This is a genomic window from Streptomyces sp. NPDC022910, from assembly GCF_055561075.1.
In genome coordinates, this window is record NZ_JBVHHL010000045.1 from 1 (window position 1) to 55,836 (window position 55,836).

The window sequence follows — 55,836 nt, forward strand, 5'->3', positions numbered from 1 at the left end:
CAGCGCATGGTCCACCGCTTGCGGCCCTTCCCGGTCGGGTCCAGGCTCATCAGCGCCATGTAGATGCACTTGAGGGCGGCGGCCTCATTCGGGAAGTGTCCGCGAGCGCGGACGGCCTTGCGGATGCGGGCGTTGACACTCTCGATCGCGTTCGTGCTGCAGATGACCTTGCGTATCTCGACGTCGAAGGAGAGGAAGGGCACGAACTCGGCCCAGGCGTCCGACCACAGCTTCACGATCGCCGGGTACTTGGCGCCCCAGGACTCCTGGAACTCCAAGAACCGCTCCGTGGCCGCATCCTCGCTGGGTGCGGTGTAGACGGGCTTGAGGGCCTTGGCGACCTTGTCCCAGTCCTGACGGGCGGCGTAACGGAACGAATTCCGCAGCAGGTGAACCACGCACGTTTGGACAATCGTGCGAGGCCAGACGGTCTCCACGGCCTCGGGAAGGCCCTTGAGGCCGTCGCATACCAGCATCAGCACGTCGTCCAGGCCGCGGTTCTTCAGCTCGGTGAACACGTGCAGCCAGTACTTCGCGCCCTCGCCGCCGTCGCCGGCCCAGATGCCGAGGATGTCGCGGGTGCCGTCCACTGTCACGGCCATCACCACGTAGATGGGACGGTTCGCGACCTGCCCGTCCCTGATCTTGACGTTGATAGCGTCCACGAACAGGACCGGGTAACCACCCGCCCCGGCCCGGGAACTGCGGAACCAGCAAGGCAAGCCCGTAGTGGCCCAGCATGTCCCCGGCCTGCCAGCCCAGCAGATCCTCCGCGGGCCAGCGCCCACTGCCACACCCGCCCGTCGTGATCACTGGCCCACACCGCCATGGGGAGCAGGTCCCGCAAGGCCGCTGGGCATCCGACCACCGGCACGGCGGACCCGGGCCCGCCGCCACCGGAACACGACTGCTGGTCGTCCATGGGGTGAACCATGCGAAGCCCTCACCGGCGTCGAAGGAGGGACACAGCCTCCATGGGCATCCAGCCGCTTCGCCTCACGCCCGGCAGCCGTCCGTCATCAGCGATCACACTCCGCGACCAACAAATTATGCTATATCGTCTCCTTTTCGCCCGCCTGTCCTGCGCCTGTATGGGCCCTGTGCGGCGCCGTGCAGCTCTGTGCCGGCCGTGAAGGGTGAGTGCCGCGCGGGTCGCGGTGGGCTTGTCACGGGCGGCGGCGCAGACGTGGGCGGCGCACGGCCTTGGTGGGGCGTTGTACGGGCGGGGGTACGGCAAGGCGGCGAGCGCCTCGCCGTACCCCCGCAGGCGCTGCCGGCGCCTGCTGCGCTCGCCTGCCGGTGGCTGGCGGACCGCGCCCGCCGCGGCCTCTCCTCATGGGGCGGTGTCCTGGCCGCCCGCGACGTCACGGCGCAGCGCTTCACCGTCCGGGGTTCCCCGGAGGGCGGTTCGAGATCCTGTCCCAGGACCAGTGGGCAGCCCGCGCCTCGCGTGCCGCCGGCGCGAGCGTTTCGGGCAACGCCTGGTGCGTCCACCGCACTGGCCACGATTCACGGCCGTGGAACGCCGCTGATTACGGGCACGGAGAACGGGCACGGAGGACGGGCACGGAGGACGGGAACCCTGGGACGGGCCCGGCCCGGCCCGTCTGTGAAGGCTTCGATGAGGACCGCCGGCCGGGAGGCGATGCCGTTTCGGCCCGGCTCGGTCTCAGAGGCTGCCGTGCGAGGGTTCCCAGACCGAGCAGTCGTGGGCGAACAGCACGCGCCGTGGGTCGAAGTCGGCGAGCCGGTCCAGCCAGTGCCGGTAGGGCGGAAGAGGCTGTTGCGCTCCCTCGTGTGCGGCGTGGCGGGCCAGGTGGTCCGATGCGAACTGGGAGGCGAAGTCGTGTGCCTGGCCGGCCAGGACCACGGTGCCGTCGTCCTTTCGCAGGACCAGGGACTGATGCCCCTGGGTGTGCCCGGGTGTGGGAATGACCCAGACGCCTGGCCAGAACTCGCTCTCCCCGGCGAGTTCCTCGTAGGTTGCGCCGGGGAAGTCGACAAGGTCATCGAAGGTGTGGTTGCCCCGGCGGGCGGTGGCCAGTTCCACGTCCTGGACCAGGATGGGCTTGCCGCCCAGCAGAGGATTCCCGCCGCAGTGGTCGAAGTGCAGGTGGCAGTTGACGAGGAGGCAGATGTCGCCGAGGGCTACTCCCGCGTCGGAGAGGGCTTCCTGCAGCGCACGGCGTCGGGGCCGGTAGTGGGCTTCGGTCTCCGGGTCCGCGGTGCCGATGCCGGTGTCGAAGAGGATCAGACCCTGGTCGTGTCGCACCAGGTAGGCCAGTACGGGTTCCACCCGCGGCTGGGGGCCGCCGGTCTCCGAAGCGGGCCGGATGACGTACCCGAGGTCGAGGCGACGCACCGCGATGTCCTTCCCCATGCCCTGATCCTGGCACACCGTGGCGCGCTCCAGCCGGTCTGCCGGCAGCGAAGTGGGTGTCCGGCCTGCTGCAGAGCTTCGCTTCGGCCGGCCCGCACGGGCCGTGACGCCTCACGGCCCGTGGCGGACCGTCACCGATGACGGCCCGTGCCCGGCGACGGCCCGTGCCCGGCTGCCGACGCGGTCAGCGACCGGGCTCCTGCCCGGTCGAACAGACAGCAGGGACCAGCGGAGTCTGCTGTTCCTCCCGGGTGATGTCCGCCCCTCGACAGGAGCGTCAGGGTGCCGACGCGACATGCTGCCCGGACCGTACCGGGGCGCGGGGCGTACGGGGGTGCGGGGTGTAGGGGGGTGCGGGTGTACGGGGGTGCGGGGTTTGGGGTGCGGGGTGTAGGGGGGTGCGGGGTGTAGGGGGTGCGGGGTGTAGGGGGGTGTGGGGTGTAGGGGGGGTGTGGGGTGTAGGGGGGTGCGGGGTGGCGCCGGTGACGGGCTGCCGGCCGTGCGGGCCGGTGCGCGTCGCGGTGACGGGGTGCACCGGATCCCGCTCGGCCAGGCGGCGCGAGCCGCCGGCGCGGATCACTGGTGGTGGGCGGTGCTGTCCGTTCGAGCCGGTCAGGCGGCGGGGCCGGGCGCCGGCGTGTGCGCCCGGCCGCTGCACGAGGCCCGCTTCAGCTCTGCGGCTGGGTGATGTTGACCATCCAGGGGATGCCGAAGCGGTCCGTGCACATGCCGAACACATCGCCCCACATCTGCTTCTCCAGCGGGACGGACACCGAGCCGCCGGTCGACAGCTTCTCCCAGCAGCCGCGCAGCTCGGCCTCGTCGTCGCCGCTCAGGCTCACCGAGAAGGTGTTTCCCGGGTGGTGCTCGCTCGAGGGGGTGTCGGCGCCCATCAGGGTGAAACCGCCGGGGGTCTCGAGCATGCCGTGCATGATCTTGTCGGTCATGGGCGTGTCCTTCTGACCGGACTCGCCGTAGGTGTTGAGCGCCAGGGTGCCGCCGAAGACCTCCTTGTAGAACTCCAACGCCTGCCGGGCGTCACCGGCGAACATGAGGTACGGGTTGAGACGCGAGGCCATGATTCCTCCCGGAGAGGGACAAGCGGTCAGTTGCGCGCACCGTAGCGCGGGGCACTGACATCGATGCTGATACTCAGGTTCCGGTGGCCGTGCGGACGGCTCAGGTCACGATCACGACGTCCCCGCGAGGGGCCACGGTGACGGGGCGCTGTGCCTGTGGACAGGAGCCGGGCTCCAGGTCGTGACCGGGGGCACCGGCTACCGAGCGCTGCTGTCAGCTCTTGACGATTCCTCGACCAGGGGCCTCGTCCCGGTGAGCATGCTGTCCGAAAATAGCGGTTTGGACGGCATTGTCACCCGCACTTGGTTCGGTCATGCTGGTCCGGCGTCCACCGCGCAGAACTCTCTGCGCGCGACAGGGGAGGGCCACGTGAAGAAGATGATCGCGCTCGCGGCGGCGGCCACCGCCCTGGCCGGGCTGTTCCTCGCCCCAGCACCCTCGGCGTCCGCACTGGCCACGTCGTGCTACGGCAGCGCCAAGGCCATCAACGGCACCGACGACAACGGCCACTGGCCGCCCTCCAGCGCCACGTACACCACGTCCAACTGCAACGACATCAACGTCAAGGTGACCCGGACGATCGACGTGCAGACCTGCTTCGATCCCACGAGCGGCGACTACTACTGCAACGGCTGGCGCACCGTCTACGCCAACACCTGGGGACTGGCCGCCTCCGACGTCAGGGACGGTACCCGGTTCTGGCTGCTGTTCACCAGCACCGACGTCCACGGACTCGCCGCCTACTAAACCCGCCGATGTGACCTGCGAGGTTTCTGAACGGCCCGGCTTGAATGACGAGTCGGGGCTGCTGGGCGCCCAACTGCGGGCGCCGCAACGCAAGAAGGGCCCGGTCCCTCCGGGGGAACCGGAGGGACCGGGCTGATCGTGCACGCAGGGGGCACGTTGCCGTGCTGGGATCAGGGACGGTGCGGCGGCGGACCGGCCCTGCGCCGGATCGCAACCGGATTGCTTGCCTGCCGTGCCTGTGCAGCACGGGTGGAGGAGGCAGAGGCGGCCATCGCCCCGGTCGGTTTGCGTTCCCCGGCCGGCATGCCCGCCTGGTGCAGCATGCGGGGGTACGGCGTCGGCCGTGCCGCCGGCGTCGGCGCCGGACTCACGCCGCCCGCGCCCGCCCGCGCCGGCGGGTCCGCCGTGCGCGCATGCGCCGGCAACGACGTCTGCTGGTGGGGCGGCGAGGAGGCGGGCGCGTGACCTCAGGCCGGGCCGAGCGGTGCCGCCTCGCCCCGGCCGTCCTCCGGCTGTGCATCCGCCGGGCGGAGCGTTTCCTCGGCCGTCTTGCGCTGCGGCGGCTTCCCTCCGGCCACCAGCCCGGCGGCACGAGCCAGTTCGGCCCTCAGCTGGTCGAACGCCGACGACCCTGACAGCTCCCGGAACCTGCGACTCCTGCTCATGCCACCTCAACGCGCCACCGCACCGGCCTGTCACCGCGATACCGCCGAATGGGGCACGCCGCCATGGACGGTCACGGCCCCGGTCCCGGCAGGGGCCGTCGGGCCGGTCTGTTTGGTCTTCCTCTGGGGCCGCAAGCGCCTCGTGTGAGGGCCACGCGTGGTTCTCCGGGCCGCTCGCCTCGGCCCCCTTGCCGTGTGCGTACGCGGCATCCTGCGAACCCGGGGGCGGATCGCGGGCGTCCCCGCGAAGCGTCCTGCGCGCACGGTGGGCCGCAGCCTGCACGACGCCCCGGGCAGCTGCCTGGGGCGTCGTGCGGGCTGAGGGTGCTCCCGTGCGACCAGTTGCTGCACGCGGCGGTGCCGGCCGCACTGACAGAGCCCGGGGGCACCGGGGATGAGCACGGGGGCGAGGACGTCGGCCGCGTGCAGGGGCGGGCCGGCTTGCAGGCACAGGGCGCCTGCCGCGCAGTCAACGGGGGCAGGTCTGCCGTGCGGCGTCTCTTGGCCCGGGAGGTGTGTCCGGCCGGGGCGCGGGGGCGCGGCGTGCCCGGGTCTGCCCCGGCGCTGCTGTTCAGCGGCGGCCGTCGGACCGCTTGCGGTGCAGGGTGAACTGCTCGAAGACGGAGAGCTCGCCGTGCGGCTTGTTGACGTTGTAGTAGGTCACGTGCATCCGCGTGGTGTCGCCGGGGAAGCGGCCGGGATCGACGGTGAAGGCGGCGAAGCCGTAGGGGTGGTCGACATCCCGGCTGCCCATCCAGATCGCCTCCTCCTTGGCGTAGACGGAGGTGTGTCCGCCGCCGGGGTTGGCGGTGACGGCGGTGATGACCTTGGCGGTGCCGTCCTTGAAGAACGACTGGTTGGTCGTGCCCGACACACCGCCGCCGCCGAGCACCATGTGCACGGTGCCCATCGAGGTGTCGATGTCGTCGGTCGCCGGGGAGATGGGGCTCGGGGTGAGGGTCTCGCTGCCGGAGACGACGCCGCGCACGGCGAGCGACCGCTCGTAGTTGTGCTCGTGGCCGCACACCACCAGATCGACGCCGTAGCGGTCGAAGAGCGGCCCGTAGTGCCGGCGCAGCCCGAGGTCCGCGCCGCTGGCGTCAGCGGAGCTGATCATGACCTGGTGCATCGCGACGACCACCCAGTCGATCTCCTTCGAAGCGCGGGCGGCTCGCAACTCCTTTTCCAGGAAGGAAAGTTGGCGTCCGCCCGAGTAGCCGTTGACGTAGTAGTCGCTGGCGTCCTGCAGACAGTAGTCGTCGTTCTGCAGCACGATCACCCGGACGGAGCCGGCGGTGAACGCGTACCACAGGCCGGCCAGTTCGGCGTCGGTCTCGGTGGAGGGCAGGGTGAAGTACGTCTGGTAGGCGGCCATGCCGATCGGGCCGTTACCGGACTCGATCTCGTGGTTGCCGGCCGCGGGCATCCAGGGCCGAAAACGCGCCGAACGGGAGTTGTTCGCGAAGAAGTTGCCCCACGTGCGCACCCGGTCGACATCCCGGTTGGCGTAGCACAGGTCGCCGTTGAGCAGGTGGAACAGCGGCGCGACCTGCTCGATGCCGGCCACGATGTCCTTGCTGGCGGGTGTGGAGTTGTTGTCGGTCACCACCGTGCCATCAGCCGCCCACGACACCTGCGGGGCCGCCTGGTCGCCGAAGCTGGTGAAGGTCAGCGGCGCCCGGCCGCGCGGGGCGGTGCGGAAGCTGCCGCTGTCCGGCGTGGTCCCGTCGTGCGCGGCGAGGTAGATGTAGTCGGTGTCCGGGGCCAGCCGCGACAGCGGCGCGTGATGAACGTGGACGGTGCGCCCGGATTTGCCGTCGGCGTAGGTGCGGGTCTGCGCCTGGACGCTGTTGCCCAGGCCGTGCTCCAGCGTCCCGTACCGCACGCGCGGGTGCTTCACCTCCCCGTCGGTGATCCAGGAGACCACGATCTGGGTGGAGGGGTCCGCACCGAAGGTCAGGTGCAGGCCCTGCACGGGCGGTGCCCCGGTTCTGCCGGGGCTGATCCGGATCGCGGGCGCCGACGGCGGCGTCTGGGCGGCCGCCGGGCCCGCGCCGAGGAGCTGGGTCGCGGCCGCCCCGGCCCCGGCTGTACCGAGAAGCCCCATCGCGTGGCGGCGGGTCAGCCCGCCTTCGTTGTGCGCCGCATCCGTCCCTGAAGCCATGACGGCTCCTTCCCGTGTCTGAGTGGATGAGCGGACTCTCGGATGCCGCCGCGTCGAGGGGGTGAATGAGACATGGCGCTCACGGGAGCGGATGGCGTCCCGGCCGCAGATGCCTTCCCAAAACTCTGTCTTGGTGACTCCTCCACCCCGTGAACGGGGTGGCTTCTCGCTATGCCGGTTGGGCTTCGCGACGGGCCGGCCCGGCCCGTAGAACGTTGAGGGCGCCCACTGTGCCGGCGTGCGCGTGGTGACCGCACTGTCGGCAGGGGAACTTCTCCTGTGTGGGCCGGTTCTCCTTGGCGGTGTGCCTGCATTCAGGGCACCGCCGGGACCTTGACCGCCTGGAGGGGCGCCGAGCCGTATTCCGAAGCGACGCTGCGGCGCTCCGCGCCGCAGGACTCAGGATCGCAATCCCTCCCCGCCTGAAGGCGGGGATCCCCTCCGAAGAAGAGGGATGGAACACGGTCGAAAGAACGGACAAAGCGTGGACAAAGGCGGGACCCGGGGGCCTTGACGGGCGGTCAGGTGCTTCGCCGGGCGGGCCGGCCGTCCTCGCCGTCGGGCTGATCGCCACGCGGAACTGGCGGCAGCCGAAGGCGCGGAGCTCGCCAGGAGCAGGCCCCGGCTCCGGCCGCAGTGAGATCATGTGAGTATTTGAGGCAAATGAGAGACTAATGAGCTTTCAGTTATGAAGGGCGTCTTTTTCTGTTTTCGGTGCTCGGGTGATGCAGGATCAGAACCGTTCCGGCCCACCCGGCCGGAGGGTTGACCTGACGGGGCGTCACGCTCCCTTGCACGGAAAGGACATCTGGGATGACTGACAGGTTCAAGCGGGCCGCGGCCCTGGGCGCGGCGACGGTCGCGGTGACCACAGGGGTGCTGCTCGGCGCGGTGGGCAGCGCCTCCGCCGCCCCGGCCCATCACGGCCCGGATCGTGATCATTCCCGGCATTGCTCGCATGACCGGGGCTACTTCACCCGGGTATGGATCCCGGGTGGCTGGGAGCGCCATCGCTGGCACCCCGGCCACAGCGAGCGCGTCTGGCACCCCGGCCACCAGGGCTGCCGCCGCTAGGCCCTGCCCTGTGTGCAGCTCGCGCAAGGGGGGGCTGCTCGGGCGTCATGACGCTGTCGGCCACTGCAGGAGCGATCGGGGACGCGGTGATCTGACGAAGAGCGAGGGGGAGTTGAGCGAGTCCCAAACCCAGGTCCGGGGCTCGCTCGTGTCTTGTGCGGCGGCCGGAATCGGGATCGGCTGCGCCGGCTGAATCGACGAGTGTGTCCTGGGCCCGGGCGATGATGACGGTGCGGGCCGGTGCAGCCGGCACCACGTGCCCGTGGCCGGGGTGCTGACACCCCCTTGTGCAGGCCGCTGCCCCGCCCTGTTGACGCAGGGCGGGTTGAGGGACGGGGCGGCGTGAGCGGCTCGGCGGCTTCGAGGATCCGGCCCGGCGCCGATGCCTGATGGCGCGTCGGGGTGCGACGCCGCGCCGGGCCGCAGCGCGCCTTGGAAGGTGGGGCGGGGCGCGCCTTGGAAGGTGGGGCGGGGCGCGCCTTGGAAGGTGGGGCGGGGCGCGCCTTGGAAGGTGGGGCGGGGCGCGCCTTGGAAGGTGGGGCGGGCAAGGTCATCGTGTTCTGCGCCCGGGCCGGGGCCCGGCCTCGCCTCGTAGGCTCGCATGCTTTGCTCACCGCACGCTGCCGGGTAGGAGCGGCCCTCCACTGCCCGTCGGCGAACCCCCAACGGCAGGAGAAACACGGTTCAGCGGACGGTCCCGGCAGGCGCCGGGGCGGCCTATGCCCTGTCGTTCTTGCCGGCCGACACGCAGGCCGGTTGCGGGCGCGGGGCAGGAGCGGCCGGGGGGGCCTGGAGCGCGGGCGGTGTACCGAAGGCCCTTTTCTGTGAGGGTCAGTAGTCCGGAGGCCAAGCCCCACCCTGTTGGCCTGTAAATCGAAGGCGGATCGGGGTTCTCGACCTTGGACGCGATCTATTTACGAATCAGGCGGCCAGGTCTTCTTCGGCCCAGACGACTTTGCCACCGGATACCGAGCGGGAGCCCCATCTGCGGGACAGCTGGGCGAGCAGGAAAAGGCCGCGGCCGTTCTCGTCCGTGGTGCGTGCGCGACGCGGACGCGGGGAGCCGGCGTCGGTGTCGAACACTTCGCAGGTCAGCACCTGGTGCTGGATCAGACGCAGACCGATCGGGCCGGTGCTGTGGCGGACGGCGTTGGTGACCAGTTCACTGACGATCAGCTTCGTGGCGTCCTGGAGACCTTCCTGGCCCCATTCGGCCAGCTGACGGGCTGCCAGGTTCCGGGCGCGGCGGACAGCACTCTGGTCACACGGCAGCGTCCAGGAGGCGACCTGGGCCGGGCTGAGCGAGCGGGTCCGGACCAGGAGCAGGGTGACGTCGTCGCACGGTGCCTGACCCGGGAAGGCCTCCGTCGCGCGGGTGCAGAGGTCCTCCAGGGAGTGACCCGGCTGTGCCAGGGCGACGCCCAGGCGGTGCATTCCCTCCTCGATGTCGTGGTCGCGGGTCTCGATCAGGCCGTCGGTGTACAGGGCGAGGAGACTTCCCTCGGGCAGTTCCAGCTCCACGGCCTCGAAGGGGACCCCCAGCCCGATGCCGAGAGGGGTTCCGGTGGGAAGGTCGGGGAAGGTGACATGGCCCTGCGGGTCGATGATCGCGGGCGGGGGGTGCCCGGCCCGTGCCATGGTGCACTGGCGGGTGGCCGGGTCGTAGACGGCATACAGGCAGGTGGCGCCCACAGCCGCAGGGGTGTGGTCCAGGGCGTCGGCGTCTTCCTCGGCCAGTCGCTGGACCGTGTCGTCGAGGTGGGCCAGCAGTTCGTCGGGGGGCAGCTCCATGTCGGCGAGGGTGTGGACGGCGGTGCGGAGCCTGCCCATGGTCGCGGCGGCGTTGATGCCGTGGCCGACCACATCGCCGACGACGAGGGCCACCCGGGCGCCGGACAGCTCGATCACATCGAACCAGTCGCCGCCGACACCGTGGTCCATGTCGGCGGGCAGGTAGCGCGAGGCCGCCTCGATGGCCGTGCCGCCCCGCAAACGGCGGGGGAGCAGAGTGCGTTGGAGCGCGAGGGCCGCGGTGTGCTCGCGGGCGTACTGGCGGGCGTTGTCCAGCGACAGCGCGGCGCGGCTGACGAGTTCTTCGGCCAGGAGCAGATCGACCTCCTGGAAGGGCACCGGATCCTTTGTGCGGATGAACAGCACCACGCCCAGCAGGGCGCGCCGCGCGCGGATGGGTACGACCATCAGGGAGTGCATGCCGTTCTCGTGGATCTTCTGCGCCAGCGCCGGGGCTTGGTCGACCCATAGGCCCGGAGCGGTGTCCAGGATCGGCTCCAGGTGCGACCTGCCGGTGCGCAGGACGTGGGTGAAGGGTGAGGCGGGCGGCACGAGGACCGGCTCACCGCGCCCCCATGGGGATTCCGGGACTCCGTGGTGGATCGAGGCCAGACCGGCACGTCGCAGACCGGGCAGGCGCGCGTCCGTCGGGTCGATGCGGACCGGGGGCCCTTCGCCGAACGGGATCGACTGCTCCAGGTCCACGGCGACGTAGTCGGCGAGCAGGGGCACGGCGAGGTCGGCCAGTTCCTGGCTGGTCTGCGTCACATCCAGGGTGCTGCCAAGGCGTGTGCCGGCCTCGCTGAGGACGGCGAGGCGCTCACGCGCCCGCCGGCTCTCGGCGACATCGACGCTGATGACGCACACCCCCAGCGCGTGGCCGTCGGCACCCTGGAGGCGGTGGAACGACGCCGCGAAGGGACGCTCCCGGTCCGCACTCGCCGGCAGCCACGCCCGGTACTCATGGACCTTGGTGGTACCGCTCCTCAGCACCTGCCGCATCACCGACTCCAGTGCTTCGGCCTTGGCATCGGGCAGCGCATCGGTGAATCGGCATCCAAGCCGCCGGTCACGGGAAAGACCGTCGTGGCTTTCCATCACGTCGTTCACCCAGGTGCAGCGCAGCTGCGCGTCACGAACGACGACGCCGATCGGCGCGCGGGCAAGAAGCGGCCCCCGCACCGATCGGTTCATCCCGTCCCCGGACCGCGCGCCGATGTCGGTCATGGAGGCGAGCCAGCGCACCGCTTGGTCCTGCCCCCGCACCATCGAGATCCGCAGGCTGACGTCGAGCATGCGGCCGTCCCGGTGGCGCACCGCCGTAGTGCCCGACCAGCCGTTGTGGGCACGGCACTGCTCCACGAACGCCGATATCGTCGGCGCTTGCCCGAAGGAGGGCAGCACGAGTGCGGCGCAGTGGCCCACCACGTCCCCGGCGCCATAGCCGACCAGCTGCTCGGCGGCCTGCGTCCATGCGACCACCGTCCCCTGCTCGTCGAACATCGCGATCGCCGACTCGGACGCCTCACGCGTGTTCGATTGATTACTGAATGTCACCTTGTCAGTGCTGGTCATCGAGCCGTTGTCCTCGGATAGCGGGGAAAGGGGGCGGTGTGGGGTGCGGCAAGCCGGTGCACGGACGGCGGCTGCGGCGACCACGACCACGGCGGGATGGACAGCCTGGGCAGCGCGCGTCGTGTCTGCGTCCTCGGTTCCGAACGCGGATACAGACACCGATCCGAACCGGATTGCACCCTTTTGGGAGCTTGACCGGATGGCGCTCTGATCTGTGACAGAGCCGAGCCGCGACCGATGCCGGCACGCCCACCCAGGACGACGCCGGGCTGCCAGGCGGGCTGCGAGGCGGGCGGAGCAAGCGAAGACAGACAGCTGCGGCAGCCAGGGACTCGGCACCCCGTTTCGGCTCCGCCGCGTGGGCCGGCGGCAGGACAGAGGTGGCCGCGGGGGCGGCCCGGCATCGGCTGAGGCGGCGTCCGCGTCACTCCCGGTGCCTTCCCCTCCCGCCGAGCGGCCCTGCAGCCGGGTTCATCTGTGCGGAGCCTTGCGTGTCGGGTACTCGGCAGCCGAGGGCGGTGGAACGGCACCGCCGAAGGCAGGGAAGGAGACCCCCCATGACTCAGCACGTACGTGACATCATGACCAGCGCACCGGTGGCCGTGGAACCGCAGGACTCTGTGATCAACGTGGCCCGGCTGATGCGGGACCAGAACATCGGTGCCGTCCTGGTCACGCAGGAGGATCACCTGCGCGGGCTGGTCAGCGACCGCGACCTGGTGGTGCGGGCCCTGGCGGAGGGCAAGGACCCCGAGCAGACGACTGTGGCGCAGGCGTGCAGCGACGATCTGGTCACCATCAGCCCGGACGAAGACCTCGACCGCGCCGTCGAGATGATGCGGGAGCACTCGGTGCGTCGTCTCCCTGTTGTTGAGGGCGACCATCCGGTCGGCATCATCTCTCTGGGCGATATGGCGATCGAGCGTGACCCCCGCTCGGCGCTGGGCGACATCAGCGCGGCCAGGCCCAACAAGTAGCCCTGCCTCTTCCTGGCAGCAGCGAAGGACCTGCAGTTCCGTCTCCCGGCCGGCCCCCGGACCAGGGGAATGCGTCCAGGCCTGACCACAGAGGTGCGACCGGACAGCGCGAGGGCTCGAAGCCCGGGCGGGGCTCGGGCCCTCGCAAGAGCCGCGTATCCGGGGGAGGGATGTGCCCGTCGCGACGCCCCTTTACCGATGCCCCGGCACTCCGAAAGCCACTGCCCTCCCTGCGCCGGCTGCTTCGTCGGCCGGGCACCGACACCTCAGCTGGACCGTGACGGTTCCACGCTCGGCCGGACCCCAAGCCCGCCCACGGTGGTCAGTGCCCCGGATCGCGGTGGTCACTGCGCGCTCCAGTTGGTTGGGACCGCGCTTTTGTGATGGCTGCCGAGCGCTGACGCAGTTGTGCCGGCTGTTCGCGGCGACAGGGGCCCTCACGCAGACGGGAGCGGAGTCTGCGGCGGCGCGGGAAGCGTCCGTCCCAGGCGGGCGAGTGGGGACAGGGCCATCAGCGCCGGCGACAGCATCATGCCTGCGGCTGTCACCAGGAGGCTGTCGCGCGTCCCCCACACGTGCGCGAGGAAGCCGCCGAGCGGCGAGCCGAGCGGGGTCAGCCCCATGCCGACACAGTTGATCGTCGCGGCCGCGCGGCCTTGCATCCCGTCCGGAGTGACGGTCTGCCGGACGGCCATGACGGTGACGTTCACCAGCTGGGTCAACGTGACCCGGCCCTGAAGGACCGGGCTTGGAGGTAGGGCCCAGCCGGCTGCTGGGGTGGACTCCTGCGTCCAGACACCCCTATGGGGTGGCAGGGACGCGTGACTCACGCCCCGCGTTCCACACGCTCTCGCCACGGGTGGCGATGTTGTGGGAAGCATTCCGGTCGGCGTGGGCAACGACCCCGCACCCCCGGCAGATGAAAAGCCCCTGGTCGACACGGTGTACGGTCAGCGTGGTATCAGCGCGCCCTCTTCGGTGACCGTCAGGCGCGCCTGACGGCCTCCCGGCGAGCAGTTGCGGCCGTTGGGGTAGGTGGGCTGCGGGATGGTGCTGACCTGTCGGTTGAGCACGGTGGCGCCGCGCCGGTTGTTGAACACCAGCGTGACGTGTATCGGCTTTCCCGGCAGGTCACGTATGACCGCAAAGCCAGGCCAGACGGAGAGCCCGGGGATTGGGGAGGTCCTGACCGCCGGGCTTTCTGCGGCGGTAGCCGATTCCGTGGTCATCACAGGGTCTCCTGGGGGTGCCGGTTCTTTCGACGAGGTCTCCCGCAGCTGCAGCGTGCGCTTGCGGCATGTGTCGTCCCAGCACACTGTGAGAGTCGCGTCGGCCACCCTGTTCGCCAGTTGCGGGGGAACCTCGACCCGGACCCCGGCAGGCGCGTCCATCAGGGTGCAGGGACGGGTGTCTTTCGCGAGAACCCCGCACCCGCTCAGCAGCGCCAGAGCCGCCAGGGGCAGTGCCCATCCGACGTGGTGTCGCACGCTGGCTCCTCGGCAACCGTCTGCGTTTTGATCAATGGCCCCTCATGCTCGCACGGCAACTGCACCATGCCGCTCGGCCTGGACCCTCGCGTGCCATCCCGCCCTGTTGCTGAGCAAGGGCCGCGTGAGAGAGGCCCTTTGGCGTGGCCGGAGCGAAGCGGAAGCCATAGACCCGCATGGCCGGGCCGTGGACCCGGCTCGGCCGCAGTCCGCGCTTGCCCGCCGAGAGGTGTGTGGGTGAGCCGTGTACGTGCCTGGGCACGTCGGGGCGTACGCCGGCACAGGGCGGCCGACTGGGGCGTTGAAGTCACTCCGGATAGGCGGGGGCGACGGCGGAGGTCATCAGCCGGCGGGCGGTGCCGGTGCCGTCGGCGGGGACGGTCCACAGGTCCGAGCCGTAATCGCCGGGGAGGGCGTAGACGAGGGTGGAGTCGTCGGCCCACAGGGCCTGGTCGTCGATGTTGCGCTGCTCGGCGGTCGCGGTCTCCGTCATGGTGCGCAGGTTGAGGACGTACAGCCGCCAGGGGGCGTCGGGTGAGGCCCCCTGGACGCGTTTTTTGTAGGCGATCTTGGTGCCGTCCGGTGAGAGCGAGGGGCATTCGACGTTGGGGTGCAGGGTGGTGAGGGTGCGTGCGGCGACGTCGCCCCTGACGAGGTAGGTCTGGCCGCCGGTCGCCAGTGTGGCGTAGAAGCGGGTGTCGTCGGCGAAGGTGACGCCCCAGATGTTGATGTCCGCGGCGCGGTAGGGCCGGCCGTCTTTGACGACGTGGAAGGTCTCCAGGTTGTCGTCGAAGGCCCAGGTGCGGGTGTCGACGATGGCGGTGCGGGTGGAGAAGTCGACGCCGGCGTAGGAGTCTCCGCTGACGAAGACCGTCCAGGCGACCAGATGGCCGGAGGGCGAGACCCGGGCCCGGGTGGGGATGCCGGCTGCCGGGAAGTGGTGCAGCTCGTGCAGGTGCGAGTCGAGTACCACTGCCCGGTAGGTGTCCTGCAGCGCGCCGTGCACGGCCTGCAGGCAGATGCCGGTACCGGCGGCCGCGTGGAAGCGCAGGCACTTGACGCCCGATGCGGTGCGCGGCCCCTGCGGGTGGTCGGCGGGCACGGAGGCGATCTCGTCGCGGTGCGGGCCCCAGGCCAGGTTGCGTACCAGCAGCCGGCGCCCGGCGGTGGGCCCGAGGGAGACGGTACCGGCCCGCACGGTGGGACCGTCGGCCTGCTGCTGGTCACGCATGCCCGAGCGGTGAGCGGCGTGCAGCACCGCCCCGGTACCGACCGTCGCGAGCAGCAGGACGGCGGCCAGCAGGATCACCAGGCGGGTGGTTCGGGTCACGCGGGCACCTCATCGGCGGTACGCAGAACGAGCGAGGCCACGACGGCGCTGAGGGCCAGTGCGGCGGCGGTGACGGCGAGGGCGGCCCGCCCGCCCCACAGGCTCCAGGCCGCGCCGAACGCCAGCGAGCAGGCGAACCGGGCCAGCGCCTGGCCGGTGCCCACCAGTGCCTGCCCGGCACCCTGGTGCCGGGCCGGCACGGCCCCCGCGGTGGCGGCCGCGAGCACGCCGTCGGTGGCTGCGTAGAAGGCGCCGTGCAGTACGAGGACGGCGGTCACGGCGGGGACACCGTGCCAGGGGGAGAGCACCAGGCCGTAGCCGAGCAGCAGGATGCCGTGGCCGGCCAGGAAGAGCCGGCGGCGGCTGATCCGGTCGGCGAGTTGGCCGAGCGGGACGGCGAGCAGCAGGAAGACGGCGGCGGTGCCCAGCGGCAGCAGGGGGAAGACGTTGGCGGGCAGGCCCTCTTCGCGCTGGAGCAGCAGATACAGGAAGGAGTCGCTGACGGTGGTGAGACCGAGCAGAGCCGCGCACGCGGTGAGCCGGCGCAGCTGCGGGCGGCGCAGCAGCCTGAGCGCATCACGCAGCGCCGGCCGCTGCGGCTCGCTCAGGCCTACGGCGCGGGCGGGGGTGATGGGGCGCGGCACGAACAGCACCAGCACCAGGACCCCGAGCGCGGCGATGCAGCCGCTGACGGCGAAGACCGCGTCGTAGCCGTCGACGGTGGCCCGCAGCACGGCGAAGGCGACGAGCGGGCCGAGCAGCGCGCCGGTGGTGTCCATGGCGCGGTGCACCCCGAACGCCCGTCCCCGGTGCTCGGGCTCGGTGGCCAGCGCGATCATCGCGTCCCGGGGCGCGGTGCGCAGCCCTTTGCCGGTGCGGTCGGCCGCGAGCACGGTACTGATCACGGGCACACTGTGGGCGAGCAGCAGCAGCGGCTTGCACACCGCTGAGAGGCCGTAGCCGAGGCCTGCCACGATCTTGTGCCGGCGGCCTCCCCGGTCGGCGAGATGACCGCCGGCCAGCCGGACCAGGGCCCCGACGCCGTTGTTGATGCCGTCCAGCAGCCCGAAACCGAGCGGTGACAGGCCCAGGCCCGCGACCACGTACAGCGGCAGGACGGCCGTGACCATCTCCGAGGAGACGTCCGTGATCAGGCTGACCGCACCCAGGGCCAGCACGGTGGCGGGCACAGCGGCCGGCCGCCGTCCCGGACGGGAGTCCGGGACGGCGGCGGCCTTGGTGCTGCGGGAGTCCGCGAGGTACACGGGCGTCAGTTCCAGATGCCGGTGATGTCGGAGGCGGAGGCGGCGTTGCCCGCGTGCGCGGTCAGACCGGCCAGGTCCTCCACGGTGCGCAGGACGTTGTAGTGGTTGTAGGTGGTGGAGCTGGAGCTGCCGGGGGCGACGTGCTGCCCGTAGAAGACGGTGGGGATGCGGTTGCCGGACAGCTTGTTGTCCTCGTCGAAGGTGACGGCGAGGATGCTGTTGTGGGTCTTGGCCCAGGTGGCGTAGGCACCCAGGTTGTTCTTGATCCAGGTGTCGCCCGTGGAGACCGAGCAGTCGTGCATGTCACTGCACAGGTTCGGTACGACGAAGGACACCTTCGGCAGGGTCGTGTAGTCGGTCGGGAACTGCGCAAAAGTCTTCGCGGTGCTCGTGGGCACGTTGGAGAAGCCGAACCACGGGTTGTGCTTTTGCGCGTAGTTGCCGCTGCTGCAGGTCGTCGAACCCTGGCTGGGCAGCGACTCGTTGTAGCTCGCCCAGGTCTTCCCTGCGGCGATCAGCTCGGAGGCGAGGTTGGGCTTGGAGATGGAACCCACCGAGACGCAACTGTCGTCGCTACGGCCCTGGTTGGAGCCCGAGAACAGCATGTAGTAGTTCGGCTCGCTGGGGTGGGTGAGGCCGTAGGACTGCGTGAGGTTGGCGCCGCCCGCCTTGAGGGTGTTGTTGATGTACGGGGCGCTGGAGCTGCCGATCACCTGCGAGTAGGCGTGGTTCTCCATCACCACGACCACCACGTGGTCGGGGGTGGGCAGAGCGGCGGCCTGAGCGGGGGAGCCTGTGGCCGCCCACAGGCCGACCGACGCGGCGGTGAGGGCCACCGCCCCGGCGAGTGCGGCGAGCGGGCGTCTGGTGCGCTGGGGAGCCTTGACGGCGGTCATAACTGTCCTCCGGACAGAAGTGACGGACGTACGGGGGGTGGGAGCGCCGTAACCCTAGGTGCCTTCGGGAGAACCCGGCCGCGCGTCGCGAGTGAAGATCACACGAACGATGGCCCCCGCCGGGTAAAGCCCGCGTCAAGCAGACCCCATCTCGGTAAAGTCCAACTCCCTTAGTTTGGCGGCGAGTTCACTCCGTCGTGCAGCCTGCTCCAGGGTGCTTGCGCTGAGGGGAGGGGCCGGCGGCCTGCCTTCGCCCCGTCGAGACGGGCTGCTTTCGGGAGCCGTGCGCCGTTCGCCGGTCTTCAGGCCGGCGATGAAGCGAACCTGCCGGCTGCGGCGCTGAGCGCGGGCCGGACAAGACGCCCCGTCAGCGGCCAGCAGTGGCATGGCCGTTCGGGCGCGCGGGTGGTGTACAACGACGCCGCCCATGCCCGGGAGTGGGCATGGGCGGCCGGGGGAGGCGTTGTGCGTTGTTGCGGTCCTGCCGAGGATGCTGATCACCGAGCCCGCACACGACACCCCGGCGGCACCGGCTGGGCGAGACGTCCGCGCACGGTGGTACTGCAGCAGGCGCTGCGGGACTGCGAACGCGCCGACCCGAACTCCTTCGCCCCCCGAAGAGGGAACGCGAGGGCCGGGCACGAAAACCCCCGCGGTGGATTTGTTCACGAGATTGGGCTCTGGCTCGAATTTCGTGATGCGGGCACGCTGAGTGACGGTTCGTGGTCGTACTGGTCTCCGGGAAGTCGCCCGAAAATGATCCGGGGTGATCTCGAGTAGCTGACAGTTCGGGGTCGTGGAGGACGTGTTCCTCCGGCTGGAGGAGTTGCTGTTCCCGTCGATCGCGGACGTGGCGGTGGTGGCGGTGGACGTGGAAAACGAGATGGTGCGGGGCGAGGCCCGTAGTACAGCGTCCGGTTCGGCGTGTCCGGGCTGCCGGAATTGGTCGAGTCGGGTTCATAGCTCCTACCTGCGGTTTCCGGCGGATGTGCCCAGCGCGGGGCTGCGGGTGATGCTGTGTCTGCGGGTCCGCCGGTTCGCCTGCCGGGTCGCTTCGTGTTCGCGGCAGACGTTCGTTGAGCAGGTGCCGGGGTTGACCCGGCGGTACGGCCGGTGGACCGAGCGTCTGCGTTCGACGCTGGCGGCGGTCGGTCTCGCCTTGCTGGTCGGGCGGGCGCCAGGATGGCTGGTGTGTTCGGGGTGACCGTCAGTCGCAGCACGGTGCTGCGACTGATCGAGGCGCTGCCCGAACCGGAACCACCGACCCCGCGGGTGGTCGGCGTCGATGAGTACGCCACGCGCAAGGGCCGCCACTACGGCACCGTGCTGGTCGACGTCGAGACGCGACGGCCGGTTGACCTGCTACCGGACCGGGAGGCATCGAGCCTTGCCGCCTGGTTGGCCGAGAGGCCAGGGATCGAGGTCGTCTGCCGGGATCGAGCCCCGTTCTTTCGAAGCCGCTGAGCGGTGCGTCGCCGACCATCGTGGGTGCCTGCGCGGCGCTGCGCCCGAGCCGCCCGAACTCCTCGCCAGATCGACCCGAAAGTATCCCCGCTGGAACATGTGTAGTAACTCGTCCACGAGTCGGCACTCTCGCAGACCTCTTTCATCACGCGCGCCAGGGAGGTCTTACCAACTCCCCGCTCCCCGTAAATTACGGCGTGCTGGCCATGCTGTAAGCAATGGTGATCAATTCGCTCATCTGCTCATGACGCCCCGCGAACAGCGCCTTGTTCGCGATGGGGGCGGATGGGCTGAAGGACCTCATGACCATGGCTCGCCGCGCGATCGTCTCCACGGGGGAACGGTCTCACAGTGGACGGATAGAACGCAACTGTTGTACACTGCCTGTGTTCTATCGCCTGCGAGCGCGGAGTGCTGGTGAGCTGGGAGATCGTCATCGTTGACGAGGTGCGGGATTGGCTGCGCCAGCTACGGAAGACGGATCGGGAGACCGTTCTCTTGATCGCCGCAGCCATCGATGTCTTGGAGTCTCAGGGGCCGGCGTTGGGGCGTCCGCTGGTGGACACTGTCCACGGATCTGAGCTGCGTCACCTCAAGGAGTTGCGCCCAGGGTCCTCCGGTAGTTCGGAGGTGCGGATCTTGTTCGCCTTTGACCCTGAGCGCCGCGCGGTCCTTTTGGTGGCCGGGGATAAGTCTGGCAACTGGAAGGGTTGGTACGAGCAAGCCATCCCTCTTGCAGAGAAGCGGTACAGCACTCACATCAATGAGTATGGCCAGGAATGACGGTCCGTCTCTTGTTTGTAAGGGAGGCTCTATGAGCACGAAATGGCAGGACCTCAGGAGCGAACTCCTCGGCCCGGAAGACGAAGACAAGGTCGACACTCACCGCGGTCGGATGCTTGCTGAGGCGAGGGCTCATCGTCTTGCAGAGGCGCGGAAGCGTAGGCAGATGACCCAAAAGTCCATGGCCGATGCCATGGGGATCAGTCAGTCGCGAGTTAGCGCCATCGAGCGGGGAGACTTGAGTCGGTCTGAGCTCAGCACCCTTGTTGCTTATGTGGCTGCACTGGGTGGGAAGCTTGAAATCGTTGCTGACTTCGGTGACGAGAAGATCATCCTTGGGTAGTTTCAAGCACCTACGTGGCAGTTCCAAGCCGAGGTCGGTGGAGTCTCAACCTCGATCGTTCATGAGTCCCTGTCGGTTGACTGACGGGGACTCTGTGTTTGTGTGGTGCGGCCTTTTCGGGGCCGGGGCAGGCTGAGGGCCCGGCTCTCGCGTCGGGTGAGCGCCGGGTTCCACTTCACCGGTGCGGTGGTGCAGGTTGTTGGGACGGTCGAAGTGGCTGTTCAGCCGGGGGCCGGCAGGGCATGGAGCCTGTCGATCGCGTGGGTGATGACGTCGGTCCAGGGCCATCGGGCGGGCAGGCGGAGCCAGCGGCGGCGGCCGGTGTGCACGAGCTGCGCGGCGGCGGAGAACAGGCGGAAGCGGAGGCGCTTGGGTTCCCAGCGGCGGGTCTCGCCGGTCAGGGCGAGCATCGGCAGCCAGGCGAGGAGGTCGAGGGCGAGAGAGACGATCTCCAGCCAGATCCGGTTCTGGGCGGTGTCGTGCAGGGGCAGGTTGCGCGGGCCGGTGTCGCGGGCGTTTCGGATGCGGTCCTCGCAGCGGGCCCGTCTGCGGTGACGGAGTTCGAGGTCGGCGAGCTGGCCGCCTTTTGTGTTGGTGGCGAAGCAGGTGAGCCGGTTGCCGTCGATGTCGGTGAAGCGCAGCTGGGCGCCGGGGTGCGGGCGTTCCTTGCGGACGATCAGCCGCATCCCCTTGGGCCAGGTGCTCAGGTCGGGCATGTCGGTGATCTCCGCGACCCAGGCGCCGGGCCGCTCGGTTTTGCCCGCGTCGTAGGCCGGCGTCCACGCTTTCTTCGGGATCTTCAGCACGGCCTGGTGGATGGCGTCGGTGATGGTCATTCCGACGGAATACGACAGCCACCGGCCCGGCTTGGAGAGCCAGTCGAGGAAGGTGTGGGTGCCGCCGCCGGAGTCGGTCCGGATCAGTGTCTGGCGTCCGCGGCGCAGGCGCTTGGGGAGTTGAACCAGGGCGAGTTGGGCGGTTTCGATGTGGTCGGCGGCGGTGTTGGAGCCCGCGTTGCCGGGCCGCAGCAGGGCGGCCACCGGCTCTCCGGATCCGGCCTGGCCGTGGTCGACGAACGCGACGAGGGGATGATGGCCGAAGGTCTTCTTCCAGGTTGGTGTGGCGTCCTGCTTCTCGGAGTGCGCGAGCACCAGCACGCCGTCGATGTCCACGATCACCTGCCCGTCGGCGGCCGGAGCGTGGGCTCCGGCCAGTTCCCAGACCCGCGTCCGTACGTCGGAACGTGCGGCCCGGATCGCAGCGAGAGCTTTCGGGCCGGACGCGGCGAGAGCGTCGACGAGACGGGAAACCGTCGGATCGGAGGCCACCGGGCCGCACACACCCGGCTCGGCCCGCAGCATGCCGACGTCGGCCAGACAGTCCCCGCCGAGCGCGACGGCCAGGGCCGTATCCAGCAGGATCTTGCCCGGATCATGCACGGCCCGAGGCTTGCGCCACGGTGCCAGTGCCGCCGATATCGCGGTGTCCAGACCGGACTTACGGACCGTCTCGACCAGCAGCACCGAGCCGGCCTGGGCAACCACCCCGCGACCGCCGCCCTCGACACGGACACACGGGTAGGACCCGCTACTCTTCTTCACCTGGGAAGTGCCTCTTTCGCTACCACGTACAGGACCCTCAGCAAGTCCTATCGTTGCAGCTCAGGGGCACTTTCTGCTTTCTCGATCACCTGCCGGACGGCACCCCTCGTGAAAGCCCGAGGCTAGAAGAGGTCGGCCGAGGTGCCCTGCGTGAGGTTCTCGAGGATCGTGCGCAGCCACGGGTTGCGCACGGCTGGCAGCCGGACCAAGGTGTCCTGGAACGTTCCCCGGTCGGCCCGGAACAGGTAGTTGGGGCGCGGAGGGAGCGAGTCGTCGTGGAGTACGTCTTGGGGTATGCGGCCTGACGCGGGAACCGGCAAGTACGGCTGGGGAGAGACCAGCCACAGCCACACCCCCAGCGGCAGGGGCACCAGGTATGCCGACGCAGTGGGGCTGGCGGGGGTCCAGGTCTGACCTGTCTGGGGATGGACCGGTACGAGGAGGATGTCGACGCCCGCGTCCGGGGAGGGTTGTCCCGGTCCAGCCAGGGCGGCGCGCCGCTTCGGGGGGCCTGTCGGCAGCAGGGCGTCGAGCGCGCGTTGGAACACGTCCGCGGTCAGACCGCCCGGGACCTTCACCGGCTGCCCTTGGGAAGCAACCAGCAGGTGGGTGAGCGCCTGGCCGGCTGCCGCCTCCCACCGCGGGCTCCACGACCAGTAGTGGTTCGACCCCATCCGTCCTCCCCACGTGGCGATCGGCTCGAACGGAGGTGTTTTCTCCCCCTTCTCTGCCAGCTCCGCCCAGGAGAGGGGCGCAGCGTGGATACCGTCAACGGGGACGCGGTGCACGGCGTCCGAGCTGAGCCGCACTGCCTGCCAGAGCGAGCAGTCATCGACCCTGGTCGCCACGGGGAGGTCGCACGTCTCGCAGGCCATGTTGGGCCCATCGGCTCCGTCGAGGCCGCAGCAGGCACCGCCGCGCTTCTCAGGAATCAGCCGGGTTCCACGGATATCACCGGGCGCGATGACACTCGCCCCGGGCGTGCTGTCGGACAGGGCGTAGACCGGCGCGTAGATGCCGCGTGCCTCCGCCTCGCCCGGATCGATCTCGTCCCACATCCGCCATGGCCCTCCCCAGGGGTCCGGGTCCACGGCAAACGTCCCGGACTCCATGAGCACCGGAAGCTGGGCCCCGTTTCCGTACTTCTGACGGGCGTGGACTGGCAGTGAGACCTGGGACAGCGGGGTGGTCAACTCGGCGCCGCATCCCGCACACACGAAAACGAACAAATGTCCTCCGCCGGGGAATCAGACGCATCGTCGCAGCTCGCGGGCAGCCAGCCAACATGTTTTCTCATCCGTTCCGGGAACGGCACCTGCTACCGTCGTGGAGTATCAACGCAGCGCGGGCAAGTGCCAGCCCCCCGCCTCTGAGTACGGCAAGCGACTCACTCAGTGTTCGAATTCCCAGAGTGCTGTGGCGCCTCCCGAAGTGGTGAACATCTGCTGCCCATTCTCCTGAACGAAGCCACCGCGGTCCGCATCGGCGACAGCGACACTTTCGCCTCCGCGACGAACCGAAACCACCCTGCACCGGCCGGCCCGTCCGGCCCGGCGTACAACTCTGGACGAACCCCGGATGTCTTCCAGGTGACAGCAGTACAGGCATTGCCCTCATGCGCACTGCCAACCGGGGGGAGGGCGCACATGACTGCACGCCGCTGTGCGGCGGGCGCGGCGGCGTCGGCCTCGGCCCTCCCGGGCACCCGCCCCTCGGTGCGTGGGCGTCTGGCCGGGGAACCGACTGCGCATCGCCCGACCACCCCACGCACAACGCGCAGTTGAGCAGGACGACGCCGCGGGCAACCTAGGAGACTCAGGAGGTTCTCCTGTGCGTCATATCAAAAGCGCGGCCCTCACGGCCGCGGCAGTGCTCATCCTCGGCGGCGGCGCCGTGTTTGCGGCCTCCGCCGCCGAGGCTGCGGTGCCCTTTCCGTCCATCGGCTGGCAGCAGCGCAACTGCGACTACAACGGCGATGGTTACGACGACGTGCTGATCGGCGTGCCGGGCGCCACGGTGAGCGGCGCCACCGGCGCCGGCTACGTCACCGTGCAGTACAGCTCGTCAAGCGGTCTGAGCACCACCAAGAAGAGCGTCCTGCACCAAAACACCTCGGGCGTCCCGGGCGGTGCCGAGGCCGGCGACGGCTTCGGGCGGGCCGTGGCCTCCGGTGACCTGGACGACGACGGCTACGACGACGCGATCGTCGGCATCCCCGGCGAGGACCTGGCCGGGCTGCCCGACACGGGCGGCGCCGTCGTCTTGTGGGGCTCGCCGACCGGGCTGCACGGGGCCGACAGCACCTGGCTGGAGAACCCCGACCGGCTGCGGGCCGGCGCGAACTTCGCACGGGCGATCGAAGCGGCCCGGTACTTCGCCCCCGACCCGGCGGCCCCGGACGCCAACCCCCGCGACAGCATCGCCGTCCTGGAGAACGACAGCCTGCTGTTCTTCACCGTCCCGCCGGGGGCGGCGGCCCCACAGCTCAAGCCGGCAGGCACGGCAGTCCAGGCACTGGACATGACCGGGCGGGAGACCGGCTTCGCCCTGCGGAGCCTGAGCCACGGCAACTACAACGAAGACGCCTGGGCGGACCTGGCGATCTCCGGGGTGAGCACCGGCGACCAGCCGGGCATCGGCGCCACCCAGGTGCTGCACGGCGCACCCAGCGCCGAGGAGCTCAAGGACGGCGGCGCATTCGAGGGCGGTCCCGCGGTCGTCTCCAGCGACTTCAACCACGACGGCCAGGACGACCTGGCCATCGGCGACACCGGCGCCGGCTCGCCCCTGGGCGGATCCGTCTCCGTCTATCTGGGCAAGGGCGACCTCACCGGCCTCGATGCCACCCCGGCACAGACGTGGACGCAGGACTCCCCGGGCGTCCCCGGCACAGCCGAGGCCGGCGACAAGTGGGGCGCCGAGATGTCCTGCGGTGACACCAACGGCGACGGCCTCCCCGACCTCGCCATCGGCGCGCCCGGGGAGGACATCGGCTCCGTCTCCAACGCGGGCGCGGTCTGGACGCTGCGCGGCGCACCGGGCGGGCTGACGGCGACCGGGGCGCGCAGCTTCGACCAGAACCACCCCGACATCCCCGGCGCGGCGGAGACCTCCGACGGCTGGGGCGGCCAGGTACGGCTGATCGACGCCAACCACGACGGCCTCTTCGGCCTGCTGGCAGCGGCACCTGGCGAGAACACCAACGACGGCTTCGTATGGGTCATCCCCGCATCGTCGTCCGGCCTTGTCGCCAAGGGCACATGGACCTACGACGGGGCACGCCTCGGCGCGCCGGCGGCCAACGCGCAGTTCGGGGCCGCGATCGACGAGTAACAGAAGGCTTTACACAGGACGGGAGCTGACCGCCAGCCGGCAGAACGCGCCCGTCCCCTACCGCCCTTGGGTCACGCCCGTGGCCCTCCGGTCGCCGAACGTGGCGCTGTACCCGGGACGCATCGGGTACAGCGCCACGCACGACTAACCGGCAGGGCGTTGTCGAGGTGCTCCTTCGGGCCGGTCGGATCATGACGGGTGCGGGGTGCGAGGCCGGCCACCGGGGGAGGGGAAGGCGCGGGGGCAGCCTGGGCGCAGCCGCCCGGGCTGCCCCCTCCCGCGCCGGCGGGAACGCCACCGGCTTTGACGGGTTGTTCTGGCCGGCCGGGGGCCTTGCGCCGTGAGGGGTATCGCGGCTGCTCGTGCCGGGGATGTGCTCTCGCTACAACCATCCGGTGGGCCGGGCTGTCTGACGTGATGACCGATACGCGAGGACAGTGCTCTTCACGGGGTGTGAAAGGTTTCGCGGTGGTTTGCCCTGCCCTGTGTGCTGTCCGGCGTGACCGATCGGTCCCTGTGGAGTCAGTCACCTGGAGCAAGGGGGAGCTTTCTTATGCGTGCTCGCAGTATTTTGGTGGTGGCGGCGGCATCCGCCGCTGCTCTGCTTCCGGCGGCCTCGGCCGTCGCGGGGACGGGCCCGGCCCCGTCGCCCGGCAAGCAGCACCTGACGGCCCGTTCCACCGCCCCGTCGGAGGCGGGCAACCCGCTCAGCGTCAGCGCACAGGCGGCGGGCGTGTGCGCGGATGCCTATCAGATCGGTGCCACGGCCTACATCGACCGGGCGGGAGCCCACGTCGCCTCCGTCAAGCAGTTCTACTCGCCCTCGTGCAAGCGCAACTACGGGTATGTGTGGGTGTGGCAGAGCTTCCGTACCAAGGTCAAGGACTACGACGTCAGCACCGGCGTCTACAGCTACGCACGCGACCGGGTCGTCGGCCAGGACTGGTGGGATGCCACCAACGGCCAGGAGTTCTGGTCGTTGCCGGCCGACACGGTGAAGGAGTGCACCGCGGCGGTCGGCACCCTGCGGGCTCCGGGTGACCCGGTGGCCGGGCAGGCCTCCACGGCCAAGCGCTGCTGACCACCCACCACCCGCGGGGCCCGGCCGGCGCGCGGCGGCCGGGCCCCGGTCGGTGATGCCACCAGGCACGGTGGACGCCATGGGCTTGGCCCGGCGCCGTGGCGCCTCGCACGTCACGTCGCCCGGTTCACGCGCGTTTCCTGCACCCGGGCCGTGTTCAGGGTGCGGGTCGTGGGGTCCTGGCCGGGGTCCGGCTGGGGTGCGCCGGATCCTCCGGTCGGCCTAGTGCGGGGCGGCCTGTTCGATGAGGGATTGCAGGTACAGGCCGCGCTGGGCGTCGAGTGCGGTGGGGGTGTGGGTGCGTACGGCGGTGGCGAAGTCGCGGCGCAGGATGGGCCAGGCCTCTTCGTGGTCGATTGCGGCGGTGTCGTAGATGAGGGAGGGGGCCGGGCCGAAGAGTTCGATGCGGGTGAGGGCGCGCGGCAGGTTGACGGAACCGGACAGGGAAGCCTGGCTGACGGCGCCGTTGGCGTGTTCGCAGGTGAGCTCGATCCAGCGGCGGGAATCGCCCGTGCTGCGCAGGGCGGTGATGGGGCCGATCGCGGCGTCCAGGAGGTCCAGGAGGTGGGGGCCCAGGTCGAGCAGCGCGCCGTGTTCAAGACGCCAGCCGGTGGCGAAGTCGCCGCCGAGGAAGGCGCCGTGGAGGTAGCAGGAGCGTGCGCCGGCGATGTCGAGGGTGGCTGCGGTCTCGAGGAAGGCGCGGGTGGTGGGGTGGTAGCGCTTGGTGAGGACGAGCTGGGAGATCACGCCGGCTTCGGCGATGGCCTCGGCCACGTGCCGGGCCGTGGTCAGGTCGGGGCCGAGGGGTTTTTCCAGCAGCAGTGCTTTGCCGCGCTTGGCTGCCAGGGGTGCCAGCTCGCCCTGGACGGCGGGCGGGACGGCGAAGGCCACGGCTTCGCAGTGGTCGAGGAGTTCGTCGAAGTCGGCGGCGACGTGGGCGGCGTAGGGGGCGGCGGTCTGCTGGGCCGCTTCAGGGCGGCGGGCCCAGACTGCGGCAAGCCGTGTTTCGGGTCCGGCGGCGAGTATGCGGGCGTGCATGGCGCGGGCCCAGGGGCCGGCACCGACGAGGCCGACCTCGAGGGGCCGGTGTGTCCAGGGGGCAGGGTGTGTGGTCACGGTGTTCCTGTGGGTGTGCGGCGTCTCGCTTATCCGGTCACAGGGCGAGGCGGTCGAGTCGGGCGTCGGCGCGGTCGGGGGAGTAGAGGAACTCCACGACCATGGAAGCGGCTCCGATGACACCGGCATGGTCGCCGAGCCGTGAGGTGACGACCTGGAGGTTCGCGGTCGTGCGGGGGATGGCGCGCTGGTAGAGCAGTTCGCGCACTCCGGTCATGAACGGTACGCCGGAGAGGTCTCCGGCCAGCATCAGGACGCCGGGGTTGAGCAGGGTGACGACGGTCACCAGGACTTCGCCGGCGCGGCGTCCGGCCTCCCGGGCCAGGCGGATGGCGTCGGGGTGGCCTTGGGCGAGCAGGCCCTTGACGTCGGAACCGGAGGCGGTGTCGAAGCCGAGGGCGGACAGTTCCCGTGCGAGGGCCCGGCCGCTGGCGACGGCGGCCAGGCAGCCGTGGGAGCCGCACATGCACAGGGCGTCGGGCCGGTCGTGCAGGCGGATGTGGCCGATGTCGCCGGCGCCGCCGTCGATGCCGCGGTAGACGTTGCCGCCGACGACGACGCCGGCGCCGATGCCGGTGGAGACCTTGACGAGGACGAAGGCCGCGCAGTCGCGGTGGTTGGCCTGGTGCTCGGCCAGTGCCATGAGGTTGGCGTCGTTGTCGACGAAGACGGGGACGGGGCCCGCCTCCATGCTGGCGCCCACGTGGTCGGCGTAGGCCTTCTGCAGGCGTTCGCGGACGGGGTAGCGGTCCCATCCGGGCATGATGGGGGGCTCGATGATCCGTCCCGTCTCCCAGTCGACGGGGCCGGGCACCGACAGCCCGATGCCGCAGACATGGGTGGCGTCCGCACCGGCGGCTGCGATCAGATCGGGGAACCAGCCGGCCAGTTGGTCGAGTACCTCGTCCGGGCCGTCGCTGATGTGCAGGGGGCCGGTGTGCTCGGCGAGGATGGTGCCTGCCAGGTCCAGTACGGCGGCGCGGGCGTGGCGGGTTTCGAGGTCGACGGCGATCAGCGAGGCGTGTGCCGGGTCGAAGAGGATCCGGTGGGAGGGGCGGCCGCCGGTGGAGGTGCCGGTGGTGTGCCGGAGCCAGCCGGCGCGGTTGAGGAGGTCCAGGCGCTGTCCGATGGTGGAGCGGGACAGGCCGGTGGCGCGTTGCAGGTCGGTGCGGGTGTTGGCTTGGTTGCTGCGGATCAGCTGCAGCAGTTCGCCCGCACTGACCTGACTCGGCGTCATCATGACATCCCCCATGGTTCAGCTCTTGTCGGCGCCGCTGGTCAGGCCCTCGGTCAGCATGCGCTCGGCGGCGAAGAACAGAAGTATCACGGGAATCGTGAGCACGACCGAACCGGCCATGAGGATGGTCTTGGGCACCTCGACGCCGTTGGAGAGCTGCGCCAGGCCGAGGGAGACGGTCCACTTTGCGGGGTCGGCGGCCAGGAAGAGCAGCGCGAAGAGGAACTCGTTCCAGGCGATCATGAAGACGTACAGGCCGGTCGCCATGAGGGAGGGCAGGGCGAGGGGCAGGACCACCTTGCGGACGGTCTGCAGCCGGCTGGCTCCGTCGATCGCTGCGGCTTCCTCGATGGAGGCGGGGATGGTGATGAGGTAGTTCTTCAGCATGTAGATCGCCACCGGCACGGTCTGGGCGACGTAGACGATGGCGAGGCCGACCAGGCTGGAGGAGAGTCCCATCTTGGCGAAGATGACGAACAGCGGAACGGCCAGCAGGGTCGCCGGGAACAGGTAGACGGCCAGGAAGAGCGCGCTGACTTGGCGGTGGCCGAAGAACTTCAGGCGGCTGACGGCGTAGGCGCCGGGCACGGCGGCCAGCAGGGTCAGCACGACCGTGCCCAGCGACACCAGCGCGGAGTTGAGCAGGAACTTCACAAAGCCCTGGCCGCCGTCGTCGGTGGACTTGAGCACGTCGCGGTAGGTGGAGAGCGTGAAGTCCTTGGCCGAGACCCACAGCGATCCCGGGTCGAGCAGGAGCGCGTCGATGGGTTTCACCGACAGCAGCAGCATGTAGTAGAAGGGCAGCACGGTGATCACTGCGAGGAAGGCGATGACGCACCAGCGCAGGACGCCGAAGAGTCTGTCCTCGAACTGGGCCCTGGTGAGGGCGGCCTTGCGGGTCACGATTCCTCCTGGACCTTGTTGCCGAAGAACTTGAAGTAGAAGCCCAGCAGGATCATCAAGGAGGCGGCCAGGACGAGGGCCTGGGCGGCTGCGGCTCCCACGTCGTAGCGGGCGGTGAGGAAGTCGTAGACCCGGACGGCGGCGGTGTCGGTTCCCGCGCCGCCCCCGGTCAGCAGGTAGACGTCGTCGAACTTGTTGAAGGTCAGGATGAACCGCAGGACGCACAGCAGGGCGATGACGGGCATCAGCTGGGGCAGCAGGATGTGACGGAAGCGCTGGGTGAGGGTGGCGCCGTCGACCATGGCGGCCTCCTCCAGGCCGTGCGGGACGGCCTGCAGCCGGGCGAGGATGAACAGGAACGCGAAGGGGAAGTAGCGCCAGCACTCGAAGGCGATGACGGTCAGCAGGGCCAGCGGTATGGCGACGTGCACACCGAGCAGGTGGACTTCGTACTGGCGGGTGGAGAGGAAGGCGATGGGGTTGTCCCATCCCAGCAGGCGGTGGCCCCAGTTGTTGACCACGCCGTACTGCGGGCTCAGGGCGACTTCCCAGACGAAGGACACGGCGACGACGGGGGCGACGTAGGGCAGCAGCATCGCCGCGCGCAGCAGTCCGCGTCCGCGGAAGGGCTTGCGCAGGGCGAGGGCGGCGATGAGTCCGAGGACGACGGAGCCCAGGGTGGCGCCCGCGGTGTACAGCAGGGTGGTGGCCAGGCTCGACCAGAATCCGGCGGAGTCGAAGACCTGGGTGAAGTTGTCCAGGGACCAGTTCCCGAAGATGCCCATGCCCTGGATGTCGACCAGCTTGGCGCGCTGGAAGGCCAGGAGCACGGTCCACAGGATGGGCAGGATCACCACCACGAGGACCACGAGGAAGGTGGGGGTGACGAAGGCGAGGCCGGCGCGGTTGGCGCGGCGGCTGGCGGTCAGCGGGCGCCGCCGGCGAGGGGCGGGCCGGTTTGTGGACCGGGGGCTGGTGTCCCGGCGCTGCGGTGCGCCGACGGGGGCTGTTGTCATGAAGAGACCTTTGGGACGTGCATGCGGGCGGCTACTGCAGGGACTTCTTGAGGGCGGCGACGTCGTCGTCGGCTTCGTGCGCGGCCTGGGAGGGGGAGATCTGTCCGCTGGTCATGGCGCCGATGGCCTTGGGCACGGGAAGTTCACCGTTGGTGGCGCCGACGAGGGCTCCTTCGCCCTGGGTGATGCCCCAGCGCCGCATGTTGCTGACGCCGCCTGCGAGTTGGTCGAGCAGGCTTCGGGGATACACCTGGTCGAAGGGCTTCTTGGTGTCGACGCCGATGTCGCTGTGGCGCCAGGCGTCGAGGTAGAGGTCGGGCCGGGCGGCCGTGCCGTGGCGCACGGGGATCTTGCCTTCGGGTGCCATGCCGAACCAGGACTCGTAGCCGGGGCCCATCATGTACTCGATGAACTGGCGGGAGGCCGCCGTCTCGGCGGTCTTGGTGGTCACCCATGAGGTGATCTCGCCGAACTGGGCCGCCTGGGCGCTGTCGGGGCCCTTGAGCGCGGTGACGATGCCGCTGTTGTGGGACAGGTACTGCGGGTCCTTCGTGCACGGGGAGCAGCTGGGCAGGGCGTCCTTGCGCAGGCCCGCGAGTTCGTCCAGCAGGAACGACGACCAGATGATCATGGAAGAGCGGCCGGCGAAGTAGGTGGCGCGGGTGGAGTCCACGGTCTGGGTGCCCGGGGCGCCGTAGGTGCGGGCGAGCTGGTCGTAGGTGTCAAAGGCCCTCTCGCACTGCGGGGAGGTGAGGGCGACGTCGTGGTGGTCGTCGACGAGCTGGCAGTCGTTGGCCAGGGCGAGGCTCTCGAAGCTCTGCGAGGTGAAGGCGTCGCCCGGGTCGGTGGCCGCCGAGATGCCGTCGTTGCCCTTGGCGGTGAGCGCCTTGGCGGCGGTCACGGCCCGCTCGTAGGTGTCGGGGGCGGCCAGGTGCTTCTGGTCGAACTGGTCCTTGCGGTAGACCAGCAGCTGGAGCCAGGCGTCGGAGGGCACGCCGAGACTGGTGTTCTTGTCGGAGGTCAGCTCGAGCGCGTTGGCGTTGAAGGTGCCGCGCCCCAGCTCGCCGATGATCTTCTTCGGGATGTCCGTGTTGAGCAGGCCGTTGGTGTACATCTGCCAGACCTGGCCCATCGGGGCCGCGCCGATGACGTCGGGGAGCTTGCCGGCCGCCGCGGCCGACATGATCAGTTGGGGCATCTGGCCCTCGTCGACTCCGACGAGATGGACCGTGATCCCGGTCTTCTTCTCGAACCCGTCGATCGCCTTCTGCGTCGCCGCGACGCGATCAGGGAGGTTCTCCTGTGACCAGACCGTTATCTCACGGTCCGGTGTGCCGGGTCCGGTGCTGCTGGAACAGCCCGTGAGCAACCCGACTCCCAGGGCTGCTGTGACGCCGACCGCGGTCATCCTCGACCGCCGGGTCATGGTGCGCATTACGTGTCCTTGTTCCGGCTTACGACTACTGGGCACGCATCTCAGCATTAGTTTTGCGTGTTGACAAGACATAAGTGAGGGTTATTGTCGACGCAACTCATCACCCGCACCCCTTTCCGGAGCCATCCGTGGAACGCGTCGTTCAATTCACCGGCCCTCGCCAGGTGGAGGTCGCCGAGCAGGTCCCAGCCGAACTGCCCCCGGGCCACCTGAGAGTGCGCACCCGCTACTCGGGCATCTCGGCGGGCACCGAGCTCACCGCCTACCGGGGCACCAACCCCTACCTGACGCGTACCTGGGACCCCGAGGCCCGGCTCTTTCGGGAGGGCGCGGCCGGCATCCACTACCCCGTGGCCGGCTGGGGCTACTCCGAGGTCGGCGAGGTCGTCGAGGTCGCCGGCGACCTGGCCGACACCCCCGGGCTGCCGCTCGCCGGCGACCTGGTGTGGGGCATCTGGGGGCACCGCAGCGAGGGCATCGTCCCGGCCGAGCGCATGATCGGCCACACCCTGCCGGCCGGGCTCGAGCCCCTGGCCGGCGCCTTCGCCCGGGTCGGCGCCATCGCCTACAACGCCGTGCTGGCCGGCGACATCCACCTCGGTGAGGACGTCGCCGTGTTCGGCCAGGGTGTCATCGGCCTGCTCACCACCCGGCTCGCCCAGCTGAGCGGCGCCCGCGTGACCGCTGTCGACGCGCTGGAGGGCCGTCTGGAGACCGCCAAGCGGTATGGCGCACATCACACGCTCAACGCCCGCACCGACGCGGTGGCCGCACGCATCCGCGAGGCCACCACCGGGCTCGGCGCCGACCTCGCCATCGAGATCAGCGGTGCCTACCCGGCCCTGCACGAGGCGCTGCGCTCGGTCGCCGTCGGCGGCCGCGTGGTGGCCTCCGGTTTCTACCAGGGCGACGGCATCGGCCTGCGCCTGGGGGACGAGTTCCACCACAACCGCGTGCAGCTCATCTGCTCCCAGATCGGGGGCGTGCCTGCGCAGCTGTCGGGCCGCTGGAGCGTGGAGCGCCTCCAGCAGACGTTCCTGCGGCTGGTCGCCGAAGGGCAGGTGGACGTCACCGCCCTGGTCAGCCACGTCATCCCGGCCGCCGACGCGGCCGACGCCTACGTGCTGCTGGACGAGCGCCCCGCCCAGGCGCTGCAGGTCGTCCTGGAATTCTGAAAGGCCCCTCTCATGCTCAAGACCGCCGTTCAGGAGCAACTCCTGCCCGGACAGACCCTGCAGGCCAAGTGGGACTTCGCCCAGCAGGCCGGCTACGACGCCATCGAACTGCGCGGCAAGGGCGACTTGCACTTCGCCTCCCGCCTCAAGGAGTTGCAGCAGGCCCGCAAGGACGGGGTCGTCATGCCCACGGTCTGCGTCGACATGCTGCACTTCTTCGGCGCCTTCGACGAAGACCTGCGCCGCGACGCCCTCACCCAGATGAAGTCACAGCTCACCGTGATCGCCGAGATCGGCGGCCTGGGCGCCCAGACCCCGGCCTCCTACGGCATGTTCTCGCGCCGCCTTCCGCCCTTCGAGCCGCCGCGCACCGAACAGGAGGACCGCGAGGTCCTGCTCACAGGGCTGTCGGAACTGGGCGAGCACGCACGCAAGGAGGGCGTCACGCTCTTCCTGGAGCCGCTCAACCGCTACGAGGACCACATGGTCAACCGGCTCGAGCAGGCCGCCGGCCTGATCCGCCAAGTGGGGCTGGACTCGATCAGGATCGGCATCGACAGCTACCACATGAACATCGAGGAGAGCGACCCGGCCGCCGCGATCCTCGCCCACGCCGACCTCATCGGCCACGCCCAGGTCTCCGACTCCAACCGCTTCCAGCCCGGTGCCGGACACCTCGACTGGCCCGCCTGGCTCGGCGCCCTGCACACCATCGGCTACGACGGATACCTCGCCGCGGAATGCCGCCTGACCGGCGATCCCACCGAGGCCGTCCGCTCCATCCCCGCCTTCCTGCAGAGGTCCGGCGCGTGACCTTCCTCCTGGACCGGCCCGCGTCCACCGCCACCGCAGCCCTGACACTGCGGCGCGGTGCGGCGCGGGTCCTCATCGACAACTGGACCGGCACCTCCACCGTCCCCTCCCGCACCCTCTACCCCCATCAGTGGAGCTGGGACTCCGCCTTCATCGCCATCGGGCTGCGCCACCTCTCGGTGCGCCGCGCCCAGCAGGAACTGGAGTCCCTGCTGGCCGGGCAGTGGGCCGACGGACGCATACCGCACATCGTGTTCAACCCCGCCGTCGCGCACGACGCCTACTTCCCCAGCCCCGCGTTCTGGCAGTCCTCCCGCGCCGGCCAAGCGATGGGCGCGCCCACGGCCCCCGAGACCTCGGGCATCGTCCAACCCCCCGTGCACGCCCTGGCCGCCTGGCTCGTGCACCAGGCAGACCCGCAGCAATCCCGCCGCCGCGGCTTCCTCGCCCGCGCCTATCCACGCCTGGCCGCCTGGCACGACTACCTCCTCACCCGCCGCGACCTCGGCCGCGCAGGACTGGCGGCCGTCGTCCACCCCTGGGAGCCCGGCATGGACAACAGCCCCTGCTGGGACCAGGCCCTGCAGCGCATCCAGCCCGCCGCGCCCGACGCCTTCCACCGCGCCGACCTCAACCACGGCCACCCCGCCGACCGGCCCACCGACCTGGACTACGGCCGCTACGTCCGGCTGGCCACGGACTACCGCGAAGCCGGCTACGACGACCGCGCGCTGCAGCACGGCTTCGCCATGGAAGACCCCTGCTTCAACGCCCTGCTCATCGTCAGCGAGCACGCCCTGGCCGCCATGGCCCACGACCTGGGCACGGACGGCACACCTCACACCAGGCGCGCCGACGCACTGACCCGGCAGCTGGTGGCCCGCCTGTGGGACGACGACGCCGGCCTCTTCCGTGTCCGCGACCTGGTCACCGACACCCTGGTCGACGAGCGCAGCGTCACCGGCCTCATCCCGCTCCTCGTGCCGGGCCTGCCGGGCGACATCGTGCGGCGCCTGCAGGAAACCCTTCACGGCCCGCACTTCAGCCCAGCGGCCACCCGGCTGGTTCCCAGCTACGACCTGACCGCTCCCGCCTTCGACGCCCAGCGCTACTGGCGCGGCCCGGCCTGGTTCAACACCGCCTGGCTGATCCACCGCGGACTGCGCACCCACCGCCTCGAAACCCCCGCCGAACGCCTCCGGCAGGGCTTCCTCGCGCAGGCAGGACAGTCCCGGTTCGCCGAATACATCGACCCCACCACCGGCGCCGCCCGAGGCACCCGGCACTTCTCCTGGACCGCCGCCCTCACGCTCGACCTGCTGCGCGCCGATGCGAAGGAGCCCACACCATGACCGCGGCCGACCACCGCGTCCAACTGGTACGCGACGCCACCTTCGTCCGCCTCGACGCCGACGCAGGCATCAGCGCCACCCACCCCGCCACACCCGGCGGACTGTTCTTCAGGGATGCACGCCACCTCAGCCGCTGGCAGCTCACCGTCGACGGCACCAGCCCCGACGCCCTGGTGCCCGCCCAAGCGGACACCGACGACACGGCCACCTGCGTCCTCACCCCGCAGGGCACCCGGGACAAACCACCCGCCTACACCCTCTTCCGCCGACAGACCCTCACCGCAGGCACCCTCACCGAACAGATACGCCTGGTCAGCAACCTTCCCGACCCGGTGACCGCCCGCCTCGACCTCACCGTCGACGCCGACTTCGCCGACCTGTTCGAACTGCGGGCCGACGACCGCCACTACACCAAACCCGGCGCCCGCCACACCGCACACACCACACCCGAGGGCCTGCAATTCGACTACCACCGAGCCGACTGGCACGCCCGAACCACCCTCACCTGCCAGCCCGCCCCGGACACCGTCACCTGGGCGCAGGGCACACAGCCCTCCACCGCACGGACCCTCAGCTGGCACCTTCGCCTCGACGGGCACGGCGAGAGCCTGCTCCAGCTGACCGTCCGCGCCCACCCCCACGGACTGCCGCGCGAGGCCCCTGCCGTGCCGCACCCCCCTCGGCAGGCGCCGACGGCGGCCGACGACCTCAGCCGCACCTGCGAACGGGGCCTGGCCGACATCGACCTGCTGACCATCCCGGTCACCGGCGTGGACGGCGAGGAGGTGCACGTCCCCGCCGCCGGCATCCCCTGGTTCCTCACCCTCTTCGGCCGCGACTCCCTGCTCACCTCCTACTTCCTCCTGCCCTACCGGCCCGGCACGGCCGCCGCCACGCTCAGCGCCCTGGCCGCCACCCAGGGGCAGCGCCACGACACCTTCAGCGGCGAACAGCCCGGACGCATCGTCCACGAGACCCGCCACGGCGAACTCGCCCACTTCCGGCAGGTCCCCTACGGCCGCTACTACGGCGCCGTCGACGCCACACCGCTCTTCCTGATCCTCCTGCACGCCCACTACGAGAGGACCCGCGATCCCTCCCTCGCCCTGCGCCTGCAGCAGCACGCCCGGCAGGCCGTGGACTGGATGCTCACCGACGGCGGCCTGGAACAACACGGCTACCTCCTCTACACCCCCGACCCCGGCGGGCTGGTCAACCAGAACTGGAAGGACTCCCAAGGCGCCATCTGCTTCACCGACGGCACACAGGCCAAAGGCCCCATCGCCGTCTCGGAAGCCCAGGGCTACGCCTACGACGCACTCCAGCGCACCGCAACCCTCGCCCACGAGATCTGGCGGGACGAGCCCTACGCACACCGGCTGCGGGAGATGGCCGCACGCCTGCGCAGCCGCTTCACCACGGACTTCTGGATGCCGCAGGCCGACTTCCCCGCCCTCGCCCTGGACGGCGACGGCCACCAGGTCGACGCCCTGGCCTCGGACGCCGGCCACCTGCTGTGGTCCGGGATCCTCGAGGAGGAGCACGCCCGCCGGGTCGGCCGGCGCCTGCTGGAAGGGGACTTCTTCTCCGGCTGGGCGATCCGCACCCTGGCCGCCGGACAAAAGCCCTACCACCCCCTCTCGTACCACCGCGGCAGCGCCTGGCCCCACGACAACGCCGTCATCGCCCTGGGCCTGGCCCGCTACCAGCTCGCCGACGAGGTCGACACCGTCACCGAGGGCCTCATCGCGGCAGCCGCCCATCACGGCCACCGCTTGCCCGAGGTCATCGCCGGCTACGACCGCTCCGCCACCCAAGGGCCCACTCCCTACCCGCATTCCTGTTCCCCCCAGGCCTGGGCAGCCGCCACACCACTGGCCCTGCACACGGCGCGGCAACAGGTACGCAACCAACAACCGACCTGAAGCACCGGCCCTCCAGGCTGCCGGGCTCCCGTCGCCGGGCACACCCCCGTCGGCCAGGCGCACGGTCAGCAGGAGCAGGCAGGGCTCGCGGGCCACCGACACCAAGGGCGGGGCCGACATGATCGCGCGGTGGATGGGCGACGACGTGCTGACGGCCGTTCAGCAGCTTCGGCCGCTGGCCGCCGAGGCCGGGCTGTCCCTCGCGCAACTGGCCGTGGCCTGGGTCCTGCAGAACCCCGACGTCTCGGCCGCCATCATCGGCGCCTCACGGCCGCAGCAGGTCGCCGAGAACGCCGAGGCGGCCGGTGTCGTGCTGGAAGCCGGCCTGATGGCCCGCATCGAGGAGATCCTCCAGCCGGTTGCGGTCACCGACCCCCAGCGCATCCACGACACCGTGCCCGAGCGCCGCCCCTGAGCCACCGACACCCTTGCCGGTGAGCGGCCCGGCCGCCAGCCCCCTTCCACCGCCGTGCACCGCCTCCCTTCGCGTCAGGCGGCCGGGGTGAGCTCGGCGCGGCCGAACAGCAGGGCGTACCCGGAGGGGAGTTGGGCGAGGATACGGCCGAGGAGCTCCTCGCCGGCGAGCTGGGCCACGATGCGCAGGACGGTGCCGGTGTCCCAGCGGGTGGTGGCCGCCGTGCCGCCGGTGCGGGACGCCAGGTCTTTGACGAAGCCCCAGCCGGTGAGGGGTTGGGTGGCGGGGATCTGGGATGCGAAGGTGACGGCGGCCTCGCGGGGCAGCCTGGCGGCAAGCTCCACGCGCTCATCGCCCGTGAGCTGGCGCCCGAAGGCGGCCAGCACGGCGCGCACGGCCTCCTCGGCCTGTGCGCGGGTGGGGTACGCGCCTTCGTACCGCACTCTGTCCAGCATCTGCTCGAACGTCATGCCCACGGTGGACCGGCACGGCTGCTGCTGGGGAATCATCGGTGACGCGGTTGCCTTTCTCGTCTGAGGTGGTCGTGAGGCGGTGGCCGGGGGCTCGCCCGCCGGCCACCGTCGCTCGGGGTGAGGGGAAGGGTTGTTGCTGCCTGTGGGCTAGACGCGCTGGGGGTGGCCGAACAGCAGGTCGTAGCCCGCCGGGAGCTGGAGCAGGATGCGGCGGGTGAGCTCTTCGCCCGCGGCGTCCGCGGCCACGCTGAGCACAGCGCCCACGTCCCAGGCCGCGGTCTGTTCAGTGGCTCCCTCGATCCATGCCGCGGTGGCCCGTACGAACCGCTCGGGGGAGAGCGGTTCGCGCGCCTGGAGCGGATTGAGCAGGACGGGTGCCCATTCCTCCGGCAGCCGGGCGGCCAGTTCCGCCCGTACCTCGCCCACCACGTGCGCGCCCAGCAGTGCCAGCACCGTGCGGGCCGCCCGCTCGGCTTCCTCGGTGGTCTCGTACTCGCCGCGTTCCTTGACCTGGTCCAGGAACGCCTCCCATCGCATGGTCATCGCTGCTCCCGTGCGTGTGCAAGGGGCGCGCGGAGGACGGGGACGGCCGAGCGCAGGCCCTCTGCCCGCCTCCGGCGTGGCGGGGAGGGACTCAGCCGCTGATCTCCTTGTGCGCGAAGCCGCCGCCGATGGCGATCTTGCGGGGCTTGGCGCGCTCGGCGATCGGGATCCGCAGGGTCAGCACACCCGCGTCGTAGTCCGCCTTGATGTGCTCGCTGTCCAGCGTGTCGGCCAGCATGACCTGCCGGGAGAAGACACCCAGAGGCCGCTCGGAGAGCTCCACCTGCACGTCGTCCGCCTTGGTGACGGGCCGCCGCTCGGCCTTGACGGTCAGCATGTTCCGCTCGACGTCGATGTCGATCGCGTCCGTGGAGACGCCGGGCAGGTCGAAGGCGATCACGTACTCCTCGCCCTCACGGTAGGCGTCCATCGGCATCGCCGACGGCCGCGACCAGGTGCCGGTCGTGTTCAGGAGCTGCTGGGTGAGCCGGTCAAGCTCACGGAAGGGGTCGGTGCGCATCAACATCGTGTAACACCTCCAGCGTTCAGGTCAGGCACTGTGCTGCCAATGCGTTCACCTGCCACCGTTGTAACATGTCATCCAAGCGATGACAAGTATGAGGTCGTCGAGAAGACGACACGCATGCTGGAGGTTCCATGACCGTTGACGATCAGCCCACCCCCCGCGCCCGCGGCCTCACCCCCACGCCCTTCCTCGCCGCCGCCGCGGCACTGAACACCATCCACGAGGCCCTGCGCACCGCCCGGACCACGCCGGACGTAGAGCACCCCGAGCCCGGCCAGGCCGGCTCGCAGCAGGCACTCGCCGCGCTCCTGCTGCTGCGCGAAGTGCGCGATCAACTCGCCGCATGGGAACCGGGCCTGATCGAAGCGGCCCGGGAGGCGGGCGCCAGCTGGGCCGACCTCGCCCACCCCCTCGGCGTCTCCAGCCGCCAGGCCGCCGAACGCCGCTATCTGCGCGTACGCCCCGGAAACCCGGGGTCCACGGGCGAGCAGCGGGTACAGGCCACCCGCGACCGCCGCGCCGCCGACCGCACCGTGACCGCCTGGGCCCGCACCAACGCCGCGGGCCTACGCCAACTCGCCGGCCAGATCACCGCGCTCACCGACCTCCCCGCCGCCGCCCGCACCCCACTCGCCGCGCTCACCGCCGCCCTCGCCGACAACGACGCCGCCGCCCTCGTCGGCCCCCTCACCGTCACGCACGCATACCTCGCGCCCGACCACCCCGACCTCGCGGCGCGCGTCAACGACATCACCCGCCACACCGACCGACTCCGCCGACACAGCGGCGACCAGCGCCGGAACCGAGCCTGACCTCCCCGCTGCCCGCAGGCTCCCGCACTCGCATGGGCACCGGGACGACGATCACGAATGACTTCACGATCAATGAGGTCGGCGACGTACACGCCACCGCGCATCGCGCTGCAGCGCCTGCGCATCGCCACGCTCGGACCTGCACACAGAGCCCTCGATCGGCTGCGCAGCCCCGATGGCGCACCGCCCGCCCGGGCTGCGCCCTCGGGGCTGCGCACCACAGGCGCCACTTGGGCGGGTAATCGCCGTTGTACCGGCGCCGCGGCGTACCGTGCCCGCATGGAGCAGCGAGAGATCATGCAGCGGGTCGTTGGCATCCTGACCGAGGCACTGGAGATGCGGCGCCAGGCCCGCGAAAACCCCGGCCGGGACGTGCCGCAGAGCGAAGCGGTCTCTGCGCTGCTCGAGGAGATGCTGCCGCACATCGAGCTGCCCGCCGATGCAAGCGCCCATCAGGTCGCAGCCGCCGTAAGCCAGAAGCTCGGGCCGGCCATCGTTCAGATTGCCTCCGCGTTCGCGCTCGCCTTCGTGCAGCTCGCCGAGGTCCACGACGAGGGGCACAAGGAGGCCTCTGCAGCGGATGTCCTGCAGTCCATCTCGCTGCACTTCGAGACCCCGCCTCGATGAAGGGCCCGAGCCGGCCAGATGTGGGTCATGCGGTGTGCGTACTACCGGTGGAGAGCGACCGGGACGCTTCCCGAGCACAGGCCGACGTCTGGACATGACGATGCAGCGAGGTATGCCGCCGAGCAATGCTCATTACCTGTGGATCGACTCAGGAGGGCACACGCGGAGGGCGTACCTTCCCGAGTGATCGATTGACTGGTATCGAGTAGGCCCGCGTTGCACGCGCGGTCGGGAAGGCAAGCCCGTGCTCAGCGTAGTGAACGCCGACGGCACTACCGCCAACGGCTCCTCTCTGATCGACGAAATCGTCCGTGAGGGCGCAAGGCGGATGCTGGCCGCCGCGCTGGAGGCCGAAGTCAACGCATTCATAGCCGAGTTGGCCGATCAGCGAGACGAGAAGGGCCACCGCCTGGTCGTGCGCAATGGCCACCACCAGCCGCGCAAGGTGACCACGGCGGCCGGTGTGGTCGAGGTGAAGGCGCCACGGGTGAACGACAAGCGCGTCGATGAAGCGACGGGCGAGCAGTTCCTCGGCAGCGCGGCCGGGCTCTCCCCGGCCACGGTCACCCGCCTGACCCAGCAGTGGCAGGCCGACCACGCCACGTTCATGGACCGCGACCTCGCGGAGGTCGACTACGTGTACGTGTGGGCCGACGGCATCCACCTCAACGTCCGCCTGGAGGAGGCCAAAGCCTGCGTCCTGGTCCTCGTCGGCGTCCGCGCCGACGGCTCCAAGGAACTGGTGGCACTCAAGGACGGCTACCGCGAAACCGCCGCCCTGGCCATGGTCTTCAAACTCGTCGAGTCCGCCCAACAGCGGTGGCGGGCTGTGAACGCACCCCACCTCGTCGCACTCGTCCGCGCCGGAGCCCGCTTCGAACACGGCCAGCTCATCGGGCGCCCCGAGACCCGCGTGGCATGTTCCACCCTGCCAGTCGCACTGGCTGCCGTCACGGAGAAAGGGCATGGCAATGGACGAAGACGAGTGCCTTCACCGCTACGGTCTGCACCCCGTCGGCGCGGGCCTCGACGAGGTTCGCGGGCTGCTCAGAGTACAAATCCGGCTGGAGCAGCAGACGCAGGGTGAGGGCGACACCGAGCTGATGAAACTGTGCTGCGTTCAGCTGTTCAATGCCGGCAGTCTCGACGATGTACTGCTCATCTGGAAGACCAAGTCCGCCAGCATGGACGCCGACTGCTCGATCGACATCCAGTTGTTGTGCGGGAGCGGACTGGCCAGAACCAAGGCATACCTGTTGTCTCAGCGTCTACCCGAAGCCGAAGCGGCGCTTCAGCGATTGCTCGACTGTGAGAAGGCTGGCGACTTCGAAGACTTCTCCGTCGAGGGACACTCCGCCCAGTACGCCGCCTACTACACACCGTGAAGGATGCTGTCGAGCTTCCGAACCCGGCTCACGCTCCATCACCGTGTCGGAATCGGAGGGAACGCATCGACTTCGGACTTCGCATCCACAGGTCTTGACGATTGCTCTATGCCCCGCCAGGGGTGACGTGCTCGGTCACCGCCGGCCGCTTCAGCCTGCGTTCACGGAAACGAAGCTGCCTCCGGGCCTGCGGCAGCGGGCCGGTTCGCCGACATCCGCGCGCTTGTCCAACGGCAGGCAGCAGTGCTGCTCCCACAGCCGGTGCGGCCCGCAGCCTGCACTCCTGCATACGCTGTCCCCGTGTCAGCCACCCGTCTGCGTCGTGTCGCCGTTCTTGTGCTCGAGGGTGCCAAGCCGCTTGATGTCGGTATTCCTGCGCAGGTGTTCACGACACGTGCGAGCATGCCGTACGAGGTGCGCCTGTGCGGCGCGGCACCGGGTCTGGTGACGGGGGGCGACGGCCTGTCGTACCACGTTGCCCATGGCCTCGAGGCGCTGGCGTGGGCCGACATCGTCTTCATCCCGGGTTATCGCTTCCCTGACCGCGAGGACCCGCCGCAGTCCGTCGTCGACGCGCTGAGGGCTGCCCATGACCGAGGCGCACGGCTGGCCGCGATCTCGACGGGCGCGTTCGCGCTGTCGGCCACGGGTCTGCTCGACGGCAAGCGTGCCACGACGCACTGGCACTACACGCGGGCGCTGGTGGCGAAGCATCCGCTCGTCCAGGTCGACGAGAATGTTCTGTTCGTCGACGAGGGCAGCGTGCTGACGTCGGCCGGCGCCGCTTCGGGCATCGACCTGTGCCTGCACATTCTGCGCCGCGACCTCGGGGTGGCCGCGTCCAACCATGCGGCCCGGCGCCTGGTCGCGGCCCCCTATCGCAGTGGTGGCCAGGCGCAATACGTTCCACGCAGCGTGCCCGAGCCCCGCGGCGAGCGGTTTGCCGCCACCCGCGAGTGGGCGCTGCACCGGCTCGGCGAGCCCCTCACCCTGGACACGCTGGCGCAGCAGGCTGCCGTCTCACCGCGCACGTTCTCGCGGCGCTTCGTCGAGGAGACCGGGTACACGCCGATGCAGTGGGTCATGCGGGCCCGCATCGACCTGGCCCGCGAGCTGCTTGAGCGTTCGCAGCGCAGTGTCGAGCAGATCGCCGCCGACGTGGGTCTGGGCACCAGCGCGAACCTGCGGCTGCACTTCCACCGCATCCTGGGCACCACACCGAGCCAGTACCGGCGCACCTTCACCCAGGGCGAGTAGCCCGCCTGTGCCACGATCCTTGCGTGGCGCGATCCTTTTCAACCGTGGCGATCGCGCCACTGTCACCGGCAACGGCGGCGAGCGAGCCTGGTGGCGAAGAGAAGGGACGCTGCTTATGACTCGTATCGCCGTCAATGGATTCGGCCGCATCGGACGCAATGTGCTGCGCGCGCTGCTGGAGCGCGACAGCGGTCTTGAGGTGGTCGCGGTCAATGACCTCACGGAGCCGGCCGCCCTCGCCCGGCTCCTCGCCTTCGACTCGACGGCCGGTCGGCTCGGCCGCCCGGTGACCGCCGACAGCGATGCCCTCGTCGTCGACGGCCGACGCATCACGGTGCTCGCCGAGCGCGACCCGGCGCAGCTGCCGTGGGCCGAACTCGGCATCGACATCGTGCTGGAGGCCACCGGCCGTTTCACCTCAGCCAAGGCCGCCCGCGCCCATCTCGACGCGGGCGCGAAGAAGGTACTGGTCTCCGCGCCCTCCGACGGCGCGGATGTCACCCTCGCCTACGGGGTCAACACCGACGCCTACGACCCGGCGGTGCACACGATCGTCTCGAACGCCTCGTGCACGACCAATGCGCTGGCGCCACTGGCGGCGGTGCTCGACGAACTCGCCGGTATCGAGCACGGCTTCATGACCACGGTGCACGCCTACACGCAGGAGCAGAACCTGCAGGACGGCCCGCACCGCGACGCCCGCCGCGCCCGGGCCGCCGGCGTCAACATCGTGCCGACCACGACGGGCGCCGCCAAGGCGATCGGCCTGGTGCTGCCGAACCTGGAGGGCAAGCTGTCGGGCGACTCGATCCGCGTACCGGTTCCGGTGGGCTCGATCGTCGAACTCAACACGACTGTCGCCCGCGAGGTGACCCGCGACGACGTGCTGGCGGCGTACCGCGCCGCGGCCGAGGGCCCGCTCGCCGGCATCCTCGAGTATTCCGAGGACCCGCTCGTGTCCTCCGACATCACGGGCAATCCGGCCTCGTCGATCTTCGACTCGGCTCTCACCCGCGTCGACGGCCGTCATGTCAAGGTAGTCGCCTGGTACGACAACGAGTGGGGCTTTTCCAACCGAGTCATCGACACACTCGAACTCCTCGCCACCCGCTGACCGGACCCCTACGCCTTCGCCACCCTTCGGGGCCCCGGTGGACAACGCGAACAGGCTCAAGAACTTCCGGACCGTGGCCACGAGCTACGACAAGCGGGCCTACGTCTTCCACGGCACCCTCACCGTGGCCGCGGTCTGGCTCTGGCTTCGTCCGTGATCCGCCGGTGGAACCTGGCGGTGAGGCGCCCGAAAAACCAGTGGAGCAGCGCCGCTGTGCGCCATTACCGTGCTGGCGGACCAAGTCGTCTAGTCAAGGACATGCCGTTGTACACCCTGTGAGACCTCCCGAGCGCTGATTCGTCGCGCGTCGCGCATGTGCGCCGCGCTGCTTTTTGCTGCGGACTTCTCACTGAAACCGGTGTACTTCTGTGCTCAATAGCTGGGTGGTCGTGCCCACCTGCCTGCCGCTCGTTCTCCGCCGTTGCCACGCGTGCGCGTCCGAGCGCTTCCGGGCAAACGGTAAATTCCGCGTCAACGCACACCACAAGCTCATCGACGCCTGGCTCCTCGCGCTGTGTACCGCGTGCGGGGAAACGGCAAAGCTCACGGTCCTGGAGCGGATGAACGTGCGCTCCCTACGACCTGAGCTGCTGGACCGGCTGCATGACAACGACCCTGGCCTGGCAGCTGAGCTGCTCCAGGATGCGGTCGTGCGCCGCCGTAATCGCATCGCCCTCGACTGGGACAACGCCTGGCGCCTCGACACCGGCGGATCGGATCACCTGGACCGCGAGGTGATCGACGTCTCGGTCCGCTTTGCGGCGCGGATCCCTGTCCGGCCGGTGCGACTGATCGCTGAAGGTTGTGGTCTTTCGCGGGCCGAGGTGGAGAGACTGATCATGGAGGGGAGACTCGTTTCGGCCGTCCGGCTGAGCGGCAAGCTCTCCGGCGACTTCACCTTCACGCTCAAGCGCTGAGCCCTCCCCGGGACCAGGGCCTGTCCGGCAAGATCCGCCGGACAGGTCCTGGAAGACCGTGTGGGAGCCCGGGGGTGAGATTCCCCCGGGCGACCCGACTACTAGTACTCCAGCCGTACATCGTGATCTTCATGTCTGATTCGCGGCTTGTCGTCGGTAATGACTTGCTTGGGCTCGGGCCTGATGGCGACGGCGCCAAGCGGACCAGCGGAGCCGATGGGCCGCATCGTGCACGGGCCGGACAACCAGCGCCGTGAACAGTCGCTGGATCTCGTTGCAGGTAAGCGGTATCAGCCCGTCCGGAGTGGGATGGCGGGCGTGTTCCTCGGCGCGGACGACAGCGAGGAAGGCGTGAGCGAGCATGGCCAGGGTGACCCAGCGAGACCACGAGGTGAAGCGGCGGACCTGGTGCTCGTCCAGTCCGGCCAGGCCCTTTCCGGACTGGAAGGTCTCCTCCACCCGCCATCTCGATCCGGCGACCCGCACCAGCGTGGCGAGGGGTACCGGGGCTGGCGCGTAGCAGCGGTAGTAGGCGAGTTCACCGGTGGTGCGGTTGCGGCGGATCAGCAGCTGATGGCTGCCGGGCCGGGGTTCGGCCAGGTCGATGACGGCCCAGTCGTAGAAGCGGTGGCCCTTGGCGCCGGCCCCTGCCGACAGCTTTTGCCAGGCCCGCTTCGGCACCTTCGCGGCCAGGGCATCCGCGCGGAACTTCCCGGCCTCGGTGGCCACTTCATGGGAGCACGCGACGGCGAGCACGTAGCCGACCTGGCGCTCTTCCAGCGCGGTCCGCAGCTTCGGGTTGCCGCCGTAGACCTCGTCACCCGCGACCCAGCCCACGCGGTGCCCAGCGTCAAGGAACCGGCCGATCATGCGGGCGGCCAGTTCCGGCTTGGTGGCGAAGGCGGTGTCCTCGCCCAGGCCCGCGGCCCGGCAGCGCTCCGGGTCGCACGTCCACGAGCGAGGGATGTACAGCTCACGGTCCACCGCCGCATGGCCGCGGCTGCCTGCGTAGACCAGGTAGACGGCGACCTGGGCGTTTTCGATCCTCCCGGCGGTGCCGGTGTACTGGCGCTGGGCACCCACGGTGTGCGTGCCCTTCTTCACGTCCCCGGTCTCATCGACCACCAGCACCGCATCCTCGTCGCGCAGGTGCTCCAGCACGTACTCACGCACGTCATCGCGCACGGCGTCGGCATCCCACCTGGCTCGTCCAAGCAAGTGCTGCATGCCGTCCGGACTAGCCTCCCCGGCCCACTCCGCGATGCTCCAGCAGTTCTTGCGCGGCAGGTCCGACAACAGCCCCAACACCAAGTCCCGTACCCGACGCCGCGGTTCAACCCGCGCGAACCGGCCCGCTATCCGGCCCATCAGGACCTCGAACGCCTCCTGCCAGCGGGCAGGGTCTACGCTGTGACCTGCGGCCACCGCAAGATCGTTAGTCTTCACACACCGATGATCAGCGGTGGCCGTACCTGTCACTCAGCCGCCCGCACCAGCAAGATCACGATGTACGGCTGGAGTACTAGGGCGGTCAATTTGGGCGCACGGCTGCCTTCGGGACTCTGTTGTCCCGTGGCAGCGATGGTTGATCGTTGTCACCGAAAGTTGGTGATCACTAAGTGGTCTGCGTCGTAAGTCCTTCGGGGGTTGATCATGTTTCCGGTGTGGCGGAGGATTCTTCTGGGTGATCGGCGGTGTGCCGGTCGAGTCTGGCCAGCAGATCGTCCAGGTCGGAGGTGGTGAACTTCCACTGGAACGGCTGTGCCGTGGCGTTGTAGCGGTCTTCGAAGGCTCGGAGCCGGTCTTGGACCTCGTTGAGGTCGGTGAAGTCGTTGGGTGAGACGACCTTGCGCTGGACGATCGAGAAGAAGATCTCGATCTGGTTCGTCCAGGAGGCGTGTACCGGGGTGTGGACCATGACGGCGTTCGGAAATCTGCTGGTCAGGCGGTCGATGGCCTTCTTCCCTCTATGGGAGGACCCGTTGTCGACGATCCAGAAGACGCGTCTGGCGGTGGCGTAGGGCTCTTGTTTCATGACCTCGGTGACCAGGTTCATGAACGGCACGATGCCGGTGGTGGGTTCGCAGCGGCCCAAGACGCGCGCTTGGTGGACGTCGTAGGCCGCCAGGTAGGCCAGGGCGCCGCTGCGCTTGTACTCGTGGTTGACGCGCGTGGCCCGGGCCTGTCCGGGTGCCAGGGTCGGGTGGCAGCGGCAGCGGGCCTGGATGGAGGTCTTTTCGTCCGCGGAGATCACGTACTCGTCATCGTCGAGTGGCTTGCCCTGCCAGGTGCGGGCGTACAGGTCCATCACACGGGCGGCCTTGGCACGGAAATCCGGGTCGCGGATGAAGATCCAGGACCGGTACTGCCAGGGCTTGAGCGCGTCCTCGCGTAACCAGCGGCGCACCGTGGACGCGGAGATGCTGTCGGTGATCCCGCGCGCGTTCAGCTCGGCGGCCAGTTCCGGACACGACCAGCGCGACAGCGGTAGGCCGGTCTCGGCCGGCAGTTGGCAGGCCAGGGCCTTGGCCTCGACGACCTGCACAGGGGTGAAACGGGCCGGGCGCCCCGAGCGTTTGCGGTCGGCCAGGGCCGGCAGCCCGCCGTCGGCGAACCGACCGCGCCAGGTGCGCACGGTGTCCACATGCAGCCGGGTCTCGGCAGCTATCCGGGCGTTGCCCCGGCCGCGCGCCGCGAGCAGAACGACTATGGCCCGCTGCCGAGCCCGGTGCTCAGTCTTGTGGCCGTAGGCCATCTTCTTCAGGCGGTGGCGCTCCGCGGCGGTCAGGGTAAGGCACACGGCGCGGCCCAGGGGCATGGGAGGCAACGGCCAATCTCGGGAGAGTCATTCGGGTGATCGACACCCTCTCCCATCTCCTCGGCTGTGTCTCACGCTGATCTGATGAGCCAGCTGGCCAGGACTCCAAGAGCGGCGACTGCCCCGGGGGTCAGGATCCCGAGAAGAGCATCTGCGCATGCGCGGGCTGCCCGGTATGCAGTCGAGGGTTCGTTGAGGCCAAGTCCGACGGCCGCATGCCGAGAGATCTTCACGGTTCCCGGTGAGCCTGAGATCCCCGAACTGTGAACCATCGCCTGCCCCATGGGACCCATGAGTACCTCCTTGTCCGCAAGGAGGGCGACGCCTCGGCAGTCCTTGATCCAGAACTGGTCCAACCAGCCGGTCTTGCTGGGGACACGAACTCGACGTATCTGCGTCAGCTTGCTCAGATCGACCGTGCGGTCGCCCGTGACAGTCCGAGCAGTCACAAGCTGCCAACCAGGGCCGTGCCGTACCGAACGAAACGTCGTGTACAGGAGCGGAAATCCCAGCGCCAAAGCCAACCCCGCGAACATGGCGGGCACCCACGCACCGGACCGCATTACCCCGAATCGCTCCAAGAGCGCAGGTACAACGATGGTGCCCCCTACGGCCCCACCGAGAACTGCAGCACCCACGTGCAAGCGACGACGGGATGTCTCGGCCGGAACCGCCGCCCGTGACGCCTTCTCGACGACGATGCCCGTGCCAGCGGCGCGGGCCACGGAGCGGAACTTCTTCTCCTGCTTCTTCGACACCAGCGGAGCGTACCTGCAACCTTCTGAGGCGTGACCCCTGCGCCGAGTCCAACCTCACCGAGACGTCAGACCTCGGATCAGCCGCCCGTTGAGACGATGCCGGTTGAGCCCCTGACAACTGCCCAGCACTGCTTGGACTCCGACGTCAACCCCCGAAGAATTTCCGGAGCCGACCACTAAGTTCGTGTCCTCGAAGGTTGAGCACGTGGGCTCTGGGGGCCGTGGAGGAACATGCCGACTGCGTGCGTAGGAGGATCCCGATTGGGTGACCGTGGTCCTGGACCGCGGTGACGACGTGCGGTTCACCCGGGCTGCCTTACGGTTCCTGTCCAAGGACGCCCGCGCCAAGACCATCCGGGCGCACCTGCAGCCGGGCGAGGTGTCACTGTGACACGCTGACGCCCGCCGACGACGTCGCCGAACACCCGCCCGGTGCCGACCAGGCCGAGGTGCGCCTGTCACCGTGACCGCGCAGTGGCCGGCTGGTGAGCGTCAGCCCAGCCCCAGCCGGGGTATCTCCCGTCCCGGGGAACGGTCCATCACCATCAGCAGGCCGGCCGCGCGAGTCCTGTCGTAGGCGGCCTCGTCTATGACGCCCAACTGGAACCAGACCGCCTTGGCGCCGATCGCCACAGCCTGGTCTGCGATGCCTCCGGCGAGGGCGGAGTTGACGAACACGTCCACCACATCCACCGGGAAAGGGATCTCCGCGAGGGAAGCGTAACCCTGCTCACCGTGCACCGTCTCGGCCTTTGGGTGCACGGGCACCACCCTTTTGCCGATGCGCTGCAGCTTCTCGGCCACGCGGTAAGCGGCCCGTTCGGGGTTGTCGGACAGGCCCACTACGGCCCAGGTGTCTCCGGCAGCGGTGAGAACCTGCCCTATTGTCGCGTCATCGCCATAAATCGTCATGTCCGGCACCGCCGTGCGGTGGTGAGTTCCGCACCGGTTACCGCCCACCGCATGATCACGGGGAGTGTCACGTCTGTGGATTTCGTCAGCCGCATGAGCAGACCTTAGCGAGTTTGAATACTGTATGCAATAGCTTCCTGCTGTTGTTCGACCGGAGCAGCAGGGGTAGTCACCCGCTCACTGTGCCGGCGTTGCGTGTTGGCCGCCGCGAGCAGGGTGGAGTCCTCTCCGCGAGCGGAGGTGAGCCCCTCGATCCTCCGACTCGACGCCGACTTCTGCCGCGCGCTCACGGGTTGGGACGCGTAGAGGCGGTAGCCACCCACCAGTCGACAGCACGACCCGGGTTCCGCAGCAAATCGACCTTCTGGCAGGTGCTGCGGGGCGAACGTGCTGGTCAGCGCGTCCGTGGTTAGCGGTACCGCCCAGAATTCCTAGTGACACTGAACTCCGGACTTCATTGCTGTGACCTGCAGACCCAGTAGGAGCAGCTAGCGATCACGGCTGCTAGGGTCGCTGCCTGTGTACGTGAAGGCATCCACGCGCAAGGACCGCGACGGCAAGACCGTGCGCTACCTCCAGCTCGCCCACAACGAGTGGGACCCGGTCGCCAAGGCCTCTCGCACCAAGGTCTTGTATTCCTTCGGCCGCGAGGACCAGCTCGACCGCCCGGCCATCGAGAGACTCATCGCCGCGCTCGGTCGGATGCTGGACCCGGCCGGAGCGCCGTCGGCCCCCGGCGAGGGCTTGGCCCTGACCGACTCCCGCCCGTTCGGCGCCGCGCACGCCCTCGACGCCTTGTGGCATCAGCTGGGCATCGACAAGGCCATGGCCAAGGAGCTGACGGGCCGCAAGATCGCCTCTCGCGTCGAGCGGGTGCTGTTCGCCCTGACCGCCAACCGCGCCCTGGACGCCTCCAGCAAGCTGGCCGCCACCGACTGGATCGCCCACGACACCCTCATCGACGGCCTCCCCGAGGTCAGCGACGATGCCTGCTACCGGGCCATGGACTGGCTGCTTCAGAGAGAACCCGCACTGGCGAAGAGGGTGTACTTCCAGGTCACCGACCTGCTCAACCTGGAGGTGGACCTGCTGTTCTTCGATACCACCAGCACCTACTTCGAGACCGAGGAGGCGGACGAGCCCGCCCCGCGCGACGCCGACGGACGCCTGCTGCCCGAAGGCAGCGACCCCCAACTGGCCTCCCACCACCGGGGATTCCGCGCCCACGGCAAGTCCAAGGACTCCCGCGACGACCTGCCCCAGGTCGTCGTCGGCATGGCCGTCACCCGCGACGGCATCCCGGTCCGCGTCTGGTCATGGCCTGGAGCGACCGCCGATTCCGGCCTGATCCGCCAGGTCAAGCGCGACCTGCGCGAGTGGTCGCTCTCGCGCGTCGTATGGGTCGCCGACCGCGGCTTCACCTCCGCCGCCAACCGCCGAGCCCTCATGCAAGGAGGCGGCGGCTACATCATCGGCGAGAAACTCCGCTCCGGCTCTCCCGAGGTCAAGGCCGCCTTGTCCAGGCCCGGCCGTTACGCGACCGTCCGCGACAACATGCAGGTCAAGGAGGTCAACATCGGCTCCGACGATCGGTTCGTGATCTGCTTCAACCCCGAACAGGCCCAACGCGACGCCACCATCCGCGCCAAGTTCGTCGAGCAACTGGAACAGGTCATCCACGGCACCGACAAGCTGAGCCGGACCGAACGCGCCCACCTGGCCGGGCAGTTGTCCACCAAACCCGGCCTGAAGCGGTTCCTGCGGACCACCCCCGGCGGGCTGCTGCGGATCGACAAGAAGAAGATCGCCGCCGAGGAGAACCTGGACGGCAAGTACCTGCTGCGGTCCTCCGACCCCAACTTGAGCGCCGAGGATATCGCTCTGGGATACAAGCAGCTTCTCGAGGTGGAAAGAGGCTGGAGGGACATGAAGCAACTGCTCGACCTCCGCCCGGTCTACCACCGCCGCGAGGACCGCATCCGCGCCCATGTCCTGCTGTGCTGGCTGGCGCTGGTGCTGATCCGCGTCGCCGAGACCCGCACCGGGACCACCTGGAACCGCATCCGCGAACAGCTCCAGCGCGTCCACGCCGTCACCCTCACCGGCCCGGCCGGCTCCTTCCGCCAGACCACCCAGCTCGCCAAGCCGCAGCAGGACCTGTTCGCCGCCCTGCAGGTCGAACCACCCAAGAAAGTCCTCGGCGTGACGACGCCCGCCTGACCAGCACGTTCACCGCGGCCTAGTGACACGCCCCGTCACTGGGCCACGCGGCGTTCCCGCAGGTCAAACCCTGGTTTCGGCGACTATGCGGCTACCTCTACTGCGGAACTCCTGAGGGAGAGCGGGATCGACCCGGCGCCCGAACGGAGCTTGAGTACTTGGGGCGACTTCCTGCGCTCCCAGGCCGATGCCCTGTTGGCCTGTGACTTCTTCGAGACGGTCACCCTGATCGGGGTGCGGCTGTACGTGTTCGCCGCCATCGAGCACGTACAGCCGCCGGGTCCGCATCCTGGGCGCCACTGCTCACCCATCCGCCCGGCCCCGAACTCGGCGCTCCGGAGTGCGTACCTAATCGACTACGGCACCGGACATGCCCACGAAGAACATGCAGGGTCGCAGCCAGATCACCAATTCTGCAGAATGCAGAAAATTGCGCTAGAATGCAGATATGAGTGTGCTCACCATCCGGGACGTGCCCGAAGACCAGATCCGTGTCCTCAAGACCCGTGCCGCCCAGGCCGGGAAGTCTCTCCAGGCGTACATGCAAGAACTGATCGCCACAGAGACCACCAAGCCGACCATGAGGGAGATGGCTGCACGACTGGAGCGCGAAGCCGCCGCGGAGTACGCCACCGATGACGTACTGGCAGCGATCGACGAGGGCAGGCTGGGCCGTTGATCGTCATCGACGCGTCGGCGCTGGTGGTCTTCCTGACCCATCACGGCGCCACCGGTAGCGCTGTCCGCACGCGCGTGGGCGAGGCCGTCACCGTCTACGCCCCCACGCTGATCGACTACGAAATCCAATCGGCGCTGCTCGGGATGCAGCGCGGCGGCAAGCTCACCGAGAAGCAGGTGACGAAGGCCATGACTGACTTCACGGCACTGCCTTTGGAGAAACACGACACCCTCCCCCTGTGGGAACGAGTTCGCACTCTTCACGCCAACCTGAGCGCCTACGACGCACAGTACGTCGCGCTCGCCGAATCCCTCGGCGCCCCGCTGATCACCTGCGATGGGCGGATCAAGCGCAGCGGTGCAGCCAAGTGCGATGTCGAGGTCTTCGGCTCGAACTGACCCGAACAGCCCCTGGGGGACGCCTTCCTGGTGGGACGCGGCTGGGCTGTTGCAACCGCCGGCGTCGCCTCGGAGTCGGAGATCTCCCCCGGTTCCGGCAGGCACCATCGACCGGTGCATACGACCGGGTCGCTACCGTCCGCCATACAGGCTGCGACGCAGGTAAGAAGGCGAACGGCTACGGCTGGTCTTCTGCGGGGGCTGTGTAGCGAACGGTGGTGATCACCGTCTTGGACCGGTGCCCCCTGCGGTAGTTCTCCCTACCACCCTCGGCCCGCTCACCGGGCTCGTGACCCAGATGATCAGTGAGCTCGCCCTCCAGCGCGGATTCCAACACCCGCTTGGTCAGCTGCTGCAGGAGGCCACCCTCCCCGGTGAGCTTCACGCCACCGGCCTGAGCCCGGGCAATCAACTCGGCGACCAGCCCGTCATCCACGGCGCTCGTCCCACTCACAGGGGCCTTCCCGGCCTCGGTGTCACTCGTCACGTCAGTCATCAACTGCCGCTTCCAGCTCGGGAGTTACACCAGTGACCGTACAGACCCAGTACCTCCCGCGACATGGAGGTGAAGCTGGCGGGCGGCACCTACGAGATCGCCTGCAAGCCCGGCCAGACCGGCGACGGCATCAGAACGAAGATCACCGTCGAGGGCGCCAAGGCCGACGAGGACACCGAAGCCGCCTACGACCGCGAAGTCGAGGTCGAAGCCGAGAACTTCCAGCTGGTGGGTCTGGAGAATTTCACCGCCAAGGCTGGCGAGAAGATCGAGTTCAAGCTGGAGAACAAGGGCACCGAGGAACACGAACTGGAGATCTTCGGCCCTGACGGCAAGGAGGCTGGCGAGGTCAGCCCGGTCAAGCCCGGCGCGACCGGAGAAGCCGTCATCACCCTCACCAAGCCCGGCACCTACACCTACAAGTGCGGCATCGGCAACCACGCCGACCAGGGCATGAAGGGCAGCTTCACGGTCAACTGACGAGCATTCACACGTTGAGGCGGACGGCGGCGCTCCCCCTTGGACGCCACCGCCCGCTGTCCACCCCGCCGACGGGAAACGCGAGCGTCCACCCAGGCTGCAGCCGACGGACCGTTCACTCAGCAGCTCGTTTCGATCCACCGCAGCACGGTGGCCAGTGATAGGCGAGAGTCGGCAGCCAGAACCTCCGGAGGGACCCCCTCCCGCCAGGCGGCAAGCACTGCCCGGCGCAGGGAAGCCGCGCGGACCACCAATCCCGCACGGAGCGCGCCGGCGGAGCCGGCCACCAGGGCGGGCGCGTCGTCGGCTAGACGGGAAGCGGCGAGCTGTACAGCGCGACGCTCCGCGGCCAGGGTGCGGCCGTGGCTGGTGGGTGCAGGTTGGAGGCCGTGGTCGTTCATGCGGTGATGCATTCCGCTGGCGGTCACCGACAGCCAGTCCCGCCGTGTGAGGTTGCCTTCGCCGCGCCATGCCCCTTGGGCGACGGTCGCGAGTACGCCGCAGAGCCAGCACTGCGGCACGGGAACGAAGCCGTTCGACGGAGGCGGGTCTGCGTCTCCGCGGGCACCCGGATCGTTGTGCATTCCAGTCATATTTCGTGGAGGGGGAAAGGTGCGCAGGTGGTGGCCGATGAGACAGCGGCCGCGGGGCCTGAATTGGCCCCGCACGGCTCCCGGGCAGAGCCGACGGGCGGTACGGCTACCCGACGTCTGAAGCGGCGTTGGGACGCCGGCCCCGCCCGGGAGTTCCTGGCCTCGGCCGCCAGCCCTCAGCCGCTGGGGGTGGGCAGGTCGGGGCCGACAGTGAGAGTGAGCGTGCCGGGGGCTGCCTGGTCGGAGAGTTTCGGTGTCAGTCCGTGCAGACGGTCGGCGAGAGCCTGGGCTTGTGGCGAGAGGCCTTGCGGGTAGGTGAGCGTGCTCTCCTCCGCGCGGGCGGGGGCGTTGCCAGTGGCGGTGATCTGGTAGCCGAGTGCGCGCAACTGGTCGGCGATTTTCTGGGCTGTGCCGGGGGTGCCGGTGCCGTTGAGGACCGTGAAGTGGATCGTCCCGGCCGCGGGTGGCAGCTGTGCGGTGGCCTTTTTCAGAGCCCCTTTGGTGGTTTCGTGGTCCTGGGCGAGGGCGGTGAACATCTCCTGGGCGGCGGGGTATTGCCAGGTGACGTTGGCCTTGTCGGTGGGCACGTCGCGCTCGCGGGGGGTAGTTCGGCACGGTCAGGAAGGCGATCCGGCTGGTGGGGATGCCTTTGACACTGCTGGCCAGGCTGTAGAGGGGTTTGATTCCCGCTAGCGTCGGATCAGTGGTCAGTGACTTGGTGGCAGAGTTGAGGAATCCGTACAGCGCGCTCGGGTCGTAGAGCTTGGATTTGGCGCGGCCGGCGAGGGACTGCATGAATTCCTGCTGGCGTCCGATGCGGCCGATGTCGCTGCCGTCGCCGACGCTGTAGCGGGCACGGACGTAGCCGAGAGCTTTTTCGTCCTTGACGAGCTGGCAGCCGGCCTTCAGATCGAGGTGGGCCTTGGTGTCATGGATGGCCTGCCGGGGGCAGACCTCGACGCCTCCCAGGGCGTTGACCATGCCGGTGAACCCGCCGAAATCGACGATCATGAAGTGGTCTATCCGGACACCGGTGTTGGCCTCGACGGTCTTGATGGTGCAGGCGGCAGCCTTGGCGGTGTCGCCGGTGGAGCCGCCGATCGCGAACGCCTCGCTGATTTTGAAGTGGTGGGCGGTGGACTGGGTGTTGGTGCCGCGGTCGCAGGCGGGGATCTGCACCCAGGAGTCGCGAGGGAAGGAGACGACGGTCGCCCACTTCCCGTTGCCGCCGGTGTGCAGCAACATCAGCGTGTCCGACTGCATCGTGGTGAGGTTCTTGCCGTAGGCATCGCCGAGCCCTTTGCGGCTGTCGGAACCGATGACCAGGATGTTCTGGCCGCTCCTGGCGGCCTTCGGCCGGTTGTCACCAAGTGAGTCGCCCAGGTCGGCGCCCTTGATGTTGCCG

At 69.5% G+C, this 55,836-nt stretch carries 51 protein-coding genes and 7 pseudogenes; 28 read left to right on the forward strand and 30 right to left on the reverse strand.

What is annotated here, in order from left to right; all coding sequences use genetic code 11:
* The 3 genes and pseudogenes from ACZ3TS_RS31320 to ACZ3TS_RS31330 all read right to left on the reverse strand — a co-directional run.
* A pseudogene (locus ACZ3TS_RS31320) lies at positions 1-680 on the reverse strand (IS256 family transposase); the annotation flags it as partial.
* A gap of 989 nt (positions 681-1,669) precedes the next feature.
* The gene (locus ACZ3TS_RS31325; RefSeq protein ID WP_467624562.1) at positions 1,670-2,380 is read right to left on the reverse strand and encodes an N-acyl homoserine lactonase family protein; all 711 of its coding nucleotides are present in this window, start codon (positions 2,378-2,380) and stop codon (positions 1,670-1,672) included.
* A gap of 668 nt (positions 2,381-3,048) precedes the next feature.
* Positions 3,049-3,459, reverse strand: coding sequence for a VOC family protein (locus tag ACZ3TS_RS31330; protein WP_467624564.1), 411 nt, complete (start codon positions 3,457-3,459; stop codon positions 3,049-3,051).
* A 379-nt stretch (positions 3,460-3,838) separates the two neighbouring features.
* Between ACZ3TS_RS31330 and ACZ3TS_RS31335 the strand changes: the two genes are divergently transcribed.
* Together ACZ3TS_RS31335 and ACZ3TS_RS31340 are read left to right on the forward strand one after the other, a co-directional pair.
* Positions 3,839-4,207 carry a hypothetical protein gene (locus ACZ3TS_RS31335; protein ID WP_467624675.1) on the forward strand — a complete coding sequence of 123 codons (369 nt, stop codon included), beginning with the start codon at positions 3,839-3,841 and terminating at the stop codon, positions 4,205-4,207.
* Positions 4,208-4,456: 249 nt separating this feature from the next.
* A complete protein-coding gene (locus tag ACZ3TS_RS31340; protein ID WP_467624567.1) occupies positions 4,457-4,672 on the forward strand; it encodes a hypothetical protein in 216 nt (71 codons plus the stop codon).
* Positions 4,673-4,674: 2 nt separating this feature from the next.
* Here ACZ3TS_RS31340 and ACZ3TS_RS31345 read toward each other — a convergent pair whose 3' ends face one another.
* Positions 4,675-4,872 carry a hypothetical protein gene (locus ACZ3TS_RS31345; protein WP_467624569.1) on the reverse strand — a complete coding sequence of 66 codons (198 nt, stop codon included), beginning with the start codon at positions 4,870-4,872 and terminating at the stop codon, positions 4,675-4,677.
* A gap of 571 nt (positions 4,873-5,443) precedes the next feature.
* On the reverse strand, positions 5,444-7,036 hold the full coding sequence (locus tag ACZ3TS_RS31350) for a purple acid phosphatase family protein (RefSeq protein WP_467624572.1): 1,593 nt from the start codon (positions 7,034-7,036) through the stop codon (positions 5,444-5,446).
* An 813-nt stretch (positions 7,037-7,849) separates the two neighbouring features.
* On the opposite strand from ACZ3TS_RS31350, the gene ACZ3TS_RS31355 reads away from it, so the two are divergent.
* Positions 7,850-8,110, forward strand: a complete 261-nt coding sequence (locus ACZ3TS_RS31355) for a hypothetical protein (RefSeq protein WP_467624574.1) — start codon at positions 7,850-7,852, stop codon at positions 8,108-8,110.
* 921 nt (positions 8,111-9,031) lie between these two features.
* Here ACZ3TS_RS31355 and ACZ3TS_RS31360 read toward each other — a convergent pair.
* Positions 9,032-11,476 carry a SpoIIE family protein phosphatase gene (locus ACZ3TS_RS31360; protein ID WP_467624576.1) on the reverse strand — a complete coding sequence of 815 codons (2,445 nt, stop codon included), beginning with the start codon at positions 11,474-11,476 and terminating at the stop codon, positions 9,032-9,034.
* Positions 11,477-12,033: 557 nt separating this feature from the next.
* Here ACZ3TS_RS31360 and ACZ3TS_RS31365 point away from each other — a divergent pair.
* Positions 12,034-12,453, forward strand: coding sequence for a CBS domain-containing protein (locus tag ACZ3TS_RS31365; protein WP_467624578.1), 420 nt, complete (start codon positions 12,034-12,036; stop codon positions 12,451-12,453).
* A 437-nt stretch (positions 12,454-12,890) separates the two neighbouring features.
* On the opposite strand, the pseudogene ACZ3TS_RS31370 reads toward ACZ3TS_RS31365, so the two are convergent.
* The 5 genes and pseudogenes from ACZ3TS_RS31370 to ACZ3TS_RS31390 all read right to left on the reverse strand — a co-directional run.
* Positions 12,891-13,178 (reverse strand): annotated as a pseudogene (locus tag ACZ3TS_RS31370) (MFS transporter); the annotation flags it as partial.
* Positions 13,179-13,403: 225 nt separating this feature from the next.
* A complete protein-coding gene (locus ACZ3TS_RS31375) occupies positions 13,404-13,682 on the reverse strand; it encodes a hypothetical protein (protein WP_467624581.1) in 279 nt (92 codons plus the stop codon).
* A gap of 565 nt (positions 13,683-14,247) precedes the next feature.
* A complete protein-coding gene (locus tag ACZ3TS_RS31380; RefSeq protein ID WP_467624583.1) occupies positions 14,248-15,270 on the reverse strand; it encodes a TolB family protein in 1,023 nt (340 codons plus the stop codon).
* Positions 15,267-16,535, reverse strand: a complete 1,269-nt coding sequence (locus ACZ3TS_RS31385; protein WP_467624585.1) for an MFS transporter — start codon at positions 16,533-16,535, stop codon at positions 15,267-15,269. Before ACZ3TS_RS31385 ends, ACZ3TS_RS31380 begins: the two co-directional genes overlap by 4 nt.
* 5 nt (positions 16,536-16,540) lie before the next feature.
* The gene (locus ACZ3TS_RS31390) at positions 16,541-17,431 is read right to left on the reverse strand and encodes an alkaline phosphatase family protein (protein WP_467624587.1); all 891 of its coding nucleotides are present in this window, start codon (positions 17,429-17,431) and stop codon (positions 16,541-16,543) included.
* 796 nt (positions 17,432-18,227) lie between these two features.
* Here ACZ3TS_RS31390 and ACZ3TS_RS31395 point away from each other — a divergent pair.
* Both ACZ3TS_RS31395 and ACZ3TS_RS31400 read left to right on the forward strand, forming a co-directional pair.
* Positions 18,228-18,635 (forward strand): transposase family protein, encoded by a 408-nt coding sequence (locus ACZ3TS_RS31395; RefSeq protein ID WP_467624590.1) that lies wholly within the window; start codon positions 18,228-18,230, stop codon positions 18,633-18,635.
* A complete protein-coding gene (locus tag ACZ3TS_RS31400; RefSeq protein WP_467624592.1) occupies positions 18,623-18,895 on the forward strand; it encodes an ISL3 family transposase in 273 nt (90 codons plus the stop codon). Before ACZ3TS_RS31395 ends, ACZ3TS_RS31400 begins: the two co-directional genes overlap by 13 nt.
* Before the next feature lie 44 nt (positions 18,896-18,939).
* On the opposite strand, the pseudogene ACZ3TS_RS31405 reads toward ACZ3TS_RS31400, so the two are convergent.
* Together ACZ3TS_RS31405 and ACZ3TS_RS31410 are read right to left on the reverse strand one after the other, a co-directional pair.
* Positions 18,940-19,044, reverse strand: a pseudogene (locus tag ACZ3TS_RS31405) (hypothetical protein); the annotation flags it as partial.
* Positions 19,045-19,085: 41 nt separating this feature from the next.
* Positions 19,086-19,229 carry a hypothetical protein gene (locus ACZ3TS_RS31410; RefSeq protein WP_467624594.1) on the reverse strand — a complete coding sequence of 48 codons (144 nt, stop codon included), beginning with the start codon at positions 19,227-19,229 and terminating at the stop codon, positions 19,086-19,088.
* 83 nt (positions 19,230-19,312) lie between these two features.
* Here ACZ3TS_RS31410 and ACZ3TS_RS31415 point away from each other — a divergent pair, with 83 nt between their 5' ends.
* Entirely contained in the window at positions 19,313-19,678 is a 366-nt protein-coding gene (locus ACZ3TS_RS31415) for a type II toxin-antitoxin system RelE/ParE family toxin (protein ID WP_467624597.1), read from the forward strand.
* Positions 19,679-19,709: 31 nt separating this feature from the next.
* Complete coding sequence (locus tag ACZ3TS_RS31420) at positions 19,710-20,021, forward strand: XRE family transcriptional regulator (RefSeq protein ID WP_467624599.1); 312 nt, start codon at positions 19,710-19,712, stop codon at positions 20,019-20,021.
* A 221-nt stretch (positions 20,022-20,242) separates the two neighbouring features.
* Here the strand turns inward: ACZ3TS_RS31420 and ACZ3TS_RS31425 are convergent, their stop codons facing one another.
* Both ACZ3TS_RS31425 and ACZ3TS_RS31430 read right to left on the reverse strand, forming a co-directional pair.
* On the reverse strand, positions 20,243-21,622 hold the full coding sequence (locus ACZ3TS_RS31425; protein WP_467624601.1) for an IS1380 family transposase: 1,380 nt from the start codon (positions 21,620-21,622) through the stop codon (positions 20,243-20,245).
* A 122-nt stretch (positions 21,623-21,744) separates the two neighbouring features.
* Entirely contained in the window at positions 21,745-22,851 is a 1,107-nt protein-coding gene (locus ACZ3TS_RS31430) for a hypothetical protein (RefSeq protein WP_467624604.1), read from the reverse strand.
* Positions 22,852-23,452: 601 nt separating this feature from the next.
* On the opposite strand from ACZ3TS_RS31430, the gene ACZ3TS_RS31435 reads away from it, so the two are divergent.
* Positions 23,453-24,955, forward strand: a complete 1,503-nt coding sequence (locus tag ACZ3TS_RS31435; protein ID WP_467624606.1) for an esterase — start codon at positions 23,453-23,455, stop codon at positions 24,953-24,955.
* A 553-nt stretch (positions 24,956-25,508) separates the two neighbouring features.
* Positions 25,509-26,036 carry a hypothetical protein gene (locus tag ACZ3TS_RS31440; RefSeq protein ID WP_467624608.1) on the forward strand — a complete coding sequence of 176 codons (528 nt, stop codon included), beginning with the start codon at positions 25,509-25,511 and terminating at the stop codon, positions 26,034-26,036.
* Positions 26,037-26,258: 222 nt separating this feature from the next.
* Here ACZ3TS_RS31440 and ACZ3TS_RS31445 read toward each other — a convergent pair whose 3' ends face one another.
* Genes ACZ3TS_RS31445 through ACZ3TS_RS31465 form a run of 5 tightly spaced genes read right to left on the reverse strand, consistent with a single transcriptional unit; the run spans position 26,259 to position 31,743 of the window.
* Complete coding sequence (locus ACZ3TS_RS31445; protein WP_467624611.1) at positions 26,259-27,152, reverse strand: Gfo/Idh/MocA family protein; 894 nt, start codon at positions 27,150-27,152, stop codon at positions 26,259-26,261.
* Positions 27,153-27,189: 37 nt separating this feature from the next.
* Positions 27,190-28,389, reverse strand: coding sequence for an ROK family transcriptional regulator (locus ACZ3TS_RS31450; RefSeq protein ID WP_467624676.1), 1,200 nt, complete (start codon positions 28,387-28,389; stop codon positions 27,190-27,192).
* 18 nt (positions 28,390-28,407) lie between these two features.
* Positions 28,408-29,292 (reverse strand): carbohydrate ABC transporter permease, encoded by an 885-nt coding sequence (locus ACZ3TS_RS31455; RefSeq protein ID WP_467624613.1) that lies wholly within the window; start codon positions 29,290-29,292, stop codon positions 28,408-28,410.
* Positions 29,289-30,308, reverse strand: coding sequence for a carbohydrate ABC transporter permease (locus ACZ3TS_RS31460; RefSeq protein ID WP_467624615.1), 1,020 nt, complete (start codon positions 30,306-30,308; stop codon positions 29,289-29,291). Before ACZ3TS_RS31460 ends, ACZ3TS_RS31455 begins: the two co-directional genes overlap by 4 nt.
* Before the next feature lie 31 nt (positions 30,309-30,339).
* Entirely contained in the window at positions 30,340-31,743 is a 1,404-nt protein-coding gene (locus tag ACZ3TS_RS31465; protein ID WP_467624617.1) for an ABC transporter substrate-binding protein, read from the reverse strand.
* 128 nt (positions 31,744-31,871) lie between these two features.
* Between ACZ3TS_RS31465 and ACZ3TS_RS31470 the strand changes: the two genes are divergently transcribed.
* The 5 genes from ACZ3TS_RS31470 to ACZ3TS_RS31490 all read left to right on the forward strand — a co-directional run bounded on the left by ACZ3TS_RS31470 (position 31,872) and on the right by ACZ3TS_RS31490 (position 37,423).
* Positions 31,872-32,918, forward strand: coding sequence for a zinc-dependent alcohol dehydrogenase (locus ACZ3TS_RS31470; RefSeq protein ID WP_467624619.1), 1,047 nt, complete (start codon positions 31,872-31,874; stop codon positions 32,916-32,918).
* Positions 32,919-32,930: 12 nt separating this feature from the next.
* Positions 32,931-33,731 carry a TIM barrel protein gene (locus tag ACZ3TS_RS31475; protein WP_467624621.1) on the forward strand — a complete coding sequence of 267 codons (801 nt, stop codon included), beginning with the start codon at positions 32,931-32,933 and terminating at the stop codon, positions 33,729-33,731.
* Positions 33,728-35,083, forward strand: coding sequence for an MGH1-like glycoside hydrolase domain-containing protein (locus ACZ3TS_RS31480; RefSeq protein ID WP_467624623.1), 1,356 nt, complete (start codon positions 33,728-33,730; stop codon positions 35,081-35,083). Before ACZ3TS_RS31475 ends, ACZ3TS_RS31480 begins: the two co-directional genes overlap by 4 nt.
* Positions 35,080-37,008 (forward strand): amylo-alpha-1,6-glucosidase, encoded by a 1,929-nt coding sequence (locus ACZ3TS_RS31485; protein ID WP_467624626.1) that lies wholly within the window; start codon positions 35,080-35,082, stop codon positions 37,006-37,008. Before ACZ3TS_RS31480 ends, ACZ3TS_RS31485 begins: the two co-directional genes overlap by 4 nt.
* 118 nt (positions 37,009-37,126) lie before the next feature.
* Positions 37,127-37,423: an aldo/keto reductase gene (locus ACZ3TS_RS31490; protein WP_467624628.1), complete on the forward strand. Its 297-nt coding sequence runs from the start codon at positions 37,127-37,129 to the stop codon at positions 37,421-37,423.
* Positions 37,424-37,497: 74 nt separating this feature from the next.
* On the opposite strand, the gene ACZ3TS_RS31495 is transcribed toward ACZ3TS_RS31490, so the two are convergent.
* The 3 genes from ACZ3TS_RS31495 to ACZ3TS_RS31505 form a co-directional block, all read right to left on the reverse strand.
* Complete coding sequence (locus tag ACZ3TS_RS31495) at positions 37,498-37,893, reverse strand: DUF2267 domain-containing protein (RefSeq protein WP_467624630.1); 396 nt, start codon at positions 37,891-37,893, stop codon at positions 37,498-37,500.
* Between the two features lie 150 nt (positions 37,894-38,043).
* Entirely contained in the window at positions 38,044-38,439 is a 396-nt protein-coding gene (locus ACZ3TS_RS31500) for a DUF2267 domain-containing protein (RefSeq protein WP_467624632.1), read from the reverse strand.
* Positions 38,440-38,530: 91 nt separating this feature from the next.
* The gene (locus tag ACZ3TS_RS31505) at positions 38,531-38,965 is read right to left on the reverse strand and encodes an Hsp20/alpha crystallin family protein (RefSeq protein WP_467624634.1); all 435 of its coding nucleotides are present in this window, start codon (positions 38,963-38,965) and stop codon (positions 38,531-38,533) included.
* Between the two features lie 131 nt (positions 38,966-39,096).
* On the opposite strand from ACZ3TS_RS31505, the gene ACZ3TS_RS31510 reads away from it, so the two are divergent.
* The 8 genes and pseudogenes from ACZ3TS_RS31510 (at position 39,097) to ACZ3TS_RS31545 (ending at position 45,077) form a co-directional block, all read left to right on the forward strand.
* Positions 39,097-39,777: a type III effector protein gene (locus tag ACZ3TS_RS31510; protein WP_467624637.1), complete on the forward strand. Its 681-nt coding sequence runs from the start codon at positions 39,097-39,099 to the stop codon at positions 39,775-39,777.
* 279 nt (positions 39,778-40,056) lie between these two features.
* Positions 40,057-40,404 carry a hypothetical protein gene (locus ACZ3TS_RS31515; RefSeq protein WP_467624639.1) on the forward strand — a complete coding sequence of 116 codons (348 nt, stop codon included), beginning with the start codon at positions 40,057-40,059 and terminating at the stop codon, positions 40,402-40,404.
* 244 nt (positions 40,405-40,648) lie between these two features.
* Positions 40,649-41,176: pseudogene (locus ACZ3TS_RS31520) on the forward strand (transposase); the annotation flags it as partial.
* Positions 41,177-41,507: 331 nt separating this feature from the next.
* Positions 41,508-41,789 (forward strand): hypothetical protein, encoded by a 282-nt coding sequence (locus ACZ3TS_RS31525; RefSeq protein WP_467624641.1) that lies wholly within the window; start codon positions 41,508-41,510, stop codon positions 41,787-41,789.
* Positions 41,790-42,089: 300 nt separating this feature from the next.
* The gene (locus tag ACZ3TS_RS31530) at positions 42,090-43,046 is read left to right on the forward strand and encodes a GlxA family transcriptional regulator (protein WP_467624644.1); all 957 of its coding nucleotides are present in this window, start codon (positions 42,090-42,092) and stop codon (positions 43,044-43,046) included.
* A 115-nt stretch (positions 43,047-43,161) separates the two neighbouring features.
* Positions 43,162-44,160 (forward strand): type I glyceraldehyde-3-phosphate dehydrogenase, encoded by a 999-nt coding sequence (gap, locus tag ACZ3TS_RS31535; RefSeq protein ID WP_467624646.1) that lies wholly within the window; start codon positions 43,162-43,164, stop codon positions 44,158-44,160.
* 49 nt (positions 44,161-44,209) lie between these two features.
* A pseudogene (locus tag ACZ3TS_RS31540) lies at positions 44,210-44,317 on the forward strand (IS5/IS1182 family transposase); the annotation flags it as partial.
* A 211-nt stretch (positions 44,318-44,528) separates the two neighbouring features.
* Positions 44,529-45,077 carry a DUF1062 domain-containing protein gene (locus tag ACZ3TS_RS31545; protein WP_467624647.1) on the forward strand — a complete coding sequence of 183 codons (549 nt, stop codon included), beginning with the start codon at positions 44,529-44,531 and terminating at the stop codon, positions 45,075-45,077.
* A gap of 129 nt (positions 45,078-45,206) precedes the next feature.
* Here the strand turns inward: ACZ3TS_RS31545 and ACZ3TS_RS31550 are convergent, their stop codons facing one another.
* The 3 genes from ACZ3TS_RS31550 to ACZ3TS_RS31560 form a co-directional block, all read right to left on the reverse strand.
* Positions 45,207-46,445 (reverse strand): IS701 family transposase, encoded by a 1,239-nt coding sequence (locus ACZ3TS_RS31550; RefSeq protein ID WP_467624678.1) that lies wholly within the window; start codon positions 46,443-46,445, stop codon positions 45,207-45,209.
* A gap of 283 nt (positions 46,446-46,728) precedes the next feature.
* Positions 46,729-47,895 carry an IS630 family transposase gene (locus tag ACZ3TS_RS31555; protein ID WP_467624650.1) on the reverse strand — a complete coding sequence of 389 codons (1,167 nt, stop codon included), beginning with the start codon at positions 47,893-47,895 and terminating at the stop codon, positions 46,729-46,731.
* A 71-nt stretch (positions 47,896-47,966) separates the two neighbouring features.
* Positions 47,967-48,653: a hypothetical protein gene (locus ACZ3TS_RS31560; protein WP_467624652.1), complete on the reverse strand. Its 687-nt coding sequence runs from the start codon at positions 48,651-48,653 to the stop codon at positions 47,967-47,969.
* A 265-nt stretch (positions 48,654-48,918) separates the two neighbouring features.
* Here ACZ3TS_RS31560 and ACZ3TS_RS31565 point away from each other — a divergent pair, with 265 nt between their 5' ends.
* Entirely contained in the window at positions 48,919-49,044 is a 126-nt protein-coding gene (locus ACZ3TS_RS31565; protein ID WP_467624655.1) for a hypothetical protein, read from the forward strand.
* A 101-nt stretch (positions 49,045-49,145) separates the two neighbouring features.
* Here the strand turns inward: ACZ3TS_RS31565 and ACZ3TS_RS31570 are convergent, their stop codons facing one another.
* A complete protein-coding gene (locus ACZ3TS_RS31570) occupies positions 49,146-49,559 on the reverse strand; it encodes a CoA-binding protein (RefSeq protein ID WP_467624680.1) in 414 nt (137 codons plus the stop codon).
* A gap of 525 nt (positions 49,560-50,084) precedes the next feature.
* Here ACZ3TS_RS31570 and ACZ3TS_RS31575 point away from each other — a divergent pair.
* The 3 genes from ACZ3TS_RS31575 (at position 50,085) to ACZ3TS_RS31585 (ending at position 52,862) form a co-directional block, all read left to right on the forward strand.
* Positions 50,085-51,785 (forward strand): IS1634 family transposase, encoded by a 1,701-nt coding sequence (locus tag ACZ3TS_RS31575; RefSeq protein ID WP_467624656.1) that lies wholly within the window; start codon positions 50,085-50,087, stop codon positions 51,783-51,785.
* Positions 51,786-52,233: 448 nt separating this feature from the next.
* Positions 52,234-52,464, forward strand: a complete 231-nt coding sequence (locus ACZ3TS_RS31580; RefSeq protein ID WP_467624658.1) for a FitA-like ribbon-helix-helix domain-containing protein — start codon at positions 52,234-52,236, stop codon at positions 52,462-52,464.
* Positions 52,461-52,862, forward strand: a complete 402-nt coding sequence (locus ACZ3TS_RS31585) for a type II toxin-antitoxin system VapC family toxin (RefSeq protein WP_467624661.1) — start codon at positions 52,461-52,463, stop codon at positions 52,860-52,862. Before ACZ3TS_RS31580 ends, ACZ3TS_RS31585 begins: the two co-directional genes overlap by 4 nt.
* A 211-nt stretch (positions 52,863-53,073) precedes the next feature.
* On the opposite strand, the pseudogene ACZ3TS_RS31590 reads toward ACZ3TS_RS31585, so the two are convergent.
* Positions 53,074-53,358, reverse strand: a pseudogene (locus ACZ3TS_RS31590) (transposase); the annotation flags it as partial.
* A gap of 63 nt (positions 53,359-53,421) precedes the next feature.
* Here ACZ3TS_RS31590 and ACZ3TS_RS31595 point away from each other — a divergent pair.
* Positions 53,422-53,838, forward strand: a complete 417-nt coding sequence (locus ACZ3TS_RS31595) for a cupredoxin domain-containing protein (protein WP_467624662.1) — start codon at positions 53,422-53,424, stop codon at positions 53,836-53,838.
* 769 nt (positions 53,839-54,607) lie between these two features.
* Here ACZ3TS_RS31595 and ACZ3TS_RS31600 read toward each other — a convergent pair.
* Both ACZ3TS_RS31600 and ACZ3TS_RS31605 read right to left on the reverse strand, forming a co-directional pair.
* Positions 54,608-55,018, reverse strand: coding sequence for a LytR C-terminal domain-containing protein (locus tag ACZ3TS_RS31600; RefSeq protein ID WP_467624663.1), 411 nt, complete (start codon positions 55,016-55,018; stop codon positions 54,608-54,610).
* Between the two features lie 241 nt (positions 55,019-55,259).
* Positions 55,260-55,694: pseudogene (locus ACZ3TS_RS31605) on the reverse strand (LCP family protein); the annotation flags it as partial.
* Between the last annotated feature and the right edge of the window lie 142 nt (positions 55,695-55,836).

What these genes read in the sequence shown, in the direction of transcription:
- ACZ3TS_RS31325 (WP_467624562.1), bottom strand. Translation starts at nt 2,380, where the DNA reads ATGGGGAAGGACATCGCGGTGCGTCGCCTCGACCTCGGGTACGTCATC.
- ACZ3TS_RS31330 (WP_467624564.1), bottom strand. Translation starts at nt 3,459, where the DNA reads ATGGCCTCGCGTCTCAACCCGTACCTCATGTTCGCCGGTGACGCCCGG.
- ACZ3TS_RS31335 (WP_467624675.1), top strand. Translation starts at nt 3,839, where the DNA reads ATGATCGCGCTCGCGGCGGCGGCCACCGCCCTGGCCGGGCTGTTCCTC.
- ACZ3TS_RS31345 (WP_467624569.1), bottom strand. Translation starts at nt 4,872, where the DNA reads ATGAGCAGGAGTCGCAGGTTCCGGGAGCTGTCAGGGTCGTCGGCGTTC.
- ACZ3TS_RS31350 (WP_467624572.1), bottom strand. Translation starts at nt 7,036, where the DNA reads ATGGCTTCAGGGACGGATGCGGCGCACAACGAAGGCGGGCTGACCCGC.
- ACZ3TS_RS31355 (WP_467624574.1), top strand. Translation starts at nt 7,850, where the DNA reads ATGACTGACAGGTTCAAGCGGGCCGCGGCCCTGGGCGCGGCGACGGTC.
- ACZ3TS_RS31360 (WP_467624576.1), bottom strand. Translation starts at nt 11,476, where the DNA reads ATGACCAGCACTGACAAGGTGACATTCAGTAATCAATCGAACACGCGT.
- ACZ3TS_RS31365 (WP_467624578.1), top strand. Translation starts at nt 12,034, where the DNA reads ATGACTCAGCACGTACGTGACATCATGACCAGCGCACCGGTGGCCGTG.
- ACZ3TS_RS31375 (WP_467624581.1), bottom strand. Translation starts at nt 13,682, where the DNA reads ATGACCACGGAATCGGCTACCGCCGCAGAAAGCCCGGCGGTCAGGACC.
- ACZ3TS_RS31390 (WP_467624587.1), bottom strand. Translation starts at nt 17,431, where the DNA reads ATGACCGCCGTCAAGGCTCCCCAGCGCACCAGACGCCCGCTCGCCGCA.
- ACZ3TS_RS31420 (WP_467624599.1), top strand. Translation starts at nt 19,710, where the DNA reads ATGAGCACGAAATGGCAGGACCTCAGGAGCGAACTCCTCGGCCCGGAA.
- ACZ3TS_RS31440 (WP_467624608.1), top strand. Translation starts at nt 25,509, where the DNA reads ATGCGTGCTCGCAGTATTTTGGTGGTGGCGGCGGCATCCGCCGCTGCT.
- ACZ3TS_RS31450 (WP_467624676.1), bottom strand. Translation starts at nt 28,389, where the DNA reads ATGACGCCGAGTCAGGTCAGTGCGGGCGAACTGCTGCAGCTGATCCGC.
- ACZ3TS_RS31460 (WP_467624615.1), bottom strand. Translation starts at nt 30,308, where the DNA reads ATGACAACAGCCCCCGTCGGCGCACCGCAGCGCCGGGACACCAGCCCC.
- ACZ3TS_RS31465 (WP_467624617.1), bottom strand. Translation starts at nt 31,743, where the DNA reads ATGCGCACCATGACCCGGCGGTCGAGGATGACCGCGGTCGGCGTCACA.
- ACZ3TS_RS31475 (WP_467624621.1), top strand. Translation starts at nt 32,931, where the DNA reads ATGCTCAAGACCGCCGTTCAGGAGCAACTCCTGCCCGGACAGACCCTG.
- ACZ3TS_RS31485 (WP_467624626.1), top strand. Translation starts at nt 35,080, where the DNA reads ATGACCGCGGCCGACCACCGCGTCCAACTGGTACGCGACGCCACCTTC.
- ACZ3TS_RS31490 (WP_467624628.1), top strand. Translation starts at nt 37,127, where the DNA reads ATGATCGCGCGGTGGATGGGCGACGACGTGCTGACGGCCGTTCAGCAG.
- ACZ3TS_RS31495 (WP_467624630.1), bottom strand. Translation starts at nt 37,893, where the DNA reads ATGACGTTCGAGCAGATGCTGGACAGAGTGCGGTACGAAGGCGCGTAC.
- ACZ3TS_RS31500 (WP_467624632.1), bottom strand. Translation starts at nt 38,439, where the DNA reads ATGACCATGCGATGGGAGGCGTTCCTGGACCAGGTCAAGGAACGCGGC.
- ACZ3TS_RS31505 (WP_467624634.1), bottom strand. Translation starts at nt 38,965, where the DNA reads ATGTTGATGCGCACCGACCCCTTCCGTGAGCTTGACCGGCTCACCCAG.
- ACZ3TS_RS31510 (WP_467624637.1), top strand. Translation starts at nt 39,097, where the DNA reads ATGACCGTTGACGATCAGCCCACCCCCCGCGCCCGCGGCCTCACCCCC.
- ACZ3TS_RS31515 (WP_467624639.1), top strand. Translation starts at nt 40,057, where the DNA reads ATGGAGCAGCGAGAGATCATGCAGCGGGTCGTTGGCATCCTGACCGAG.
- ACZ3TS_RS31525 (WP_467624641.1), top strand. Translation starts at nt 41,508, where the DNA reads ATGAAACTGTGCTGCGTTCAGCTGTTCAATGCCGGCAGTCTCGACGAT.
- gap (WP_467624646.1), top strand. Translation starts at nt 43,162, where the DNA reads ATGACTCGTATCGCCGTCAATGGATTCGGCCGCATCGGACGCAATGTG.
- ACZ3TS_RS31550 (WP_467624678.1), bottom strand. Translation starts at nt 46,445, where the DNA reads ATGGGCCGGATAGCGGGCCGGTTCGCGCGGGTTGAACCGCGGCGTCGG.
- ACZ3TS_RS31555 (WP_467624650.1), bottom strand. Translation starts at nt 47,895, where the DNA reads ATGCCCCTGGGCCGCGCCGTGTGCCTTACCCTGACCGCCGCGGAGCGC.
- ACZ3TS_RS31580 (WP_467624658.1), top strand. Translation starts at nt 52,234, where the DNA reads ATGAGTGTGCTCACCATCCGGGACGTGCCCGAAGACCAGATCCGTGTC.
- ACZ3TS_RS31595 (WP_467624662.1), top strand. Translation starts at nt 53,422, where the DNA reads ATGGAGGTGAAGCTGGCGGGCGGCACCTACGAGATCGCCTGCAAGCCC.